This is a genomic window from Flavobacterium sp. FG19 (assembly GCF_057809475.1).
The window spans coordinates 57,672-115,342 of record NZ_JBMDKA010000010.1 but is presented as its reverse complement, the minus strand read 5'-3'; the positions used below and the strand labels follow the sequence as shown (position 1 = coordinate 115,342).

29 protein-coding genes (1 of these 29 only partly in view) are annotated in these 57,671 nt (G+C 36.3%); 2 read left to right on the top strand and 27 right to left on the bottom strand.

What is annotated here, in order from left to right; all coding sequences use genetic code 11:
• The first annotated feature begins 30 nt into the window (after positions 1-30).
• Together ACODST_RS12070 and ACODST_RS12065 are read left to right on the top strand one after the other, a co-directional pair.
• Entirely contained in the window at positions 31-2,409 is a 2,379-nt protein-coding gene (locus tag ACODST_RS12070) for a TonB-dependent receptor (RefSeq protein ID WP_488932355.1), read from the top strand.
• A gap of 31 nt (positions 2,410-2,440) precedes the next feature.
• Complete coding sequence (locus ACODST_RS12065; RefSeq protein ID WP_488932354.1) at positions 2,441-3,775, top strand: DUF4374 domain-containing protein; 1,335 nt, start codon at positions 2,441-2,443, stop codon at positions 3,773-3,775.
• A gap of 94 nt (positions 3,776-3,869) precedes the next feature.
• Here the strand turns inward: ACODST_RS12065 and ACODST_RS12060 are convergent, their stop codons facing one another.
• The 27 genes from ACODST_RS12060 to ACODST_RS11930 all read right to left on the bottom strand — a co-directional run.
• Positions 3,870-5,081: a DUF4272 domain-containing protein gene (locus tag ACODST_RS12060; protein WP_488932353.1), complete on the bottom strand. Its 1,212-nt coding sequence runs from the start codon at positions 5,079-5,081 to the stop codon at positions 3,870-3,872.
• Positions 5,082-5,279: 198 nt separating this feature from the next.
• Positions 5,280-7,697 (bottom strand): glycoside hydrolase family 2 TIM barrel-domain containing protein, encoded by a 2,418-nt coding sequence (locus ACODST_RS12055; RefSeq protein ID WP_488932352.1) that lies wholly within the window; start codon positions 7,695-7,697, stop codon positions 5,280-5,282.
• A 162-nt stretch (positions 7,698-7,859) separates the two neighbouring features.
• Positions 7,860-11,378: a malectin domain-containing carbohydrate-binding protein gene (locus tag ACODST_RS12050; RefSeq protein ID WP_488932351.1), complete on the bottom strand. Its 3,519-nt coding sequence runs from the start codon at positions 11,376-11,378 to the stop codon at positions 7,860-7,862.
• Between the two features lie 480 nt (positions 11,379-11,858).
• Positions 11,859-14,588, bottom strand: a complete 2,730-nt coding sequence (locus tag ACODST_RS12045; RefSeq protein WP_488932350.1) for an alpha-d-galacturonidase — start codon at positions 14,586-14,588, stop codon at positions 11,859-11,861.
• Positions 14,589-14,771: 183 nt separating this feature from the next.
• On the bottom strand, positions 14,772-15,656 hold the full coding sequence (locus ACODST_RS12040) for a sugar phosphate isomerase/epimerase family protein (protein ID WP_488932349.1): 885 nt from the start codon (positions 15,654-15,656) through the stop codon (positions 14,772-14,774).
• 159 nt (positions 15,657-15,815) lie between these two features.
• Entirely contained in the window at positions 15,816-16,961 is a 1,146-nt protein-coding gene (locus ACODST_RS12035) for a sialidase family protein (protein WP_488932348.1), read from the bottom strand.
• A gap of 246 nt (positions 16,962-17,207) precedes the next feature.
• Entirely contained in the window at positions 17,208-17,615 is a 408-nt protein-coding gene (locus tag ACODST_RS12030; RefSeq protein ID WP_488932347.1) for a hypothetical protein, read from the bottom strand.
• Positions 17,616-17,719: 104 nt separating this feature from the next.
• Positions 17,720-18,037, bottom strand: a complete 318-nt coding sequence (locus tag ACODST_RS12025) for a BRO-N domain-containing protein (RefSeq protein ID WP_488932346.1) — start codon at positions 18,035-18,037, stop codon at positions 17,720-17,722.
• Positions 18,038-18,081: 44 nt separating this feature from the next.
• The gene (locus ACODST_RS12020) at positions 18,082-20,832 is read right to left on the bottom strand and encodes a glycoside hydrolase family 78 protein (protein WP_488932345.1); all 2,751 of its coding nucleotides are present in this window, start codon (positions 20,830-20,832) and stop codon (positions 18,082-18,084) included.
• A gap of 203 nt (positions 20,833-21,035) precedes the next feature.
• A complete protein-coding gene (locus ACODST_RS12015) occupies positions 21,036-22,124 on the bottom strand; it encodes a HEAT repeat domain-containing protein (protein WP_488932344.1) in 1,089 nt (362 codons plus the stop codon).
• Between the two features lie 37 nt (positions 22,125-22,161).
• Positions 22,162-23,730 carry an MGH1-like glycoside hydrolase domain-containing protein gene (locus ACODST_RS12010; RefSeq protein ID WP_488932343.1) on the bottom strand — a complete coding sequence of 523 codons (1,569 nt, stop codon included), beginning with the start codon at positions 23,728-23,730 and terminating at the stop codon, positions 22,162-22,164.
• 286 nt (positions 23,731-24,016) lie between these two features.
• Complete coding sequence (locus ACODST_RS12005) at positions 24,017-26,485, bottom strand: glycoside hydrolase family 95 protein (protein WP_488932342.1); 2,469 nt, start codon at positions 26,483-26,485, stop codon at positions 24,017-24,019.
• 184 nt (positions 26,486-26,669) lie between these two features.
• Positions 26,670-28,088 carry an acetylxylan esterase gene (locus ACODST_RS12000; RefSeq protein ID WP_488932341.1) on the bottom strand — a complete coding sequence of 473 codons (1,419 nt, stop codon included), beginning with the start codon at positions 28,086-28,088 and terminating at the stop codon, positions 26,670-26,672.
• 148 nt (positions 28,089-28,236) lie between these two features.
• Positions 28,237-31,017, bottom strand: a complete 2,781-nt coding sequence (locus tag ACODST_RS11995; RefSeq protein ID WP_488932340.1) for a glycoside hydrolase family 78 protein — start codon at positions 31,015-31,017, stop codon at positions 28,237-28,239.
• 189 nt (positions 31,018-31,206) lie between these two features.
• Complete coding sequence (locus tag ACODST_RS11990; protein ID WP_488932339.1) at positions 31,207-33,072, bottom strand: six-hairpin glycosidase; 1,866 nt, start codon at positions 33,070-33,072, stop codon at positions 31,207-31,209.
• 287 nt (positions 33,073-33,359) lie between these two features.
• Positions 33,360-34,277, bottom strand: coding sequence for a glycoside hydrolase family 43 protein (locus ACODST_RS11985; RefSeq protein WP_488932338.1), 918 nt, complete (start codon positions 34,275-34,277; stop codon positions 33,360-33,362).
• A gap of 326 nt (positions 34,278-34,603) precedes the next feature.
• Positions 34,604-36,172 carry a glycoside hydrolase family 28 protein gene (locus ACODST_RS11980; protein ID WP_488932337.1) on the bottom strand — a complete coding sequence of 523 codons (1,569 nt, stop codon included), beginning with the start codon at positions 36,170-36,172 and terminating at the stop codon, positions 34,604-34,606.
• Positions 36,173-36,336: 164 nt separating this feature from the next.
• Positions 36,337-37,740: a glycoside hydrolase family 140 protein gene (locus tag ACODST_RS11975; RefSeq protein ID WP_488932336.1), complete on the bottom strand. Its 1,404-nt coding sequence runs from the start codon at positions 37,738-37,740 to the stop codon at positions 36,337-36,339.
• A gap of 259 nt (positions 37,741-37,999) precedes the next feature.
• Complete coding sequence (locus ACODST_RS11970) at positions 38,000-41,152, bottom strand: DUF6298 domain-containing protein (RefSeq protein WP_488932335.1); 3,153 nt, start codon at positions 41,150-41,152, stop codon at positions 38,000-38,002.
• Between the two features lie 122 nt (positions 41,153-41,274).
• A complete protein-coding gene (locus tag ACODST_RS11965; RefSeq protein ID WP_488932334.1) occupies positions 41,275-42,981 on the bottom strand; it encodes a polysaccharide lyase in 1,707 nt (568 codons plus the stop codon).
• Positions 42,982-43,025: 44 nt separating this feature from the next.
• The gene (locus ACODST_RS11960; protein WP_488932333.1) at positions 43,026-43,715 is read right to left on the bottom strand and encodes a DUF3826 domain-containing protein; all 690 of its coding nucleotides are present in this window, start codon (positions 43,713-43,715) and stop codon (positions 43,026-43,028) included.
• A 274-nt stretch (positions 43,716-43,989) separates the two neighbouring features.
• Positions 43,990-45,702, bottom strand: a complete 1,713-nt coding sequence (locus ACODST_RS11955) for a polysaccharide lyase (protein ID WP_488932332.1) — start codon at positions 45,700-45,702, stop codon at positions 43,990-43,992.
• A 134-nt stretch (positions 45,703-45,836) separates the two neighbouring features.
• Entirely contained in the window at positions 45,837-47,807 is a 1,971-nt protein-coding gene (locus ACODST_RS11950) for a RagB/SusD family nutrient uptake outer membrane protein (protein WP_488932331.1), read from the bottom strand.
• Between the two features lie 19 nt (positions 47,808-47,826).
• Positions 47,827-51,201: a SusC/RagA family TonB-linked outer membrane protein gene (locus tag ACODST_RS11945; RefSeq protein WP_488932330.1), complete on the bottom strand. Its 3,375-nt coding sequence runs from the start codon at positions 51,199-51,201 to the stop codon at positions 47,827-47,829.
• Positions 51,202-51,860: 659 nt separating this feature from the next.
• Positions 51,861-52,847, bottom strand: a complete 987-nt coding sequence (locus ACODST_RS11940) for a pectinesterase family protein (RefSeq protein ID WP_488932329.1) — start codon at positions 52,845-52,847, stop codon at positions 51,861-51,863.
• A 126-nt stretch (positions 52,848-52,973) separates the two neighbouring features.
• Positions 52,974-54,992, bottom strand: coding sequence for an aceric acid hydrolase (locus ACODST_RS11935; protein ID WP_488932328.1), 2,019 nt, complete (start codon positions 54,990-54,992; stop codon positions 52,974-52,976).
• A gap of 316 nt (positions 54,993-55,308) precedes the next feature.
• Positions 55,309-57,671, bottom strand: partial view of a pectate lyase family protein gene (locus ACODST_RS11930; protein ID WP_488932327.1) — the 3' portion only. 97 nt of this gene lie beyond the right edge of the window; 2,363 of the gene's 2,460 nt are visible here — the last part of the coding sequence; its start codon lies beyond the right edge, outside the window; the stop codon is at positions 55,309-55,311.

Below are 57,671 nucleotides of genomic sequence, written 5' to 3'. Positions count from 1 at the left end.
AATATGAGAATTCTTTACTTTCTCCTTTTCATGATAAGTTTTTCAGCGTGGTCGCAAACCGGAAAAATTACAGGAAAAGTAACCTTTACCAATAACGAAATTGCCCTGGGAGCTTCCGTACAAGTCAGCGGAACAAAAAAATTTGCTGTTGTAGATAACAATGGTCAGTTTGAATTTAAAGGGCTTGCCTATGGAAATTACACTTTGGAAATTTCTTCTATGGAAGCCAAAAATAAAAGTGTTACCGTCCTTTTAAACAATCCATTACAGCAAATTAACATACTACTGGAAAAAATAACCGATCCAAAGACTTTAAAAGAAGTACTTGTTCAAAAAAAGACGGTTAAAAAAGAAATTATAGAAAAAGGTTTTTCTGTAAATGTAATCGAAACACAGGAAGCGGCCAGAAGAAATATACAAACCAACGATTTACTGGGACAGTCTGTGGGAGTACGCATCAGACAAAACGGGGGTTTAGGATCCAGTGTCAATTACAATCTTAACGGAATGTCGGGCAATGCTATTCGTATTTTTATAGATGGGATTCCGATTGCTACTTACGGTTCTTCCTTTAATTTAAACAGTATTCCTCCTGCTTTAATTGAAAGAATTGAAGTTTACAAAGGCGTAATTCCGGCGCACTTAGCCGATGATGCTTTGGGCGGTGCTATTAATGTTATCTTAAAAAAAGGAGCCAGAAATTCGTTAAATGCCTCTGTGTCTTATGGTTCATTTAATACTGTTCAGTCTAATTTTAATACCACATACCGGGACAAGTCCGGTTTTACTTTAAAAGGATCCGGATTTTATAATTACTCTGACAATAATTATGAAATATGGGGGAAATTTGCCCGTGATATACAGCCAGACGGTGTAATGAAACAAATACGGGCTAAACGATTTAATGACGCTTATCGTTCCTACGGAGGCCGTTTTGAACTTGGTTTTACAGATGTCGAATGGGCCGATACTTTTTTAGTGGGTATCAATATGTCTGATGATTATAATGAAATCCAGCATGGTCAGGCAATGTCAACCCCGTATAAAGGAAGATTTACAGAAGCAGATGCGAAAGTAATAAGCATCAATTATGCTAAAAAAGATTTCATCATAAAAGGTCTTGAATTTACTGTTAATTCCGTTTTCAGTCAGAGAAACGAAGTTCTGAACGATACCGTAAAATGGAATTACAACTGGTTTAATGAAAAAGCAATCGGGCTTAAAGGAGGCTATATCCTTACTCCTAACGGCGCACAGCAGGGAGCACCGACTATTCTTCATCTTAACAATAAAATTTTCAGTACAAGAGGCGGTTTAAACTATTCTATAAACGAAAACCACCGATTGGTTTTCAGTACGATGCTCTACACCTTTATGAGAGATGATTATGATGAAATGAAATCGGAACTGGAAAGAAATTTTCAGCAGAAACGCGATCTTCAAAAAAACATTCTGTCATTTGCCTATGAGTTTGAAGGGCTTGATTCCCGTTTAAGAACGAATTTGTTTGGTAAAAGATACCAACAAAAAACAGAGCAGAGAACTCCCATTTTAACGACAACAAACGGGCAGACTGTAATTACCGAAAATCTGGAAAACAACAACACTGTTTTCTACGGATACGGGTTTGCAGCCTCTTATTTTGTTATGCCAAAATTAATGGTCTCCACCTCTGCAGAAAAGGCTATCAGGCTTCCGTCTGAAAATGAAATTTTTGGTAATCCCGGAGAGAATCAAACCTCTAACAGCTCCTTAAAACCTGAACAGAGTAATAATTTAAATGTTGGTCTGCGCTTTGGTCCTTTTAAAATTAACGAACATAAATTCAGTTTTTCGGGTTCGGGATTCTGGAGAAATTCTAAAGACAAAATTGTACGCCAGTTCAGCACCAGAGTTAACGAAGCGCTGCAGGCAACACCATCTGTAAATATGGGAACGGCACAATCTCTTGGTTATGAAGCTTCGTTAGAATATTCAAACAAAAACAAATTGTTTGTATCAATGAATATGTCACGATTTAATTCTTTGTTTAAATTAAAATATGATCCAAGCGGCAAAATTTATGACCATTATAATAAACAATATCCAAACGAGCCGTATTTCATTATCAACACAAATGCACAATACAATTTTAAAAATGTACTACAGGAAAAATCAGAATTAAATCTGTATTACAATTTTAGTTATGTAGGTGAATTTTATACCACATGGCTTCAGACAGAAATGGACAAAACACCGTCTCAGTTTCCTCATGATCTGGGCTTAAGTTACATCTTTCCGGACAAAAGGTACATTGTGAGTTTTGACGCCAAAAACATAACCAATGAAGAGGTTTATGACAATTTTGCCGTTCAAAAACCCGGAAGAGCTTTTTATGTAAAAGTAAACTACATCCTCAATAAATTTTAGTAACTAATTAATAACATTTAATGTAATAAATATGAAAAAAAGTACCTTTAAACTACTGGCATGTGGATTGGTTTTTACCACATTTGCACTTACAAGCTGCAGCAGTGACGATAATAAAAATGAAGAAATTCCTGTAGATCCTACTCCAACAGAAGACAGATGGATAACGGTTGCAGGTGCTGTAATGCAGACTAATCCCGGAGACGGAGACGGCGGAACTAAAGTATTTTCTGTAAGTAAAACCGATGCTAAAAATCCAAATGTATCTATTGATGTTTACGAAAACGGAGAACCTGTTCAGTCAAGCAGAACAGCACGTTTACAATCATCTGTAGATGGTAATACCCTTTTTAATATTACTTACACAGGTGCTAACGGAGGTCAATTCATGACTTACAATGTAAATGGAGGTAAAAACTTCGTTCAGTCCGGACAAACGGTAAGCATTGCACAATACGCAGGAGCATCTCCAAGATGGGTTAAACTTTTTGATGGTGACAAAACGGGAATAGCTGTTAATGTAACTTCTCCTCAGGTAAAAACAGAAGACGACGGAACCACTTATAAATACACAAGAGGTACCGCAACAGTATTAAGTCTGGACTTCCAAAAAATTAATATTTCGAATTATGAGCAGTATGAAATTGCTTTATCTGCGGCAGAAGAAGCTTTAGGACACCATATTTTCCGTCTAGATGCTCCAACACTAAACAAAGCAGGAGATAAACTGATTATTGGAACCTGGATGCGTAAAACCAATCCGGAAACAGGAACAAACGAAAGCGCATTTGATCGTTTAGGTTCAAAATCAGTTGTGGTGGACTACCCTTCATTACAAAATCCAAAAGTAATTACTTCAACCGTTGGTTTTGGAGATACAAGCGGTTACAGAAGCTTTAATAGTTTTGTGGCTAATGACGGTAATATTTATCAGGCAACTCAAAGAGATACTAAAAATGGTTCTTATATCCTGAAAATTAACCAAAGCAACGAATATGACAACTCTTATGTTTTTAGTTTAGATGCTGCTCTTGGAATTACAGGTTCTTATATCGATGCCTGGAGATATGTAGGAAACGGAATCGCGTATGCAGTTTACCATCATAATGCAAATGACCAGGGTTATGTGGCAAGACTTGACTTAAACGCAAAAACAGCAAAATTAGTAGACGGAATTGCATACGATGCTGATTTAGATTTTGGACAATACCAGGGATTTGTAGTTGATGGAAACGAAATATACATTGCAGTTACTCCAGTGGGTAAAGATGGAAACATTTACATTATTGATGCCACTACAGGTGCCGTTACAAAAGGTGCAAAATTGGTTAACAAACCAGGAAACCACTACATTGGTGTTTTCTAAAAAACGATAACTCGAGTTATATAGCGATAATTCTTGATTTTTTTTTTAATGGTGACATTCCGCTCCAGATTTTGGAGCGGAATGTTTTTTTTTATTAAGTATCACAAGTAACATTATCCCAATCCTGATCCATATACTTTATAAGCCAGTTCAGGGCATACTGCCTTTCGTAAACAATTCCGGGGTTTATTCCTTCAATCTGGTTTCCTTTAATCCTTTCATCTACGCAGGCCCAATTGTATCTGTAATATAAATCGGCGGCATCCAGAATTTCAGTTTTCGATCTTATAGTATGTGATGCATTTATAAAATCATTGGGGTCTTTATCTTTTCCAATCGGATAATTCTCAGAACTGATATTTTCCAAACTACAGAATTGATTAGGAAAATCAAGTTTTTCTACCTTGTTCAAAGCCCACATTAAAACCCAGATTCCTTCACATTTCCAGGTTTCGTACATCTTTTTGTCTTCAGTAGGATCAGCCAGAAATTCTCTTTCCCCTTCCGTTACAGCATCCCAAAGATTATAATTCTTCAAATAATCCACAGCTTCATCTGATGAAATGGTATTGAAAGCAACCAGATTGGTAACTGCTAGAACGCTGGCTCTTTCTGCAATTTCCTTCACTGATCTGAGCGTGGTTTCGCTTTCCGATTCTATACAAGGTAAATGTTTATTGATTTTTATATTTTCCTGCTCCAGGATTTTTTCGCTTTTGGCTTTTCTTTGTATTTGATCTTCCTCTAATTCTGCTTGATTGTTATCAAAATATTCCGAATTAATATGAACTTCTAATTCATCGATTTCGCATTTCCCATCGGTATCAATAATCAGGTTCAAATCTTTATCGAGAAAATGCTGACTTTCCGATTTACTTATAATCGTTTTCGGCTGAACAAATAATACAGCATCAAATTCTTGTGCAATTTCGGCAATAATCGATTTTAATTCTTTCATTTCTCCTTTGTCCTGACTAATTGAAAATTCAGAATTCAGCGTTTGTATTTTATGAAGAAACAAACCTTTTATTTTTTCATTTTCAGTTGGCAACGAATTTACAAAACCATACAATCCTTTTAGATTAGCAGTTAATTCTGAATCGTCTATTTCTGGTATTTGGTAAGAAGGAACAGTTCTTTCTCGATAAAATAAGCTTATTTTTTTTGACGGACTTAAGATTCCGCCTTTCACTTCAAATTCGAGGTTTCCATCATTGGTAGAAAAAACTCCTTTGGGAACATGGGAAAGAAATATTTGTTTGATTTTCTCCAGTCCCAAATGATGCGAATAAATTGTACAAATCATTTTATGGCTTTTATAATATTATTTAGGCTAATATACAAAAGCTGTAAGAAAATAAATCATGTAAGTAATAAATATCAAATATGGATAAGTTAGAAAAAAGTAAACCATATAAGTTATATAAGTTCAATCAAGTCAAAAACTTAAAATCACTTACATACTTATATGGTTCAAAAACTTTGCGCCTTTGCAAGAGTTATTTTACTGCACTTTTACTTCAATTTTTGAAGCTTGTAAACCAGCCACCGTCGCCTTCAACTGAATATTATCTTTCTTCCCATTAGACTGAATAATCACAACACATTTTCCATTAAACAACTTGCAGGAATTCGCTTTAAACGACTCTAAATTGGCTTGATAACCATTATCAACTCCAACTAATTTTCCTCCGCCAGTTACTTCAAAATTAATTAAATCCATAGCGTTTGGCACTAAGTTTCCGTCTTTGTCAAGCATCGAAACTGTTACATAAACCAAATCGTAAGTATCGTTTTTAATTGATGTTTTATCAGCTTTTAAATCAATTTTCGAAGCTTGTCCAGCGGTGTGAATTTCTTTTTCTAAAACCACTTTTCCGTTCTTTCTAGAAATGGCTTTTAAAGTTCCTGGCTCATACTTCACTTTCCATTCAATATGCAAATCATCATTTTGTTTTGCTTTTTTGCCAAGCGATTTTCCGTTTAAGAATAATTCTACTTCATCGGCATTATTGTAATATGCCCAAACGTTGATTTCTTGGTCTTTTGTCCAGTTCCAATGCGGTAAAATATGCAGGACTGTTTTCTTCAACCATTCACTTTGGTACATATAATACACATCTTTTGGAAGTCCGGCTAAATCGACAATTCCGAAATACGAACTTCTCGCAGGATACGGATACGGATCAGGTTCTCCAATATAATCAAATCCTGTCCAGATAAAAGTTCCCGCCATGAAATCCTGACTTTTAATCGTTTTCCAGTTTTCTTCGTGCGTGGCACCCCAATACGATTTTACCTGATCGTAAGCCGAAACCGTCCAATCTGCATTTCCATCAAACGGAGCGCCGTGTTTGGTTGGCCAGGCTTTTATAACATCAGACTGATCGTAATGTCCACGTGTTTCCAACGCCGAAACACTTTCTGAAGCCAAGATTTTTTGTCCTTTAAATTTAGTTGGAAAATCTTTATAATCTTCATGTTTGTAATTGAATCCCAAAAGATCCAAAGCGCCTGATTGATAAATAAAGTTTTTCTCAATTACATTTTCGGTCAAAGCCGAAGTTACAGGGCGTGTTACATCTAATGATTTTACAATTTTAGCCAATTCTCTTGTAATCGCAATTCCAGTCGAATCAAACTGTTCTCTGATTTCGTTCCCAATACTCCACATCATAACAGACGGATGATTACGGTCCCTTTTGATAAAATCTTCTAAATCCTGTTTGTGCCATTCGTCCCAATCTTTGTGGTAATCGTTGGTTACTTTTTTCTTTTTCCAAACATCAAAAGCTTCGTCCTGAACGATAAATCCCATCTCGTCGCACAATTGCATCATTTCCAAAGAATGCGGATTATGTGACATTCTGATCGCATTTGCTCCCATTTCTTTCATCAGAGTCAGTTTTCTTCTAACGGCATGAATGTTTTCTACTGCTCCTAAAGCGCCATTATCGTGATGCAGACAAACTCCATAAATTTTGGTCGGAACACCATTTAATGAAAATCCTTTTTCTGAATCGAAATTAAAAAATCTAAATCCGAGCGGCGTTTCATAATTGTCAACTAATACAGATTTCTCGTAGATTTTTGTGACAACTTTATACAAATATGGATTTTCAGTATTCCATAATTGAGTTTTTACAACATCAAGATTATGTACTTTTGTTTCAAATGTTTTAGCACCAACTTTCTCTACAGAAGTCTTATTTGCCACTTCCTTATTTTTAGCATCTAAGATAGACGTAACCAATGTAAATTCTCTGGCAGTATCATTATCATTATCAATTGTAACTTCTAAATGTACCTTTGATGTCTTTGTTGAAACTTCAGGCGTAGTCACAAAAGTTCCCCATTTTCCAACGTGCAATTTTTCGCTTGTTACCAATCTCACATTTCTGTAAATTCCAGAACCCGTATACCATCTTGAGTTTGGCTGAGAATCATTATCAACTTTAACGGCGATAATATTCGCTTGTCCATAATTTAAATACGGAGACAAATCATAACCAAAAGAAATATACCCGTTTGGACGCATTCCCAATGATTTTCCATTGATAAAAACTTCACTATTCTTAAAAACACCATCAAATTCAATAGAAATGGTTTTGCTTTTCCAACTCGCTGGAATAGTAAAAGTTTTACGATACCACCCTTTTCCAGCAGGCAAAAATCCTTGTGCTTGTTTGGTTTTAGCATCTTTGTCAAAAGCACCTTCGATACTCCAATCGTGCGGTAATTGAAGCGTTCTCCAATCCGAAGCATTGAAACTGGCATTTATTGCTTCCGGATAATCTCCTAATTTGAAGTTCCAGTTTTTGTTGAAATCTTCTACAATTCTGGCTTGTTTTTGCGCAAAAATGGATACTGAAAACAATAAGGCAATTGTAATTTTTTGAAGTATGTTTTTATGTTTAATCATAAATATGTTTTTTCTAATCGTATTTTTTATCCACAACATTTTTGTAGAGACGCACAGCAGTGCGTCTACGCTCCAATTGTCCATACTGTGTGTTAGACGCACTGCAGTGCGTCTCTACAATAAAAACCTTTGTGTCTTTGTGCCTTTGTGGCAAACCAACGTTTACTGAAATTCGAAGTTATCTAACATTAGCCCTTTCAAATCATCTCCCTCCAATGTTATTCTATAAGTTCCTGCATTAATATAACCTCCCGATGTTGTGTTTAAAATCTTCCATTTTTCAGGTGAAGGGAAAAACTCAATCGTATCATTTCGCATTAAAATTCCGTATGCATCTTCCATTTTGAATTTCACTTTTAACGGTGTTTCATTTCGGTTCATAAAACGGAAACGCATTAGATAGATTCCTGCAACTCCTGGTTTTACCTCAAACTCAATGCTGTTATTTGTTTTTTTAGTGAACTCCACATAATCGGCTTTTTTGAAATTTCCTTTTTCAATTCCGTCACCAGTTGTTTTTGTTTTTTCGGCTTCGATAATTACGACTGGTCTAGAATCGTCTTTTTCGCCCATATCGTAAGTTGGAATTGCTGCAATTGTGTAATGAGATCCAGCTGTGCCAAAATGAAATTTATCTGTTTTTTTTATTTCTTTTTTATAAACATCAAATGAGAAATTCAAACTATTTTTTGCCTTTTCTTCCAGTTTAGTAAAACCTTGGAGCCAAGCAGGCACAGGTTCAAAGGCAGGAATAATTACATAAACATTCGAGTCTTTTGATACATTAAAATTTCCTGAAGGTATGTTGAAATCCGAAAATTGTAAATACTCAGCTCCCGAAAGCTCAGATGGAACTTCTGTAAAAATAATATTTGTACTACTATATTGCTTTGAATTAACATCCAGCCAAGAAGCTATTTTTAAATTATTCCTAGCTTCTAAAACTATATTCTGAATATTCTTTGTCGACTCTGGTGCCGGTTGAATATTTTTATCTTTCGTAGCAATTGCAATCGCAGAAATAATAGCCTGCGAAGCTTTTACATTTGGAAACGAAATCACAATTTTTCCGTTGACACTTTTTACAACAAATGTTTTCTTCAAAGCGTTGTCATGTCCAACTTCTGCCCAAATATCAAAATCATTTAAAACTACCTTATTGTTTATGGCAACATCAAACAAACGCCAGCCTTTGCAATCCATTCCGCCTCCAGTTCCGTACCACGGTTCTGTGAAATAAAGTTCTACTAAATATTCGCCGTCTGGAGCTGGAAATTCATAACGCAATTTATCAACGCCATATCTAAAACTTTGAAATAATTCTTGGTCTTTCGTTCCGTTTATTGGGTCAAAAGTTTTTCTTTGGCTGGCAAAAAAGTCTGGCAGTTTTTCAAAATTATCTGTCCATGATAACGAACCCCAAGTATTTTCTCCACTTTTATGTATGTCTGTTGACCAAATATTTCCTGAACTATCTGTCAATTCAGAACCACCACAGTTGACTCTGTAAAGGTAATTGTAAACTTTATTTGGTTTTAAAACATCGATTTTATTAGCTACTAAAGTCTCAAAATTTGGTGATTTTGGCAGATTATTTAAAACAATATAATCTTTTGCAACCGCTTTTCCGTTTACATAACCAACGGCATACAAAACATTGTATTGAATATTGACATTATTGAACTGAAAATGCTTTCCAATTCCAGGATTTTTCAGTTTTCCAAGTGAAACTTTATTGACGTCATTAAACAATTCTACTTCGTCACAATTCGAGTAAATATCGATTCCGCTTTGGATTCCCGGTTTTTCCCAACGGCTTGGCCATGTATGCGAAACGATATAAACCATCGGATTGGTTTTGTTTGAAACATAATTGGCGCGATACATATAAAACGCATCCAAAGGTTCGCCCCAAATCGTAAAAAGACCTTTATAATTTACTGGGCCAACTTTGTCCATATCTCTAAAACCTTCTCCGTTTTGAACACGTCCCGGGTTTTCATGCGAAGCAAAAAGCCAATTAAACTGTCCCGCAATTTTATCTTTAACCGATTCGGCTTCACGGACTTTAATTTCCATTAACTGCGAAAAACGGTTTTCGCTTAAAGTTCCTTTTTGATCGAACTCGCCTTCGGTATGTAAATCGGCTGAACGCCATGCGCCGTATTCTCCGTTTAATAACTGCGTAGTCATTTCTAAATGATACTTTAACGGATCTCCGCCATACGTTCCCGACCAGTTTTGAACCACGTTCCAATCTGTTCCTTCTCCACCATTACAAGTCGTTACGATTCTTTGAGAAGCTGATAACGGATCCATTTCGCGAATAATCTGGGTGCATTCTTCTGCAAATTCTTTCGGAATCGTACTTTCGTTCTGTAATCCCCACATGACAACAGACGGACTGTTTCTGCGTTCTTTAATCCACTCTCGTAATAAGGTTTTAAAGTTCTCTTTGAATTCTGGTGTATCATACCAAATATGTGCAGAAAACTGACTCCAAAACAGAATTCCGTTTTCGTCCAGTTCTTTTTGATATAATAAGTTATGAGGCTGATGCGCTTCTCTAAAAGCATTAAATCCGCCGGCTTTGATTTGCTCGATTCGGGAATGAATCATTTCATCTGAAAACGAATGGCTTTTTCCGATTAAATGTTCGTACTCGCAGACACCATTTATAAAAACAGGTTCATCATTGATGAAAAAACGATTGTCTTTTCCGTCACGACTTACCGGCCAGCTTACCCAGCGAATTCCATATGGTGTTGTTAACTGATCAATTATTTTTCCGTTTTCATAAATTGAAGTAACCAATTTATACAAATACGGATTGGATGGCGACCATAATTTCGGATTCTGAATCTCAGGAAGTGTCAATGCTATTTCCTTTGTTTCTCCCGAATTGATTTTGTTATCGCTTTTATTGATAGCAACTTTCTTTCCTGAAGCATCAAGAAGGATATTTTCGACTGTGAAGTTTCGTTGTGAAGTGCTGTAATTTTTGATCTCAGTTGTAGTATGAAGAATCGCTTTTTGTTTAGAAATCGATTTGTCATTCCAAATATGAACACCAAACGGCTGAATTCTCACATCGTTTGTAATTACCAAAGAAACCGGCCTAAAAATTCCCATTGGTTGAGAACCTTCTGAAAATCCCCATTCTCCTGAACAGCCTCCACAAACCCAAGGTAAATCGGCTATAAAAGAAGGATGAGAAGCTTTTACTAAAATGATATTTGCTGCATCGAAAGAAACCACTTTTGTAATGTCTAAAGTAAAGGTAGTTCTACCGCCTTTGTGTTCGCCAACTTTTTTACCATTTACCCAAACTGTTGCGTATGAACTCACTCCTTCGAAATAAAGAAAATGCTGTTTTGAAGCGTCTTTTTTATCTAGTTTCAGTGTTTTTTTGTACCAGGCAGTACCGTGTAAATTTCCATGTTTTGTTCTTCTGAAACCATAATACTGATCCCAATTGTGAGGCACACTAACCTTCTGCCAATTGGAATCAGTTTCTGGATGGTCTACAAACCTCTCTTCCTGTGCGGGAAGATTTTCCAAGATTACGGTTTCCCAAGACGAATTCAGCGAAATTTCTTTACGAACTGAACCTTTGCTCTGACTCCAAACAAAGCAAAGACTTGAAAAAAAACAAAAAATAAAAAAAACTATTCTATTCATATTTTCTAATTCCGGCAAGGTTTTCAAAACCTTGTAGGTTTAACTTTTTAACGTTCATTTTAGACACCTACAAGGTTTTGAAAACCTTGCAGGAAATCGTAAGCTTTGTCATTTCGACCAAAGGGAGAAATCACACTAGAAACTCCACATAGTTACTCCCAATCTTTGTCGAATCCCGCGTGTGATTTCTCGTTCCTCGAAATGACAAACTGTATGGAACTTTTTGCGAAGATCCCTCGTTCCTCGGGATGACAAGATTGTGTTTATATTCTTAATTAAAACTAACAGATTTTAAAAACATGTTAGGTCTAAATTAACTACGAGTTTGCGTGAGGGATTGAGGCGGTATCCTTTTATGCAGCGGAGCGGAATAAAAGATATAGCCGAAAGCCCGACCCGGAGGGACACGCCCAAATTATTCTTTTAATTTTAATCCTTATAGATACCTACAAGGTTTTGAAAACCTTGCAGGAACGTAGATTAATAAAACAACCAGTCAATAGCTGCTTTTTCTCCTGCATCAATATATCCAACATCACGCGGTGTTATGGTTTGATCTGCGTCGATGAAACCTAAAATCAATACTTTTCCTTTTCCTAAATCTAATTTATTCTCGCCCGGCTGGAAAGTATAGGTGTGAATGTTAACACGTGGTAAATCTTTTAAATTCATAGCGCTTGCCAGAATTACTTCGGCTTGACCGTGAGCATTTCCTGCAGCATCTGTTTCTAAACTTGGCGGTAATAAAAATCGCTTCTGATCTGAATTGAAATAACCTACTACTAATTTAACCGCTTTTGTATTTCTAAACTTCAAATGTGTTCCTTTTTCGTTCTGATCGTTTTCTACAAAAGTAAATCCTTTTAAGTTTTGAAGTTCCGGAGCAATTTTAGTCAATTCAGAAATATCTGTTCCGTACACTTTTGTTCCAGTTTTAACTAAATACGTTCCTGGTTTTTCGTCGATGAAAGTTACTTCTGCCGTTTTCCAAGGCTTTCCTTCTTTCGTTTCAATTTTACCGTCTTTTGAAGATTTTAGCTTCTCTAGATTTCTTTTAAAATTAGCCAATTCACGTTCATAATGCGGTAATAATTCTGCCCAGGTTTTGTTGTTGCCGTCGTCACCACCAATCGGGATTCGGCGTTGAGCAGTCTGCATACTGTTGGCATAGTAATATGTATCTTTCGTAAGGTTTACCAATAACTCATAATATTCGATACTTTTCTCTAAATGAGGCATTGCTTTATCTAAATCGGCAATGTCGTTGGAATAACTGTATCTTAAAACCAATAAAGCAGCTTTTACTTTTTCTGAGAAGAAATCGGCAAACGCTTTGTAGGCATGAATATCATTTTTAAGACGTGCAAATTCTTCTCTGTCTTTGGTTACGCTGGCTTCTGCTTTGTCGATGGCTTCAACTGCCAATCTTCCGTGTTCTGTAATTTCGGCAATAATCTGCGTTGGAAGTTCACCCGAATGCTGTTCTTTGTTCCATTCTTTTTTAGCATATTCTAAAAGCAATTCGCCCGCTGGTCCGCATGATTCGTGGAATCCCGGATAAACTCTCCATTTTGACGGATTTACCAACTGACTTTCGAACATTCCTAACAATAAAGTCTGACGGTTTCCTTCCGTAATTCCGAAACGTCTTAATGTTTTTGGAGCAATTTCTCCCGTTTCTTCATAAGCTTTTAAAATATTATTAGCCGCTTCCTGAGAAGTCCCGTATTTTGAAGCCAAATCTTTATCCCAGAATTTCACTTCTTCATTACGGTCTCTTTTACTATCCCAAGCATATCTTGCCCAAGCTTTGTACCAAATCCAGTCACGATCCATTTCCAATAAACGTTCTCCTGATTTCGTTTTATCTGCTGAATACGGCCAATCCCAATATGATGCCTGCGGATATAAGTGTAAAGCATTTGCACCGTGGACGCTGTGCATAGCTTTTACCGTTTTCTGAATGAAATCTGGCGAACCGTATCTGAAAGGTTCTAAGTTTGCCAAAATATGAACATTCTCAATATGAATGGATTTAAGAGCACTCAACTGTTTATGCGTTTCTCCCCAAGGCCCACCCGGTGTATAAGTCGTTAAAGATTCTCCTGTATATTTACTTTCCGTATAAAGATTCTTGTATAACGGAAGTGATTTTTCCATTACTAAAGGTCCGTCCGTATCGTGAGAACGTAGGATAATTGGTGGTTCTTCTGTTTTTCCTAATGCCTGTAAACCGTCACGAACACCTGGAATAATCGTTTTGGTAAACCATTCCACATCATCATCAACCGTATTGATGGCTTCTCCTAAACAAACCATTAATCCAACATTTGGATATTTTTCTATAAAAGCAGCAATAGATTTTCTGGTGTAGTCTGACAATAAAGGCGTAATTGGTCTTGAACGATCCTGCGTTTTAATGTTGTAATGTTCGGCAAAAGGCTTAGAAACAATAATATTATAAAACATTTGAATGACCCAGATTCCACGTTTATTTGCTTCAACGGTTAAGAATTTATAGATTTCTTCATTCTTTTTGAAGTCTTCATCACTTACTTCTACAGCAAAAGGATATTCTTTTAGTTTTACTAAAGAAGCAAACGGATGTCCGTTCCATAAATACAAAGAGTTCATGCGGTTTTCTACCAGCATATCCAGATATTTTATCCATAAAGCTTTATCATAAAACCACGGGAAAGTTTCTGGTGTATATGGATATTCGTAAACGTCACGTCCCGGAAGGTAAACGGGTTTCTGCATTCCGATGCAGGCTCCTCTTAAAACCATTTCAGGACTGTCAACAATATTAATTTCCGAAGGAAGCTGACCTGAAGTTTTAATTCTATCTGCTAATTCTAATGCGCCATACAAAGTTCCCGAAGCATCTGCTCCTTCGATATAAATGACATTATTTTGAGTACGAATCTGGAAGCCTTCTTTTTTCGATAATTTGCTGTCGTCGATTTTAGCGCTTTTGGCATTTTGTTTCCAAAAATCGGTTCCTTTTTCGCCAATAACAATTACTTTATCTTTTGATTTTTTGAATTTAGCTGAAGAAGTTACGCTGAAACCTTTTACTGTAAGTGTTTCAGATAATTTTTCTGCTCCAAATTTTGCTCTTGGCGAACTCGCATCACTAACAACTGTGATGTTCTGCGCTGTCGCGAAAGTGATATAAAAAAATAAAAAGAGTAATTGTAAATATTTCATGGTATGCTGGTTTTGGGTATTCATTCTAAAATAATCTGCTAGATCTGCTGAATCTGCGTGAAAAAAATATCTCTCGCAGATTCAGCAGATTTGGCAGATTTTCTATTGATTCTTTTGCCACAGATTAAAAGATTTTCACAGATTTAAAAATCCTTTTAATCCGTATAATCTGTGGCTAAAAAATTAATTTTGGAAAATCTTTTTCAAATAAGCCACATTTGCGCCGTAATTGGCTTTTACATTGTGAACTTGAGTTACATCACGAGAACGTTCTACAATAAGCCATCCACTCCATTTCATTTCATCTAATGTTGCTTTGATTTTTGGCATATCAATCGCTTTGTCGTTTTCTAACCAAAACTGATCGGTGTTTGAAGCGTGAATTTGCGCCAAATATTTCTTTCCTAAGATTTTCAATTCGGATGAAATGTCTCTGCCATTATCAACTGCATTGGCAAAATTGAAAGAACTTTTAATGTATTTTGAGTTCACGTCATCTAAAAGCTTTTTCTCTTCTGTGGCACTTAACGAAGTTTCGATTGCGATAACTCCGCCTATTTTCCCCACTTCTTTTCCTGCCCATTGCAGTCTTTTAATTACTTCTGGACGCAATTCTGGATTTTTTACCAAATCGGTTTGTGTTCCTAACGGAAGATAGGCCACTTTTACTTTCATGTTTTTCATGGCCTGAATACAATCGGTAATCATTGGCGTGATTTCTCTTGTCGCAAAAGATTGGGCGTAAAATCCAGACATGGCAATTGAACTAATTCCAACGCCAGTTTCTTTCGATTTGTCTAAGAATTTTTGTCTTTCTACAGGATCGCCTAGTTTGCTGTCAAAAGTCGGACGGTTTCCTAAACCTCCCATATCCAGCTCAATTCCATCAGCTTTTATTTCAGCAGCCAAACCAAAAGCACCTAATTTTTGTCTTTTTAAAATCATCCAGTCGCAAACCGCCACTTTATATTTTTGCTTTTTGTTTGAAGACTGAGCTGTTGCACAGCTGTTCAATGTTGTTGATAGAACAACAAGTAGCGCAACAATTAAATTTTTATTTAGCTTCATGTTAATTAGTTTTACCATTAAGGCATTAAGGAAATTAAGCTTCAATACTTTTAATAATTATCATTAGAAGATGAAGAAAATTAAGCTTAATGTTCTCTTTAAAAGAATAAATAGATACAGCAACTTAACTTTCTTAATCTCTTAATGGTTCAATTTATTTTACTCTTCTTCCGCTTTTACTGCCGTTACTACTTTTCCTTCTTCGCCTGGCCATACTCCGTTTTTGATTGGAAGTGCCACTAATTTACTTGGATCGATTTTTACGTATTTCAGTTTTTCTCTTCTCCAAGTGTACACGATATGCACCATTCCGTCTGAACTTTGGATCATAGATGGGTAAGAATATTGGCTGATTTTTGAATCTTCTAAAACCAAAGCAGCATTCCAATTGATTCCGTCTTTTGAAACTGAAACGTTTAAAGGCGTTCTTGGCCCTTTCGCTTCTGTTCCAGGAGGTAAAACGTGATTGTAAACCAATAAATGTCTGCCGTCATTAAGTGTTACAGCATCAGTTCCAGAGTTGTTGTTTGGCAATCCGATTAACTCAACATCCGACCAAGTTTTTCCGTTATCTTTTGAGAATGTACTGAAAATCGCTCTGTTTCTCGTTCTTCCGATAGCTTGAATACTTCCGTCTTTATGAAATAAAATACTTGGCTGAATGGCATTGATTTTTTGTTTCCCTCTTGGAAGTGTATCGCCCATTACCCAAGTTTTTCCGAAATCTGGAGTAGATTCCATACGAAGTCTCCATCCATCGCCTTCAATGCTTGACGGACATAATAATGTTCCGTTGCTTAATAAAACTGGTTTGTTTTTGATTGGCCCTAAGAAACCATCTGGCATTTTTTGAGCCTCAGACCAAGTTTTTCCACCATCAGATGAAGTTCTGATTACGCCCCACCATTCAGATGGTTTTGGGCCTATTTTATAGAATAACATTAAATCGCCACCCGGAATTTGGTATAAAACTGGATTCCAAGTTGGTAATCTTGGCCCTTCTTTCATAACACCGTCGGCCACTTTTACGCCTTCATTCCAAGTGTCACTCCCTTTGGGTTTGATGGCTACATAAATGCAAACGTCAGGATGCCTTTCGTGAGTTCCACCAAACCATGAGGCAACTAAATCACCATTTGTAGCTTCGACAATTGTAACAGCGTGGCAAGAAGGATAAGGCGCTTTATCATAAATAAACTGATCTACTAAAATTCCTTCTTTCCAAGTCTTTTTCTCTAAAGCCGATTTACAACTCCCTAAAAGGAAAAGTCCAAACAAGACAAATACTAATTTTGTTACCTTCATTCTTAATTTAAATTATGAATTATTTTTTCTGACTATAAATATATACCTAGCATTTTTTTAGGTAAAAATATTTAATAAGTGTAAAAATAACACCAAAAAATTAACAATGCATCCTGTACTGTCCCGAATTATTTAAAATGCAACTTATTTAACGTTAATCGCAAAATTTCCTGACGAAAACGTAATAGCTAAGTCATTTTATATAGTAAAGTAGTTTTTTTACAGTTCAACTTTTTGAAAAAAATATTATTTCTTCTTAGGGAAAGTTTTTTTTCTTTCTGAAGGAGGTAAAAAATTCTCGTTTGTTACTACATTTTTACCTGTTTGTTGTTCCAGTTCAACTCGCGCATTTTTAGCCACTGTTCCACCCTTTTTGCTTGCAACTGCATTTTCGATTAATCCTTTTGCTTCATCGTTTTCGGCTATTTGCCTTGTAGAAAGTTCGGCAAGTGCTGTAAAAATGAGCTCGGCCTCACTCATGTGGTCTCTCAGATTTTGCGTCTTTAAGCCTTTTGCTTCTTTATGTTCTTTAACTGAAAGTCCGGTCCATTCTTGATGAATAATATTAGTTAGAATTGCAAATTCATTTTTCTCTTCAATACCCGCTTCTTTCCAGTAATCAGTTAGTTTATTTCGGGTTTCCTGTCCCATCATGCGTTGCTGAATCCACTTTTCGCTTCTTCCATGCTGTTTCCAGTTTTCTCTAGCTCGGTCGATACTTTGTACCGGATCCTGAATTTCCTGAATACGTTCATAACCTACTTTTGCCAGCCATTGCTTAAACGGTTCAGCTTTAGGAGATGGGATGATTGTACTATTCTAAAAATATTTTCAACATTACCTGCCAGTGTTTTACGCTTTTTCCCATTAGTTAACATTGTTACCTGGGGACAATTTGTCCCTATGTAGCTTCCAAGTTCAGCATCTCTCTTTCTGATTTTTTTTAAATAATCTGTCGGGTTCTTAGAATCTGTTAAAGCTTCAACAATATCCACTATAGAAAAGTACCAAATTTCATTATCAGTATCGTAATGACTTCGTACTCTTTTATCTTCAAAAACTTTAATAGCATCCATAAATTATCTTTTGCAATACTTCACAATAGTACGAAAAAACTTCCTTATTTTACACTCAAAACATAAGTTCCAGATAATAAAGTTACAATAGTATTATTGTTCTCTGTTTTAGCAGAAGTAGAAAACTGGGTTAATTTTTGCTTATTCACTGTTACTGATGAAACATTCGTTGTTGGCAAATAAACTACAGCCGTCGTATTCGCCGGAATCGTAATATTCCAAACCAAAGCTTTTTTGTCTTTTTTCCAATCACTTTTAATCGTTCCGTAAACCGATTCGTAAGAAGCGTTTACATAAGTCAATCCTGCATTGAAATCAGGTTTCATGATAATTTGTTTGAAACCGGGAGTTTCAGGATTGCTCTTGATACCTGCCATATTTTCGTAATACCAAATCAATAAATCGCCTAAAAGCATGACGTGGTTTTGCGAATTCATTGCAGGATCCGCCGTGTTTCCGTTCCAAAGTTCCCAGATTGTCGTAGCGCCGTTTTCGACCATATAACCCCAACTTGGATACGTTTTGTTTGATGCTAATTTAAAAGCTAAATCCCCACGACCGAAATTGGTTAAGGTTCGCATTAAAAACTGTGTTCCGATAACGCCTGTGCTGACATGACCGTTTTTGGTTACTTCTACTTCATGAACTAGACTTTCAAAAACTTTTTGCTTTAATTCTTCTGGAACCATTCCGAAAGTCAAAGGCAGTAAATTGGCTGTTACGGTATTATTGGCGTAATTGTTTTTGTCTTTGTTGAAGTATTTAGCGTTGAATGCTTTTTTGATTCTTGAAGCTAATTCATCATAATGTTTAATATCATTTTGTGTATTGGCAATGATAGCAAACTTTTTCATGATATTTAGAAGCTGATAATAAAAAGCACTCGAAATTAGTTCGCCATCCGTTAAACGAGAAGGATCTTTCGAACGGATTAATTCCAACGACTCTGGTGGAACGCACCAATCGCCATATTTATCTTTGGTCATGATATCGTCAACCAAATAGTTTTCTTCCATATAATCCATCCATTTTTTCATGTATGGATATTGTTTTTCGACCACTTTTGAATCTCCAAATTGCTGATACAGCATATCTGCTACGGTAATATAAGTTCCCGGCCAAGTCACATTATCGCCGTAATAACGCCAAAAAGCTGGTGCTACATCTGGAATTCCACCATCAATAGTTTGCGAGTTTTTAATATCGTCTAACCATTTTGCGTACAAAGTCTGATTATCAAATAAGAAACTTTCTCCAAAAGCTCCAGTCGTTCTGTCTCCCAACCAAGGCTGACGCTCGTTTCTTTGCGGACAATCAATCGGCATTCCTTTATAATTTCCACTAATTCCCCACCAAGCATTCTTAAAAATCTGGTTCATTATCGGGTTCGAAGAATCGAAAGTTCCCGTAGTCTGAATATCATCATAAACCACTTTTCCAACAAAATTTTCTAAAGCTGGCTTGGTTTTAAATCCTGAAATCTCTACAAATCTGAATCCGTGAAAAATAAAACGAGGTTCCCAAACTTCTTCCCCTTCTCCTTTTAAAGTATAAATATCAGTAGTTTTGGCATCACGCAAATTGGCAATATATAACGAACCATCCGGCTGTAACGATTCCGCAAATTTCATCGTGATTTTATCTCCCGCATTTCCTTTTACTTTCAATTGTAGCCAGCCCACCATATTTTGTCCCATATCCAGGATATAAGTTCCTTTTGGTGTTTGTTTGATAGATATGGGTTTTACTTCGCGCTTAATTTTCATATTTGCTGACATCTGTCCTTCATAGAATCCGCCTGGTTCTTGAACGTATCTGGCGTTTATCCAGTTTTTATCGTCAAAATTGGTCGTGCTCCAGCCTTTCATTTCCTTGCGGGCATCATATTCTTCGCCGTCGTATTCATTGTTAGCCAAAATCGGACCGTCGGTTGTTAGTTTCCAAGTATCGTCAGTTCTGATAACGTCTTTGCTACCGTCGGTATATTCTACAAATAATTGCAGAGCCATTTTCGGCAAACCAAATGACTTGATTTTATAGGGTTTGTAATCCTGACGCATGGCAAAAAAACGTCCGTTCCCTAAAATTGTTCCCAGCATATTTTTCCCTTCCTTCAATTGCGAAGTCACATCAAAAACATTGTATTTTATATTTTTGGTATAGTCCGTAGGAACAGGTGCTAAAACCTGGTCGCCAATTTTATTTCCATTGATGTACAACTCGTACAAGCCCATTCCCATAATATAAACTTTGGCACTTTTGACTTGTTTTTTCAAGTTGATTTCTTTTCGCAGATAACGAGCTGACAATTTTGAATACTGCGAAATGCTGTCATCTTTCGACAATTTTTCATAACCAATCCAACGTGTCGATTTCCAATCTGCATACGTTAAAATCCCAATGCTAAAATGTCCTGTTTCTTTTGATTGAGCCTCGCCTTTGTTGGTAAAAACCGTTACTTTCCAATAAGCGTCTTGTCTGTCTTTTAGTTTTTTTCCGTTATAAATTACATTTACGGAAGCATCACTTTGAATTTTTCCGCTATCCCATAAATCTCCGTTTCCTGCATTTAGTTTCTCCAAACTTGAAGAAGCAATAATCTGATATGAAATTTGTTTTACATCATTAATAGCTGCTTTTATTTTCCAGCTTAATCTTGGCTGTAAAACATCAATTCCTTCCGGATTGGTCAGCATTTCGCACTTTAAATCACTTACACTGATTTTGTTTTGGGCTTTCGCCGAAATGGTAAAAAGTGAAATGATTAATGTAAGATGTAAAAAAAACTTTTTCATGATTTTATTTTTTAAGCTTTTTGGGCTTTTATTTTTTGTTTCTCGCAGATTTGGCAGATTCAGCAGATTATTTTACTCAATCAAAAATCTCCTAAATCTGCCACCCGAGTGATAGCAAACAGGCGAAGCAAATCTGCGAGAGTAAATTTTGCTCATTTTTGTCATTTATCCTAATGTAGAAATGATAAACTGAAACTTATTAATTACGGATTAATAAACCTTCGTAATTTATCTAGCGTACTTAAGCTTTCAAAAGCAATTTTATATTGTTCTAACAATTTACTTGCTTTCCAGCGCATTTTCCACTCTGGATCTTTAAGCTTTTGTCTCAGCTTAGATACTACAATTGAATTACTCTTTAAAACAGCTTCATCAATCCAATCTTGAAGAAATTCTAAAGCCTTTAAACGGGTTTCTAAATCCTTATGATCTAATCCTTTTAGCAATGTCTGTCTAACTTGTCCCGCATTATACGAACTTATATCTTCTACTAAAATTTCATATAAAACTGGAGTTAGTTCTTTTATTTTATTCTGATTTAACGCAATCTGAAAAACTCTACTAAACTCATCAGAAAGAAAATCTGCCCATTTATCAATATCCTCATCTTCACTCAGCGAATAATAAATAAAACTGACTTTATCAGGTTGCACAAAGAGTTGATTTTCACAAAAACGTTTTATTCCATCTAAATCTTTCACAGCTAATTTCTGAACATCTTGTATTGCTTCTTCTGAATCCTCATGTTCAAGATCGTAATAGTAATCTAAAGTAATAATCTGATCAAAATCATGTATTGGTTCGTAAACTGTTTTCTCTTCGCTCATAGTGCTCGGTGTAAACTTTGGACTATATTTTTTTATAAGTTCCTTAATTTCATTTTCAGAAATATCATAATCATCTATTTTTATTTCGATGGTTTTCTGCTTATAAACAAAAGTGAGGTAAAACTCTTTATAGGACAAATTGTACTTTGCCGTGTGTTCTGTTTTCGCAATAACTCTTGGAAATATAATATCTTTCCATTCATAAAAAATCTCATTCAGCTCTAATCCTTCTTGTGAGAATATTATTTTTTTATGAAAATTAAAAAGAGTCATCACTGCTTTTTTCCCATAAACGATGATAAACAAAACAGCAACAATTGGTAAAACCAAATCACCAAATTTAAATCTAATCTTTTCAACATTTATAAGTGATAAAAAGTAAATACCTAAAACCACAAATACCATATTCCATACAATATGAAATACACCGCCTTTGATTGAATAATTTAATACTGTTTTCTCCAAATTTTATTCTAAACTAAATCAACTTAACGGTTTAAAATTATTCAGAAACTAACTTCTCCAATTTCTCAGAAACCGCAATCTCTTTTCCGTTTTTAAAAATTCTAAAACCTTTTCCTTTATGATATTTTTCTCCTGTTTTATCCCAAAGAATCGTAATAATATTGCCATGATACAAAACATTATCCAGACAAAACCAATCCCATTTTTCTTGTGGAATTAGCGGATTTACTTCAATCTTTTTATCAGCTCTCGGACGTAAACCAACCAATCCAGTAATCACTAAATCATTGAAAGTCGAATGGTTATAATAACGGCTTCTTTCTCTGTCTCCCATTAACCAATATCCAGTTGTTTCATCCAAATATTCTCCCAAATAAGGTCTTCCTCTGTAATATTGGGACTGAACATACAATTCCATCTGCTTGAAATAATCCGTTTTACCAACATAATTCTGATTGTAATTATTCAAAACATTTGCCAAAGCGGTTAACGTCTGCGAACTTGCAAATGGCCAAATCGCACCGTCCCACTCACAGGTTCCTGTTCCGTGGGTTCTAAATCTCGGACTTCTTCTTTCTGCTGTTGTTAATCCAAACGGAGCCGAAAATCCTTTTTCATCTTTAATTTGTTCCCACGCCTTTTCAAAACCTTTATTTTGCTCTGGCAAGTTAAAATACCACGGAATAAATCCGATTGCTTCTCGAACCTGCGCCAAAGTATCTTTTTCTGTAAAGGTCTCAAAAAATTCGCTTTTCTGGTTCCACAATTTGGTTTCTACTAATTTTTGCAGAACACCAGCTTTTGCTCTGAATTTTACTTCTGCTTCTTTATCGCCTTTCATTTCAGCCATTTTAGAAATCGCTACAGCATTTCCGTACATATAACTGTTAATCGTTGGTCTTGCATTTTGTACTTTTCGTCCGCCGCTTAAAGATTCTTCCATCCCGTCTTTTACGTCATGTTGCCAAAACAGACCATCTTTTCGCTGACGGTCTTTTTCCCAAACGGCATAATCGGTAACCATGTCCGGATATAAATCCAATAAGAATTTTTCATCCTTATTCACCAAATAACGATTATACAAAGCATCGGCTGTCCAACTGCTGAATTTATACAATTTGTTCATCGGTTTTCCATCATTGCCTCTATACCAAAGTTTCACATCCTGTTCAATGTATTTCGGATCATGAACCCATCTAAATTCGTTAATATGGTGTCCCAAAGCACAACTAATCATATTGTATTTATCGGCATACGAACGGTCTACCAAAAACTCGGTAATTGCAAATCCTTGTGGAGTATTCTTTATATGTTTACGAACGCTCCACCATCTGAAATAATAGATTTCCTCGAAATTCTGCTGTGGACATTCAAACAACGGAATGTTCTTTTCCATCCAAGTCCAAGCACTGTCATTTGGAATCGCAAACTTCAAATTTTCATCTTCCATCGTGTTGAAATAGTCCACATAATGTTTGAAGTTTTTTTCTTTTAAAATGACTGATTTCCCTTTTTGAGAATGGTCTGCTCCAGATTTGCAACTGCTGTTTATACATGCAATTGCTATTGAAAGTGTTATTATTTTATGTTTGAAATTTGTCAACATTCTATCTAATTAATTTTAATATTTTGGGCGTGCCCCTCCGGGTCGTGCTGTCCGTTCCCGCTTCCCGATGAAAAATCGGGAGAGCTCCACTTCCATCACTCACGCAAGAGACCTTTACGTTTTCAATCTCCTGCAATCCCGAGGCTTCGGGACAAAACCTTGTAGGTGTTTGATTTTAATTAAAAACTAAACCTTCTAATTCATACCTACAAGGTTTTGAAAACCTTGCAGGAAACATGTCAAGACCTAACAGGTTTTAAAAACCTGTTAGGTCTAAGCTCATATATTAATTCCCAGTAAAAGTATACGTCTGCCCCGCTTTCATATTCACATCGTAAATATTATAATTTGGCAATTGTACTTTAGGTAATTTTGCTTCCTTAGAAATAATCGGTTTCTTCACTTCCACATCATAAAATAACGGATTTGAATTTTTTCCTTTTGCTTTTTTTATTGAAGAACCGCTTAAAGTATTCTCTAATTTCAATCGGCAGTTTCCACCAATTTTCGAATAGATTTTCAAAGTCGAAACTTTGTTATTTTTCCAGGTCATATCAATTACAAATCCGCCTCTTGCTACTAAACCTTTTATGCTTCCGTCTTTCCAAACCGTTGGTAAAGCAGGCAGTAACTGAATCGCATCTTCCTGACTCTGCATCAACATTTCGGCAAAACCGGCAGTACATCCAAAGTTCCCATCAATTTGGAATGGCTGATGTGCATCTAACATATTCGGATACGTTCCGCCGCCTTTTCTTTGATCTGCTGTTACCAAATGTAATTGATCCTGAATCAATTTATACGCATGATTTCCGTCTAATAATCTCGCCCATAAATTTACTTTCCATCCCATTGACCAGCCTGTAGATTCATCTGTTCTGTAAATTAGCGATTGTTTAGCTGCTTCAAATAATTCTGGTGTTTTGATTGGCGAAATCTGATTGCTCGGATACAATCCGTATAAATGCGAAACGTGTCTGTGATTGTCTTTCGGATTGTCCCAATCGTCCTGCCATTCTTGCAACTGACTGTGTTTTCCCACTTTCATTGGAGGCATTTTTGCCAAAGCGTCGCTTACTTTTTTCGAATAAACAGCGTCTGGAGCAACCAATGCCGAAGCCTCGATTACATGTGTAAACAAATCAAAAATCAACTGATTGTCCATTGTAGTTCCAGATGCAATAGTGGCTTTTCCTGTTCCGCCTGCATGTGTGTTTTCAGGAGAACTTGACGGAACAACCACTAAATATCCTGTGTTCGGATCTACAATCATGAAATCTAAAAAGAAATCGGCGGCGCCTTTCATGATCGGATAAATTTCTGCTAAATATTTTTTATCTCCTGTATATAAATATCTTTCCCATAAATCCTGACAAACCCAAGCACCACCTGTCGGCCACATTCCCGAAGCAGCTGAATCTACCGGAGCGGTTACACGCCAAATATCGGTATTGTGGTGTAGAACCCATCCACTGGCATTGTACATTGTTCTCGCAGTTTCTGCACCCGTTACAGCCAATTCTTTTGCCATTTGTACAAAAGGTTCATGCATTTCCTGTAGATTTGTTACCTGTGCTGGCCAATAATTCATTTCCGCATTGATGTTGGTTGTGTATTTACTGTCCCAAGGTGGCGTTACCATATCGTTCCAGATTCCTTGTAGATTGGCTGGCTGTCCTCCTGGCTGTGAACTCGAAATTAAAAGATAGCGCCCAAATTGGAAATACAATGAAGCCAACTGCGGATCAAATTGTTTCGAAAAATCTCTGATTCTTTCGTTTGTTGATTTCTTTGTCAATTCGTTTGAACCTAAATCTAACGCAACTCTGTTAAAGAATTTTTGGTAATAATCAACATGCGCTTTCTTTATGGTTTCAAAATCTTTTGTTTCCGCTTTCGCCAAATAGTCTTTGCTTTTTGCAATTTCATCACCAGAAATGTCCTGATAGTTTTTGAAATTGGTTGCAATCGAAATGTATAAAGTTACTTCATCGGCTTTATTGATACTTAATACGCCATTGCTGGCATCGATTTGTCCGCCTTTATTTTTAGCGGTTAATCGGCCTTGAAATTTTACCTTTCCTTTTACGCCTTCAAAGTTAGTTCCAACTCCCGAAAGTATAATCTGGTTTCCTTCTGTCGAAGCGACTGTTTTATCAATCGGACTGTTCATGAAAACGTTACAAGTTATTTGTCCAGGCTGACTCGCAGAAAGTTTAACCACAATAACCTGATCTGAAAATGCCGTTAGAATTTCTCTTGTAAATTCAACCCCATTTACTTTGTATTTTACTTTAGCTGTAGCATTACTGATATCTAAATCACGGTAATAATCGGTATATTTTTGATGTCCGTTGAACGAAATATAAACGCTTCCAAAAGTCTGATACGGCATTCCGTCATTCGTTTGCGACATGATATCCTGCGTAGCCAATTCTTGTGCTTCATCAAATTTTCCGTCAAAAATTAACTGACGAACAATTGGTAATGCTTTTATCGATTTGGAATGTGCATTGCTGTTTGGAGATCCTGCCCAAATGGTTTCTTCATTCAATTGCAAACGTTCTACTGCTGGGTCGCCAAAAACCATTGCGCCCAAACGTCCGTTTCCTAAAGGCAAGGCTTCGTTCCAAATGGATGCGGGTTTATCGTACCACAATTTTAGGTCGTTACTTGACTGAGCAATGATATTCTGACCTACTAAAATCAGTAAAATTCCAAAACCTAATTGCTGTATTTTAACTCTTATCTTCATAAATATTTTTTTTCGCCACGAATTCACGAATTTTCTCTAATTATTCTTTGCGTATAATTTCTCTAATTTATTTGCCCCAGATTAAAGGATTTTCAATGATTAAAAATCTGGCAGATAAAAAATCCTAATAATCATTTTAATCTGTGGCAGAAAAAAATAATTCGTGAATTCGTGGCTATCTTTTTTACTTCTTAACCTCGTAAACTTTCAGATTTTTTTCTCCGAACATTTCATATAATTTGTTGATGTCTTTCAACGCATTTTTTGGCAGTTTTTCTCCTTTATCTCCAAAAACCAGCAACTTTTCTTTTGGTTCAATCACACACGTCGATTCGTCGATTTCGCCTTTGTCATTCTTCACTTTATTCAAATCTAAATTTAAATATTTCGCCATAAACGGATACAAAGCCATGCGTTTTGAGATTCCGAAATCGTGTCCTTCTTTTTCAAAATGGGCATTTTCTACTAAATCTTTCTTTCCGTACAATTCGTAAGTTCTTTGGATAAAAGGGAATTCCAATTCTGGAACTGCTAAAGTCCAGTCTTTTCCGTCAGAAACAATCAATTGTGGTTTTGGCGCCATCATAGCTGAGATTTCGGCATTATTAGTTCCGTTTCCACATAAGTGAATGCCGCGTCCGCTCTCGCATGGGCAACCGCCTGAGAAATGTGACGAAACCATCACAACTGGAGCTGAAACTTTTACACGATCATCAATCGCTGATAAAAACATCGTATGTGATCCTCCGCCAGAGCCACCTGTAACACCAACTCTTGACATATCAGCATTTTTTACGGTTGACAAATAATCTAACAAACGAATTCCTGTAAGTAATTGTACAGTCGATGCGATGCTGTTTCTGTGCGTTTCTTCGGGAAACTGCAATAACGATTCGCCCCACGCAAATAAATCGTAACCGACCACAATTGCGCCCATTTTTGCCATCATGGCACAACGGTACTGCTCATCTTTTCTGTATCTTCCGTCACCGAAATGCCCGTCTGGTGTAATAATTACAGCCGACTTTTTATTGAACGGATACGGTTTGTAAATCGATCCTGTGGCATAGACTCCCGGAAGAATTTCCAAAGCAATATTTTCTACACTGTAGTCTTTGTAAATTCTTTTTGGAGTTAAAAGTGGTTTAGACTTGGGCATTGGGGGTGCCTTTTCTAATCCAAATGATTGAATCATACAAGCTTTTAACTCCGTTTTGCGTTTCTCCCATTCTTCTTTGGTCGAATAAAGGCTTTCTAAATAAAACAAGCGTTCTTTTCCTTTATCTACCGAAACTTTATGGTTTTCATACTTGCGTATGATGTAGGTTCCATCGGGTTGTTTAAAATACATCAATTCAAACGGCACTAAAATATTAGTTAGCGAAAGCGGTAGATTTCCTGGTTCAATTCTCCAGTCGGCATAGTCGAGTTCTTTTCCTTTTAATAAACCTCTGTCATCGTTGATGGTTACGTTAAAAACAGTTTCTATTTTTTTCAGTGTTTCTGATACTGGCTTTCTAAAATTCGTATCAGAAGTACTTTGCGCATTGGCAAATGTCAAGGCAAAAATGGAAACTAAGAAGATATATTTTATTTTTTTCATTTTGATATTGTTGTGTGTTGGGACGCTGATGAAACGGATTTACTTCGTAAAGAAGCGGATTAAAACGGATTTTTAATTATTCTAAAAAAGAAAAAATCCGTGTAAATCAGCGTTTTCGCGATAGCGAATCCGTGTCATCCGCGTTCCATTATATTGTGCATTCTATGGTATAAATTCCCGATCCTAATTCTAACATCGGCTTTTGCGTTTTTTCATCGAAACCTGCTCTAACCTTTTTACTGTCAATTTTTATTTCTGAATCTTTAGCAACTGGCAATTTTACTGTTGCTGTTGTATTCACCGGAATCTGAACCATCAGAATAAATTTGCCGTCTTTCTTTTCCCAAGAAGAAGTGATTTTTCCATAAACCGATTGATAATCCGCTTTCGCGAAAGTCATATCGCCTACCACTTCCGGCTGAATAAAGAAATGTTTGAAACCCGGTTTTTCAGGATCCGATTTGATTCCCGCTAAACTTTGGTAAAACCATTCTTCAATTTGTCCCAACATAAAGTGATTCCACGAATTTCCTTTTCTCGGATCCCATTGTTCGGTTAAAGTGGTCAAGCCAAATTTAATCTGAAAACCATAACCCGGCGCATCATAATGATTGTGCATTCTATACATGGTTTCATTTTCACCATTTCTTGCCAATGTTTGAAACAAATAACGGTTTCCAACATCTCCCGTTGTCAAACGATCGCCTTTTTCTTTGATATCGGCTAAAAGATTCTGCATTACCGCTTCTTTATACTGCGGTTCTACAATATCCATAAAAATCGGAACAGCGTTGCTAAACTGGCTGTTTGTTCCGTATTGTTTGGTTTCTTCGTTGAAAAATTCCTTATTGAAAGCGGTTTTAATCTCAGAAGCCAACGTATTGTATTTCTCAAAATCTTCAGTTTTGCCCAATAATTTCCCCGCTTTAGCCGTCAGATACGCTCCATAATAATAGTGAGAAGTGGCAGAAAGCCCAATTGGACTATTTTTAGAATATCCTGCAGGATGTGTTCCGTAATCGTACCAATCGCCTAATCCGTGAGAAACTATGTTGTTTGTGGCTTTAGTTCCTAAATAATCGACATACTTTTTCATTACAGGATAATATTTCTCTAATAATGAAGCGTCACCGTAATATTCGTAATACATCCAAGGCAAGATTACGCCTGTAACGCCCCATTCCGGAGAATCGGTAAAATCGCCTCCAAAAATTACATATTCAGGAACAATTGTCGGGATTAATCCGTTATCACGTTGTGAATCAGAAATGTTCTGCATCGTTGCAGGAAGGAAAGTCTGAAGATTATAATTGAACATCAAACCTGGCCCATTCAACTGAATTTCTTCGAGCCAGCCTAATTTTTCACGTTGCGGGCAATCGGTAAAAACACTTTGGAAATTACTTTTTATGGAGTTATTGATCAGTTCGTGTGTTTTATTGAAAATCTCATTCGAACAAGCAAAACTTCCTGCTTCTCCAGCCGAATTGTAAATGAAATTCGATTTCAACTCAACCAAAGTCGGAAACTCTTTGTTTTTATCTTCTTTGTAATTGACGTTTTCAATCTGAACATACTGATAGCCGTAGAAACTGAATTTTGGAGTCCATTCTTCTACTCCATCGCCTTTTAAAGTGTAATCGTAATAATATGGTTTTCCAGATCTTCCTTGCGCGATTGTGCCCTCTTCATTTAATCCTTCAGCTACCCAAACACGAATTGTTTGCCCTCTTTTTCCTTTTACTTTGATCGTTGGAAATCCCGAAAGATTTTGTCCCATATCAAAAACATAGAAATTTGGTTTCAGTTCTTTTACAGTTTTCACTTCGTATTGTTTCTGAATCGTAACCGGTGGTGCTGTCTGCGGTCTTAAAACTCCTTTCGGCGCTTCCTGAATGATTACTTTTTTCCAATCTCTATCTTTAAAACCTTTTCTATTCCAGCCTCGTTGTTCTAAACTGGCATTGTAATCTTCTCCTCCAAAAATACTGTTGTAGGTAATCGGACTTTTGCTGTATTTCCAGCTTCCATCCGATTTTATAATTTCTTCTGAACCGTCATTATACTTGATTTTCATTTTAAAGAATAATGTCGGCGGACCAAAACTCACGAAAAATTTGGTATATCTTTCGGCAAGCGTATTGTACATTCCGTTTCCTAACAAAACGCCAATTACGTTATCGCCTTTTTGAAAATCTTTTGCGCTTAATTCGTAAATGTTATAATTAACCGTTTTATCATAATCGGTCCACAACGGCGCAAATTGGCTGTTACCCACTTTTTTCCCATTGATAGTCAATTCATAATGTCCTAAACCTGAAATGTAAACTACGGCTTCTTTAACTGCTTTTTCTACTTCGAAAGGTTTGCGCAACATAATGCTTCTGCGTGCCAAAGAATCGGAAGCATTGATAAAGGACATCTTTTTTTCTCTGTTGAAAGTGGCAGTGTGATAAGTTCTTCCTTCCGGCAAATGACTGTCGGCTTTGGTAATCGCACCAATCCACGTCGGGTTTAAATCTGATTCCAGTGGCGCCGTTCTGAACGAAGCGATTCTACTCCATTTTGAAACTTTCCCTGATTGATTCCAAACTTTAACTTTCCAGAAATATTTGGTTTCGTTTTTTAATGGTTTTCCGCCATAAAGAATATGCAGGTTTTTATCGGAATTAACTCTTCCCGAATTCCAAATATCTCCATCGTCATTATTTAGTTTTTCTTCTGAAGAAGCTACTAAAATAAGAAATGCTACCTGAGAGGCGTCGGATTCTTTTGAAACCAATTGCCAGCCCAATCTTGGCTGATTTTCTACAACTGCTAATGGATTTTGAGCCATTTCTGTTGTTAGGCGTACAGGGAGAATTTGTCCTTTAGAAACTACAGTTGCTAGAAGACTAACGGCTAATAATATTCTTTTAAAAAACTTCACTTTGTATATTTTTTTTCGCCACGAATTCACGAATTAACTCAATTTTTTACTTTGCGTTTAATTTCTCTAATTTTTTCTGCCACAGATTAAAAGGATTAATTGGATTATAATCTGTGTTAATCATTTTAATCTGTGGCAAAAATTACGCAACGTTTATAAAATAATTCGTGAATTTGTGGCTATTTTTCTTTACAACTTTTTAGTAATCAACGATTCGATATTGAATACTGCTTCTGGGATTAATTTTCCGGTTTGAGGCAGGTCGTCGTAATCATCTGTGTCTGGCGCTGTGTCCGGATTTGGCATATATCTTTGTTCTCCTGTGCGGAACATGATTCGTTCAAAACCATCTGTTGGCGCATAAAATATCTTTGTTGATTCTTTTCCATCGTTTACTTTTATAGTATACTGACGGTTTTTAGCATCTAATTTAACTGTGATTGTGTAGGCTTTGTTTGCTTCGTATTTTGTAACCGAACTCAAACGTGCACCATTTTTTACTTTTAATTCTCCGTCAGAATAAAAAATCAATCTTACGGAAGGCAGACCTTGTTTGTTTTGGAATTCAATCTGCAATAAACCATGATTGTTTTGTTCTGGTTTTACTGTGAAAATAGCTTCCATTTTTGAGGCAAATGGAATCACTCTTTCGGCACGGGAATAATCAAAATAATCCTGATCTCTTAACGTCAGCCATTTTCTACCATCGGCTTTCTTTTCGATTTTGGTTGATGCCCACGAAAGATCGTAGGTATTCCATAATTTCAATTCCTGTCCGTCGGGAAGATTATTGAAAACGTCATTTACATTTTCTGTCACAACCGAAGTTACTGGAACAGGAATCGACGCCACCCAAATATCTTCTTTGTTCATACTGTAACCCACCCAGATTTTTCCGTCTGGCGGAGTTCCATTTTTCTCTGTAATCCCACGCACATATTGCGGACCTGCCGATTTGTAGTTTCCACCGTAACGCATCGGACTTACTTCTCCGTGAACCAATAATAAATCTTTGTAATTTAATCCGTCATCGCTTGTTGAAATTGCCAAAGGCCAGCGATATTCTGAAGGATTGTAAAGTGTTGCATAACGATTGTCTGACGTTTTTTGTCCCCAGATTTTAGCGTTGCTGTTTACGAATCCCGGCGCACGCAATGGCATATAATCCCAAGATTTTCCACCGTCTCTACTGATAGATGTTAAAGCGTGTTTCCACAACCCCACAACATTTCCGTTTGGTAAATGATAATAACTAAACGCTTTGTATGGTTTCTGCAACGGAATTAATTCATCGTCACGATCGGCTTCTTCTACCCATTGCTGTAAAACTAACGGTTCTGATAAAATTTCTTCGCAGGCTTTTTTCAAACCTTTGTCTTTTGATGCGGTATAAAATGGGAATTTCGATTTCGATTTATCCCAGGTTTTGTTGTATCTGATGAAATAAATTTCGCCAAAACTTCCGTCTTTTTTGATTTCACGAATGACACGACCAATTCCTTTTCCGTCGTTTGGATCGTCTTTTTCATCCATCGCAATTCCGTAATACGCTAAAGCAAAAAGTCGGTTGTCTTTTGAGGTATAAAAGCCCATTCTCTGGTGCATAATGGCATCGAGATTTTTGGCAACGCCTTCAACACCTTCTTTTTTCCATCCGTCAGGAATGCGGTAAATTGGAAAAATCACTTCTGGTTTTGTCCATGTTACACCGTCTTTAGAAGTCATTAATAATGTCTGACTTGGCGGAATATGTTCACCCGAAGGATCGCTTAAATAATGCAGATAAAAGGTATTGTTCCAATACGCCATCATCGGCTGGTGGTTGTATGTCCATCCAAAACCATCAGCTTTTTCGGGATGTTCACGGCTGGCACGCATGATTTGCGTAGCATGGACTCCAACCGCTGGACTCAACTGTCCGTGATGGTAATCGATGTTGGAAAGTGTTTTACCAACATATCTCACAGTATCGTTTTGTGCATTTACAGCGGTGCAAGCCAGAAGAATTGTGGCTGTGGTTATGATGTTGGTTTTTATGTTTTGGAAAGCAATCATTTTATATTTTTTTTGTTTCACGCAGATTTTGCAGATTTTGGCTGATTGGCGCAGATTTAATTTTAATCTTTTTGATTTTATACAAATCAAAAAATCGGCTTGATCTGCTTAAATCATTTTAAATCTGCGTGAAATTTTTCTAACCATTTCTTTTATCTGCTTGATCTGCAAAATCTGCGAGAAAAAAATTTACTCTCGCAGATTTAGCAGATTATGCAGATTTATATTTTTAATTATTAGATCTTAAAAAAAATCCTTTTAATCTGTGTAATCTGTGGCTATATAATTTATTTTTTATCAATTAATCCCTTTAAAACGTCCGCAGAGATTGTTGTTATCGTTCCGTGTTTATGTCCTTCGGGAAGGCTTATTTTAGATGAAACATCTTCAAAATGAACAAAATCTGTTGTGCTTAACGCTTTATAATTTTTTGAACCGTAATTGTCATAATACAAAAGCCAGTTTTTACCCACTTTTACTACTGTTGGACCTTCTGATAAATATTCTGTCAAAGGTTCTGAACTTTTCTGAAATGGCCCTAAAGGCGATTTTCCAAAAGCTACTTTTATGTTTCGCATGGGTCTTGTGTTGTCTTTCAAAACCAAAACATAGTCTTTTTTCCCTTTTTTGACAATCACACAATCAATTACACTGAAACCTGGATCGTAATATAATTTTGTACCCGAAAAAGTTTTAAAATCTTTTGTCGTTACGTAATACATTCTGTGATTGTTTTTCTCCTCTTCTACTCCCTTTGGAAATCGGAACGGAATTGTTGATGCCCAGATAATAATGTATTCCTCTTTTACATCATCATAAAAAATCTCCGGCGCCCAAACGTTTACGACTTCTGGTTCGTTTTTCATCACGGGAATATATTGCTGTTCTGACCAATGAATTAAGTCTTTTGAACTTGCGTAGCCAAAACCGTTTCCGCCTTTCCAGTCGGTTGTCCAAACCATGTGATAGATTCCGTCTGCTCCTTTTGTGATTGACGGATCACGCATGATTTTACTGGCTCCGATTTCGGGTTTTAAAAATGATTCTTCTAATCCCTTCCAGTTGTAACCGTCTTCACTGTATGCCAAATATAAACCTTCTGTTGCAGGTTCTCTAAACGACGTAAAAAGATATAAATCTTTCTTTTTCTGCGAATAACTAATCGCAAAAAGTGAAAGGGTTACTATGATGAATATTTTTTTCATGTCTTATTTTTTCTCCTGCAAGGTTTTCAAAACCTTGTAGGTATGTATTTCTATACTTTTAATCTAAACCTACAAGGTTTTGAAAACCTTGCAGGATCAAGCCTAATTTTTCTCTTTAGCCCCGATTACTTCACTACACTTTTATTTTCACCAGAGTTCAGTGAACTTCGTTTGCAGTGGAAATCCTTTTGTGTCTCGTTTCTTTAACGAGATACAAAAGATTGCAACGGAAAGCGGGACGATGTTTCCAAAAATGCCTAATGTTTCTGCTTCTAATTATTAATACCTAACAGGTTTTAAAAACCTGTTAGGATACGTCTAACTAATTATTCTGTAATTGCTTTTTTATCTAAATCTTTTCCTTTTTTGATCGCTGTGGTAACGTTGTTGAACACATTGTTTTTCAGGAAAATATTTTTGGTGTCTTTTCCATTGGCTTCGATAAAAATATCGGTTGGATTGAATGGAAAATTATTGTTGATCAACGCATTCGAAACGTTATCCAATTTGATAACCGGAATTCCTTTTATGGCTGTTGAAGATCCAACGTTGTCTAAAATGATGTTTTTTGAATCTGAGATTTTGAAAGAAGAACCTACAGTTGCGTTCACTTTTACATCGTGAAATTCAACATCTGTGGCCGTATTTACTGTAAAACCTTCTTTTCCGTCCATGTTGATGTTCGAGAAAGTGATGTTTTGAATTGGCATTTCGGTAATTCCAAGAATCTGTCCAGCTTTGTTTACGTTTGAAGCTGTAATGTTGCTCATGTGGATGTTTCTGAAAATCGGTGTTTTCTCGGTTACAGGTTCAACTTTTGTGCCTTTATCGTAAAAAAGGCTCAATACAAATGCTTCTTCTTTAATGTTTTTCATAACAATATTGTCGACACGAATATCTTCTACAACGCCACCTCTTCCACGAGCCGATTTGATTCGGATTCCTCTGTCAGTTCCGTCGAAAACGCAGTTGGAAATGGTAATTTTTTTGATACCTCCTGACATTTCACTACCGATTACCACTCCGCCGTGACCGCTTAACATGGTGCAGTTTGTGATGGTTACATTTTCTGTTGCTTTTCCGTATTTACGTCCGTCGCCGTCTCTTCCTGATTTGATTGTAATGCAATCGTCTCCAACACTGATATGGCAGTTTGAAATGTGAACATTGGTACAAGAAGAAGGATTGATTCCGTCTGTATTTGGCGAATGCGGGTTGAAAATTGAAATTCCAGTAACGGTTACATTATCACAAAATTCCGGGTTGATGGTCCAAAAAGGTGAATTTTGAAACGTAACACCTTCAATCAAAATATTTTTGCAGTTGTAAGCCTGAAAGAAAGATGGTCTGAAAAATTTCTTATCAACTGTTCTTTTGTAATATGGTTCTGTGTAAAGGCCTTTGTTTTGTTCTTCCCACATGGTTTGATATTTGGTTGGAGGAAGCGGTTCTTTGGCCGTTTCGATTCGGTACACTTCATTCCACCACGCTTTTCCTTGTCCGTCGATTACGCCTCTTCCTGTGATAGTGATGTTTTCTACATCTTTGGCGTAAAATAAGGGTTGGAAGCTTTTCATTACAATTCCTTCGTAACGCATTTCTACGTAAGGCAGAAAATCATCAAAATTTTCTGAGAACTTTAAAAGTGCTCCCGAATCTAAGTGGATTGTAATGTTGCTTTTTAATGTTAAAGCTCCTGTCAAATATTCTCCCGCAGGAAAAAAGATAGTTCCTCCGCCGTTTTTAGATGCTTTTTCGATTGCATTCTGAATGGCTTGGGTGCATTTTTGGCCTTTGTTGTTTCCGCCTTCTTTTAAGATGTTTAGCCAGCCGTCGTTTGCGAAAGTGGTGTTTAATCCGAGAATGAAGCAGAGTGTTATTAGTATGTTTTTCATAGTTGTGTTTTTTGTTCTCTCGCAGATTTAGCAGATTGTGCAGATTTTTTTTCTGCCACAGATTTCACAGATTAAAAGGATTTTTTATCTGCTTGATCTGCAAAATCTGCGAGAGTTTTATTATTCGCATTTTTTGTCATTGCAGAAATGACAAAACTGTGTGGTTACTTTGACTTCAAAATCAAAACCCAGTCATTACCATCTTCTTTTTTACCAGCGGGTTGAAAATTCTGAGTTCCTTTGTTATCAAATACTCCGATTTTAGTTTTCTTTCCATTTCTCGGATTGTACCAAGTTGCTTCGAATTTATCTCCTGAAATTTTTCCTAGTTTTACTTCTATTATTCTTCCATTGTAGGTGTAAAGCAAAGCATATTTTTCTCCTCTTATGGCAGGAATATAATCGTATTTTTCGCCTTGGTTTACTACTAAAGAAACATCTGGGACTCCTTCTAAAAATGGTACTTCTTCCATTAATTTCTTAATGTAAACCATCTGTTTTGCCCCCGGTGCATTGATGGCTGATGTCCATAATTCTTTGTTTCCGTAAGCCGGTTTATCGCCTTTTCTGAACATTTGCATTACGGCATTATGTCCGTATGTGTAACCTGCTCCACCTGATAAAACCGACCAATATCCGTAACGGCGAACGTCGCTAGCTGTCCATTTCGGCTGGAGTGTGTCGTGCAAACCGTGCGGAATTCCTTCATAAGATGGCTCTCCGTCAAGTGTCGGTTTTGTTGGTTTTAATTCGAAATCTCTTAAAACGAATTTGTAATTGTCTTCTTTGAAATTCGTTTTTACCGAATCCTGATCGTATCTTCTGTGTCCTGACTGGAACATATTGAAATCCAACCATTTTGCATTATGATAATCATCTGAAGAATCGGTTCTTCCAAAAGGGTGAAAAGTCACTAACTGATTTGGATTGTTCGTTTTTAAAGTATTTCCGATGGCATTCCAGATGTCCTGAAATTCGTTTCCGTGTGTGTCACCACCGTTTAACCAGATTACGTTGGTTCTGTTTTTATATCTTTTAGCCAAGAAATCAGCATAAACTATTGCTTGTTCTTTACTTACTTTATTTCCTTTGGAAACGTTGGTTCCCCAAACTGGAACCATTGCAACATAAATTCCGTTTTTCTGAGCTACGTCTAAAGTGTAATCTACGTGATCCCAATAATCATATTGTTTTGCGTCTTTGAAATCATTTCCTGCCGTAATCAGTGGTTTAGAAACGTCTTCATTTATTAAAGCCGGATCGCCATACACGTTAACGGCATTGATGTTATGTAAAACCATTACCTGAACTACATTAAATCCTTTGTCTTTCCTGTCTTTGAAATATTTCTCAATTCCTGCTCTGTCCAGTTTTCCGAATGCCAGCCAGCCTGTGTCACCAAGCCAGAAAAATGGTTTTTCGTTTTCGGTAACAAAATAATGCTGATTTTTAGATACTTTGATTTCAGGCAGAGGCGCTTTTGTTTTGGCAGATTGCGAAAATCCGCTTTGTGCTGTAAACATAAAGCTTATACTAAGAGCGTATAAAGATTTAATTTTCAGATTCATTTTGGTTTGTTTTTGAATTTATGTTTTTTGTTTTTTTTAGCCACGAATTCACGAATTATTTTTTTATAATCTTTGTGCTTTTATTTCACGCAGATTCTACAGATTTTGGCAGATTTACGCAGATTAAAATTTAAAAAATCTGCTAAATCTGCTTAAATCTTTTTTTAATCTGCGTGAAATTTTTCTCTCACAGATTTGAGCAATTAAGCAGAATTAATTCTTTCCGATTAATTCGTGAATTCGTGGCTATCAAAACTTTTTATTTCTTCACTACAAAAAGCACTTTTTCTTTGATTTCAGCTTGTGGAATGGTTACTTGTTTTCCTCCGCTGATGTTGTTTTTTTTCGTTATATTTCCTGTTGCAGCATTTATTGCAAAGACTTCAAATGTTCCTTTTTCGTTTGCTAAATCGATTGTGATATCTTGATCGTTTTTCAAATAGAAAAGATAGCTTTTTCCTTTGTTTTCCAATTTCCAAAGATTTTCTGAAAATGTATTTCCGTCAACTAATTTCATTTCGCTTAAAGCGGCATAAAACTGAGGCAATTCGATTTTCGGAATGTTTGGCAATGAGGCTCCTGCCATCAAAGCCGGCCATCCAAATCTTGAAGAACCATCTGTCGAATATAATACCACTTTTTCAGGGTATTTTTCTCTGTATTCACGAACGGCACGATATACTTGATTGTCGGTTTCTTTTCCGGTTTTTAGTTTTCTGGCGTGCTGTCTTGGTGCCAAATTTACACCTCCTTGCGGGGCATAAGCTGAACCGTCTTCTTTGTAATACCAATAACGAATGTCAATTACATCAACGGTTTCATTTCTTTTAGCATCATTTAAAATAGCATCCTGAACGTCTTTGGTAGCACTTAAACCGATTAAGCCTTTTTTGCCAGTTTCGTCTTTCCATTTTTGAGCTTGGTCTAACCAAAATTCCATAAAGTGTAATGGCCCTGTGTATTCTGCACTTGTAAGCTGAATTACGTTGCTGTTTTCCTGAAAGTTCTCAAATGATTTTCGGATGAAACCTTCGTGTAATTTTCTTCTTTGAGCATTCGTAATATCGTAAAACTGCTCTGCCATGAAAATACGTTTGTCTCCTGCGTAAGGCGGTGGTTCAGGAAAACCTGTGCTGTTGATATTGTTTGCAGAACGCCAAGGGGAGCTTGCCCAGTGCGCTCCTGCTTCTAAAATATTATGCTGGAAATATTGCTGATTGATTAACAGTTGTCCGTTTGGTTCTGCTAATGTGGCAAACTGCGCTAAACGGCTCCAATACCAATCGTTGAATTTTGTTAAATCGTATTTACTCAAATGATCCCAAGCGAAATCTTTTCCGCTTCTGGCGAAAGGCTGTTCATAAAACGGAGGCCAAACATCGTCATCGACTCTGCGAACGCGTTCGTGATCGTCCATTCTTCTGTCGTACCATAAACCGTAATTGTGTTCTAAAGCAACGATATTGTTTTTAGTCAAATAATCTACCGTTTCCTGTACTTTATCCGTCAATCCATTTCCTGTTCTTCCAGGTACAAAACGAGTGATGTGTGGCGTAGATTTGTTTACGAAATCATCGGTTAAATCGCCTCTCCACCATGCTACATTGGTTTGTTTTCCTGCAATTACTTTTCCTTCAAAAGTTAACCAACCATTTTCTGTGATTACTTTTGACGTTGATTTTTCTGTTTTATTTGAAACAACTTTTAAATCATTTGCATTTTTTAGGCCTTTACTATCTGTATTTATCGGATTTGCTTTTGAAGCTTCTGCAATTAACTCCTGTAGACTTTTTGCTGTTGTCGCTGAGTTTTTAGTCAATTCTTCAGCCACTTCTACACTCGGACTTGAAGAAGCTTCTGAACCTAAATCATAAATAAAAGCCTGAACCGGAAGTTTTCCTAATCTGGCTTCTAGTTGTGTGTAGAATAAACTTCTTGGACTGATATGTTCGTTTACGTTTTTCCAATGTCCGTTTCCTCCAAATTGTCCCCAAACTCCAAAAGCCCAGTTTTGTGCTGTTGGGGGACTGTAACATTCTACTTTTGATGCCGATGATTCCCAGATTACAGAATTCGCTGCTGTCCATCCTGCGCCTCTTCCGCCTTGTTCTCTGTTGTTATAACTTAAAGGTTTTCCATCGATATTGGCAATATCAAATAAAACTCCTGTTGCCCAGCTTCCAATTGCTCCACTGTTTTCAAATGGTAAATGTGATTCGCATTGTACGAAAGCATTTGGACCTGTTGTTCCAAATCCGCCCACAGCGAAATCATGATATCCAAACTCTGAATAGCAGCGTTGGAAAAGTGTCTGCTGACCTTCGGTATAAAAAGTATGTCTTCTGAATGAAGCAATTTCTGAAATCGGTTCAGTTGCAATACAATCTTCAACCGTAACTTGCTGACTTGTTTTTAAAACCGTAACGGCTCCGCCAGCAAAGTGTTTGAAATTCACTTGTTTTACCCAAGCATTTCTAGTGTTTTCAATACTGATTGCCTGCCAACGGTGTTCTTCGTCTTTTAAATTTGAAGGATTGTAAGTTGATTTTATTAAGATGTTTTCTATTCCGATATGCTCAATTCTTCCTGCCCATGAATAAGCCGTTACTTTTGAAATTCCGAAAACATCGTCTAATGACATTGTTATTGGTGCGTTTACCGTTACTTCGTTTCCGTTTATTTTGGTTACAACACGATTCCAAGTTGTAGTCCAATCTCCTTTTTTCCATCCAATCCAAGAAGTTTCTCCACCGAAATCCTGCATGTTTACTTCTTTAATGAAATTATCCGTTAAAGGTTTGCTGATTTCAATTTCGTCTCCAACTTTTAATTTTGCTGTATTTTTTAATTGGATTTTCTGAGTTCCAAGTGGTGTATAAGCATTCGCAAATTCAAATGAATCTTTGTACACTTTATCATTTTCACCCAAAATTCTAATTAAAGCTTCTCTTTCTAATCCGGTTCCTAAAAGAACGGTTCCGTTTTCAGCATTTCCGCTTCCTCTTAAAACAACTCCCGATTTTCTGATGTATAAAGTTCCGCTGATTTTGAAAATTCCTTTATCCAACAAAACTGCTCCACGAAAACCTGATTTATCTGGTTTTAATGCGCTTACATAATCAATTGCATTTTGGATTTTTTGAGTCGCATCTTCTTCTTGTTGGGAAACAAAAATCTTGTTCTCCAGATTCGGAAGCGTAACTTCAGAATTTCTGTATCCTGCAAAAGAAAAATCAGGGATTTGGTTTCCTTGACTATCTGTTGTGAAAGAAAGTTTGCCTTCTTTTGTTTTAAGGATGTCTGGGAAATTGTTTTGGGCTGTGATGTTTAGACTTAAAAGTAACATCAAACCAGACAAAATCATTTTATCTTTTGGAAGGGAGATTCTATTTTTTAAATGGGTAAAATTCACCTTAATATTTTTTAGAAGTGTTTAGAATATAGAAAATAGAGTAAAGAATATAGATTCCTTCAAAGCTAAATCATTTTTTTCAAATGTCTATTTTCTATATTCTTTACTCTATTTTCAAACTCTTATTGCAACAATGATTTCAGCTTCGCTAAAGTATCTGTATTATTTTCGATTTTCGTCCAATCAACTTTATTGTTTGGATCGATTCCGTTAAAATATTTTTCGATATTTGTATATCCGTCTCCGTTTGAATCTTTATTGGCATCTGAAGGATCATTTGGATTTAAACCATATTTTTTCTCCCAAGCATCAGGAATTCCGTCATTATCTGAATCTTTATAAGCTTTTCCTTTGTATGTTGGATATCCGCCAACTTGGTCAGGATGCGTTATAATTCCTTTTTTATAAGAATCGGCAGGTAATCTTCTTTTGATATATTCTTTTCCAATTGAATTTTCTAAACCGTCTTTTACTTCGATTTTTCCTGTACGAACTTGTTTGATGATTCTTTCGTCAACGGCATCTCTTTTTGGTAACGTTGCTCCTACATTTGCTAAAACAAACTCATAAGCTTCTTCTGCCGACATGATATTAAATTTTGGCATTGAAAAAGGTTTTGGCTGTTTGATTGCTGCTAAAAATTCTTTTGTTTCAGCTTCAGGAAGATTTTCCAATTGTACTCCGCCATTCCAATTATCTGCTGTAACTTCTGGTGAACCTACAATAAAGTTTCCTGAAACGTAAGCTCTTCCATATTGTTTTGGTTCAATATAACCCGATTCCGGTTTTACGATTCTATATGAAATTGGCTCGTTTTGCGGTGTAATTGGTCCTGGTTTAAAATAGTTGTTGATGATGTTCAACATTGAACGATAATCACCGCCGTCCAGCGTACGATTCCACCAATTGAATACTACGTTATTCACAAAATTAAAGTCGCCATACATTCCGATAGAAGCATTTCTGGAAATGTTGTCTGCCCATAAGTTGCGCATAAAAGTACTATTCAATCCGCCGATTGTACTTCCGAAAGCATGATTGTAAGTATCTAAACCTTCTGATGAGATAGTGTTTTGAATCGTGATATTACAAGCTGGTAATTTTTCCAACTTTGATTTTTCATTAGCTGCAAATTGATGTCTGTACAAAGAAATATTTTCGTCCAATCCCCAGCTCACAGAACAGTGATCTACAATGATATTTCCCATCGGATTTCCTCCTAATGCATCATCTCTTCGCGTAACATCTGTAGCTCCACGACGGAAACGCATATGTCTGATAATAACATCGTGCGTGTCAATTTCTAAAGTTTCTCCCGCTATACAAATTCCATCACCAGGAGCAGTTTGTCCAGCAATGGTTACGTAAGGCGCACGCATGCTGATTCTTTTTTTCAGTTGAATGATTCCTGAAACATTAAAAACGATTGTTCTTGCTCCCACTGCTTCACAAGCTTCGCGGAAAGTTCCTTTACCACTATCTTCTAAACTTGTCACTACAAATATTTTTCCGCCACGTCCGCCTTGTGTGTAAGCACCTCCTCCTTCAGCACCCGGAAAAGCAGGAATTTCTGCCAAAACAAAATCTTTTGGATAAGAAGCCCAAGGTAAATAAGGTTTTCCTTGTTTTGCTTCTTCTTTGATTACGTGAAGATTAGTATTCCAGATTTCGCTCAGTCTTTTTTCTTCATCAGCTAAAATCGCATCTGCTTTTGCTTGAACATCTTTTGGAATTACAGGATATTGGGCATAAGCCGATGACATAAGCGAACAAAATGACAAAGTCATAAATGTTCTTTTAAAAGTACGGTTTGGGAAAATATTTTGCATTTAATTGTGTGGTGTAGTTAATAGTAGTTAGTTTTTTTAAGAGATTATTCTTTTGCAGTTGAATCTTTTGCTTTATTCTTTTCTCTTTCCTCAATACGTTTGTGCCAGTCAGCACTTTCTTTATTCAAATCGTAACCTTGTTTTGATAAATAGTTGTTGATTCTTCCTTTGTATTTACCAAACCAGCCATGTTTTTCTTTAGATGAACCAGCATCCATTGCATGTTCTCTGGCTTCAACCAAAGCTTTATAAATATAATCTTTTTGTTCTGCAGTTAAATTTGGAAGCATGTCATTGTAACCTGCCACTGTAATTGGAAGCACTCCATAAGTCATTCCGTCTTTAACTTCAGTAATTTTATCTTCTGACAATTCTTTACCTAATTTTTTGATATACGATTTGTGCAGTTTGGCAATTGATTCGTCTGCTTTAGCTTTCAGTTTATCAATCTTTTCGTTTTGCTTTTCTTTAGCTAAAGAACTGTCTTCTTTTACTTTTTTGATTTCAGCATCTCTTCCATCCTGAATTTCAGTTAAATCTCTGAATTGCTGAGCGATGATATTAGAAACTGCTTTTTCTTTTGCTTCGTTTTTCAAATCTAATTTGGTAACGATTTTTGCAGCTCTTTCATTTGTAACCTTAATATATTCAGGATCCAAATGCTGTTGTGCACTTAAAGTTGAAAATGCAAAAACCAACGATAATAAGCCAACATTTATTTTATTTAGTGCCATTGTCTTTCTTTTTTTAGTTATTTTTTTAACTCAATCATAAGGCCAACGGCCTTTAAGCAACACCATAGGATAAAATCCTATGAATTACAAATCATATAGCAAAGCCCTGAAAGGGCGCAAGCCTTTGTCCATATTTTATTAATTGCTTTCGCCCTTTCAGGGCTTTTTTTTATACATAGGACGTTGTCCTATGTTAGGGCTTTGAGCCTTTCAGGCTCTTTTTTAAAAACATTCCTGTTTACCAAGAAACAGGAATGTTTTCAAAAACTGTTCCTTATTTTAAATCTAATAAAGGTCTAACTAATGTTTCTTTGTTATTAGCCAAATCTTTCCAATCCACTTTTATCGCAGGATTTACACCGTTGATGTAATCTTCGATATTGGTATATCCGTCTCCGTTTAAATCTCCTTGTGCATCAGATGGGTCGTTCGGGTTTAAACCGTATTTTTTCTCCCATGCATCTGGCATTCCGTCTTTGTCTGTATCTACATAAGGTTTTCCTTTGTATTCTGGATATCCGCCAACTTGAGATATATCGGTGATGATTCCTTTTTTATAAGAATCCATAGGTAAACGTCTGTGCTCAAATTGATAGAAAGTCTTTTTCTCTAATCCTTTTGCGTATTCTGGAACTCCAGTTCTTACGGTTCTAACAATTCTTTCGTCCACTTTATCTCTAATTGGAAGAGTTGCTCCAACATTTTTAAGTACAAATTCATAAGACTCTTCAGCAGTCATAAATTTATTGAACCATGGCATTGGGAAAGGTTTCACAGCTTTCATTTTAGCAAAATATTCTTTTGCCTCATCGTAAGTCATTAATTCTCCTTTTTTATTTTCTAACTGAATTCCGCCATCCCAGTTGTCTTTAGTTACTTTTTCATTTCCATTAACAACGTTTCCATTTACATAAGCTCTACCAAAAACCATATAAGGTAATTTACTTCTTCCAGATTCTGGTTTTAAAATTCTATAACTGATTGGTTGTGTTAAATCGGTTACAGGACCTGGTTTGTAGAAGTTATTAATGATATTGTAGTTCGCAGTATAATCGCCACCATCTGTAGATCTGTTGTACCAGTTGAAGACTACGTTATTCACAAAATTGAAAATTCCGTTCCAACCTATAGAAGGGTTTCTTCCTGCATTATTAGCCCACATATTTCTCATGAAAGAACAGTTTTCACCACCCAAAGTACTTCCGAAAGCATGGTTATAAGTATCTAAAGCTTCTCCAAATAAACTGTTTTGGATGGTAATATTTACCGTTCCCACTTTAATGTCTGGGTAACCTGGTCCAGGATTATACATATGTCTGTAAATTGACATATTTTCGTCTAGTCCCCAAGTTGCAGAAACGTGGTCAATCATAATATTTCCAACAGGATTTCCTCCAATAGCATCATCACGACGACCTACGAAAGTTTCTCCACGACGGAAACGTACGTGTCTAATAATTACATCGTGCGTATCAATCCAAGTTGATTCTCCTGCAATACAAACACCATCACCAGGAGCAGTCTGTCCTGCGATTGTAATGTAAGGCGCACGAATAATCAACGGACTTTTAAGTCTAATAATTCCAGCAACATTAAATACCACTATTCTCGCTCCCCCTTGCTCGCAAGCTTCACGTAAAGTTCCTGGCCCACGGTCTTCTAAACTTGTTACTGTGTAGACTTTTCCTCCACGGCCTCCAAAAGTGTACATTCCTCCACCTTCAGCACCTGGGAAAGCAGGAATTTCTGCCTGAGGTAAATCTGTTGGTCTTGCTGCCCACGGAATATATGGTTTTCCATGTTTTGCTTCTTCTTCAATAACTACTAAAGCTTTTGTCCAGGCTTCATCAGAAAGTCTTTGAGCTTCTTCTTTAATAGCTTTTTCCTGAGCCTGTACTTCTGGGCTTATCTTCGGATATTGGGCAAAACACTTTGCGCTTCCCAAAAAAAGCAGCGATGACGCGATAAATAATGCGGAATTTTTCATGTTAATTTCTAATTGTGGTAATTCTTTTTAAACAAATCACCTGTAATCTGAGCAGAGTACAGGTGATATTTGTCGTAATTCTATTTATTTTTTAATAAAAACATCTTAAAAGCAGATCTCTTTATTTATGTAATTTATTGTTGATAGTTGTAATCTCCATCACCTCCAGAAGCATCTTTCCATCCGATAGTTTGTTTTAACCATGGATTTTGTGCTAAGACAGTATTTTGCAGCCCCTGAATATAATAGTTTGGATTAAATTTGATTTTTACTGCTACGTTGTTAACGTTATCCATTGGTGTTGGCGGAGCTACCAGTATAAAATTATTAGTATAAAACGTTGCCAGTGCTGCTAATTGTGTATTGAAATTTGAAGCATCCGGATCTGCCGAAATACTGGCACGATCTGTTGCTAATGGATCTGCAGATGTGGCGACATTTTTATATTGTAAATAATTCCCCGTACGCTGTGTACCATTAATAGGAGTTAAACGTAATTTACTTACAGTACCTCCTGTAGTACCAGGAAGTGTTTCATTATCATATAACATCCATCTTTGAACATCCCAAAAACGTTTTCCTTCGTACGCTAACTCTACTCTTCTTTCATATAAAACGGCTTCGATAGCTGCATATTTATCAGATAAAGTTCCTATTCCATAATTATTTGCGGAAGCAATTCCAACACGTTTTCTTATTTTTCCTAAATAAGCAATAGTATTACCTGACTGACCTAAAGCGGCATAACATTCTGCAATGTTTAGTAATAATTCAGCATAACGATATTCTAAAATATCATTTCCGGAATACTGAAAACTGCTGGTATTCGATGCTGTAACATCGGTCATTTTTCTAACTAATGCCGGACTTGTTTCATTATTTGAATCACTATAGTAAGGTTTATTAGCATTATCTAACCAACGATAAGCCCATACCACTGGTTTTGCATTTTCTTTATATTCCCATCTTACTCCGGAGAAGGCAAAGGTTCTGTAAAATCTTGGGTCACGTTTCAGGAAGAATAGAAAAGGATCATATCCATTTGCAGTAGTTGGTCTTGCTCCATTATCCATAGGAAATAAATCAATCATTTCTTTTGGAGCTTCCATTGCTCCTGTTCCACCCTGGCTGAGTAAACGAATACCTTTTTCCCAGGAGTTGTTCATATCAAGATTTGTATTCTTTGAAGTTAAAAGCTGCGTCGTAATGGCTTCAGAGCAAAAACCAGCATTAGCAGAAATTGTGAACATGTTCTGCCAGTCTTTTGCTGAGTTTCCATACAATCCGTATCCTGCACCAGATAATTCTGTTTCGGCCGCTAAACCTGCCTGAAGTGCTGCATTCCAACGTTCGTTAGAACTATCCCAGCTTTTATTAAATAATGGACTTGCATACGTTAATAATACTCTTGATTTTACAGCAAGAGCAGCTCCTTTGGTAACTCGGCCATATTCTCCCGGCCAGTTGCTAGGCAGTAAACTGGCTGCCATATCTAAATCTTTCACAATCTGCTCCACAACTTCTGCTACTGTAGCTCGTGGCAGTTTTATCGATTCATCTTCAGAATTTGGAGTCTGAACTTCTGTTACAATTGGTACACCTCCATAAACACGCATTAAATCAAAATACTGAACGGCTCTTAGATAGTATAATTGTCCTTTAGCGCGATCACGGAATGTTTTATCAAGACTGGCACCTTTTACATCAACATCTCTGATAAAAGAATTACAATCTCTAATTCTGTTATAAGGCACGTTGTTAATTTTATCTTCAAGTTTACCTCCATAGTATCCTGATGCATCGGCAGCATTTACATACGTAATATTAGGATTAATAAGAGGCTGTATTCCCCCGATTTCTTCTGTCATTTTAGAATATACATCTGTAAAAGAGCCAACAAGACTTTGTCCAGGCGATTTAAAAGCAGAATAATAATCGTAATAAACATTATTTACATACCAGTTTGCACGTTCCTGGCTTTCGTAAAATGAATCGTCAACACTTCCGTAATTTTTCTTTTCTTCCAAAAAGCTATCACTGCAGGAAGTACTCAGCACTGCAAAAAGTGCTATAGCTATATATTTTTTATTGATTTTTAGTATCATTTTATTCTTTAAATTAAGATTAGAATGTAATGTTTAAAGTAAAAGCCCAGGTTCTAAGCGTAGGATAATTTTCTGACGAACTATCATACATATTACGGTAATGGTTTGGATAAGGATTGTATAAATCCCAAAGGTTATTTCCGGTTACCCCAACTGACCACTTAGCGATATTAATGCTCTTTAAAATTTCTTTTGGCATATCAAATCCTAAAGTTAAATTTCTTACGGTACAACGGAAAGTATCTAACTGCCAGAAATCAGAAGGAACAGCAATATATTCCTGGTTAGCCATATTAGGATATCTTCCGTCTACATTATCATCTGCGTACATGTCATTCCAGAATGTCTCACGTGCCCACATATTATGTGATGATGATGTTCCTTGTTTTACCACATCAATTGCACGGTATCCTCCCCATGATGTAGCGATTTGTGTTTTAAAGAAGAATGATTTAAATCTTCCTCCTAAGTTCGTAGTAAAACCATAAGTTCTGTTTCTGTTCACTAGTTTTACGTAATCCTCATTTTTAGTAATCTGTCCGTTTGGCCCTGCCTGAGTACCATCTGTGCTGTTAAATTGTCCACCTACATCTTCATAAGCTAACATCCCTTTTCTCATATTGGCTACATTTGAAATACCCATATAGTTTGGTGAAACACCAGCAGCAGTTGCACGTTCTGTTAAATAAGACCAGTAGTTGGCAACATCATCATCTGTACGTAAAATACCATCTCCTGTTGAAGTTCCTTTCCAGGTTCTGAATCCCCATTGCGGGAAAAACATAGAACGACCTGCTTCCGTTAAATTGTTAGATGGATGTAATAAAGCTGGTTCCGGGAATTTTTTAACTTCATTATCAGAAAGTCCAAAGTTGATCCCCACGTTATAACTAAAATTTTTATTGATATTGTCTTTCCAGTTTACAGCGAACTCTGCTCCCCAGGAATCAACAGCAGCGTAATTTTCTTCGGCGAAACCTCCTCCTACAGAAATTGGAACTCCCACAACTCCGGCCATACCTGTCAGCATCTCCTTCGATCTGTCATAATAAAAATCCGTTGTTAATGACAATCTGTTTTTTAATAACGTCAAATCAAAACCTAAGTTGTTTTTGATTGTAGTATCCCAGCCTACATTTCTATTTGGTTCTACTCTAGGTGTCACTGCACCTCCTAATGTTCCTCCGTTGTCGCCAAACTGAAACCCTTTGTCTGCAATAACATCATATAGTTTCATCCATCTCCAGGCATTGATATTATCATTACCCGTTTTACCAATAGAATAACGAATTTTAAAGAAATCTACCCATGATACGTTGTTTGCAAACCATTTCTCTTTAGATACAATCCATCCTGCCTGAACTGAAGGGAAGAATCCCCAATAGTTTTCAGGTGCAAATTTTGTAGAGGCATCACTTCTGAAAATGAACTGAAGCATATATCTTGATTTATAACTATAGTTCACACGTCCTAAATAAGAAAGAGTTCCCTGTTCTCCTTTTAAAGCTGTTGAGTTAGTACTTAAAGTACCGGCTGTCTGATAAGATCCCGCATAATCTTTACCTGTATTTTCGAAAGCTAAACGTGTACTTTTGTACTCTGACTCAGAACGCTCAACCGAAAACATCGCTCCTATCTCATGATTATCAAATGTTCTGTTATAATCCGCAAAGAAGTTGGCCTGCATAGATTTAGAAAAATACGAGTCATAATATACTCTTGAGTTTCTGGCATTTGTTTCAATTAAATAATCACCATCTGGATTGGTTGTAAGATTATATACAGTTGGATCAGCTGCACTGGCAAGGTGGTTATCCTGAGTTTCATAATTTCTGATTCTCGCCAAATCAAATGGTAACTGAACCTGCTCTGTACTTACAGAACTCTGAGTTCTTGAATAAGTTCCTTTAAGAGATAATCCTTTTATGAAAGGAACTTTATAATTTAAGGACATATTTACATTGTATGAAAAATCGTTTGTAGTTTGTTTAGAACCACTGTTCATAGCTGCAAAATAGTTCCATCCTGCAATGGTATTGTTTGCATTTGCAGATCCTAAATTACGGTCTGTACGGGCAAACGGAGACATATAATACTGCTGCCCTCCTACTGTAGTTTCCCAGGGAATGTATTTAGGCATATGAAGTAAAAATCCATAATCTGCCTGTTCTCCACCCGATGCCGATGCATAACTGCTATCGTTGATATTTGCTGAAGCTTTTGTAAATGACTTTTCGATATCTCCTGAATTACCGGACACTGCAGCAGAAAAATCTAATGAGTTAGTAATCTTCGCTGTCATACCTGTACGGAAATTCCATTTATTGTAATCTTGTTTTCCTAAGTTAGCTCCCTGTGTAAAGTAGTTAATACCTGCAAAATACGTTGCTTTTTCTGTACCACCACTTACACTTAATGTATGCTTTTGCTGAATAGCAGGTCTCCATGCTTCTTTAAGCCAGTCGTAATTAAGATCTTTCATCTGTTCTAATTCTGAGTCAGAGAAAAGATTTTGTCCATTGGTACCTATATTATTTGAGCCTTTAAAAAATCGGTTAGAAAAAACTCCGAAATCATACGCAGACATTGTCTTACTGTGGCTCACAGCGTCATTCACTGCAAACTGACTAAAATAAGAGAACGTTGGAACTCCGCTTTTTCCTCTTTTCGTTTTAACTACGATTGCTCCCTGAGAGGCACGAGAACCGTAGATAGCTGCAGAAGCATCTTTTAAAACGGTCATGCTTTCTATCTCCGACGGATCTAATCTGTTGAACGCATCCAAAGATGGTTTACCAGTTGCAGGATCAACCTGAATCATGTCATCAATAATAATTAAAGGTGTTTTTGTACTTCCGTCTTTTGAGAAACCATAAGTCTGACGAATTTCTAATGATGACTGATCACCAGGACGGCCTCCTCCATCGATAACACTCAAACCAGGTACCTGACCTCTTAAAGCTTCAGACAGGTTTGAAACCGGAAGTTCCTGAATGTCTGATGCATTAATTGTAGCAATTGCTCCGGTAAGTTTCTCTTTTTTCTGAGCACCGTATCCTACTACTACTATATTCTGTAACTCGTTTGAATCTTCTGTTAATTTAACATTCACATTAGTACGGGTTCCAATTGGCACTTCTTGTTTTCTCATTCCAATAAAAGAAAAAACTAAAGTAGCATTTGGTTTTACTTTAATTTGATATTGCCCGTTAAAATCTGTCGTAACCGTATTCTTTGTAGATTTCTCTGTTACGTTTACTCCTGGCAGTAAACCTGATACGTTATCAGTCACAGTTCCTGTTACTGTCACCTGACTAGAGTTTTGAGCATAACTCATCACAGTCATCAGTGCAAACAATAGAAAACTACATCTTTTTAAAAGTGCTTGTTTCATAAATGCTTTTGTTTTGGTTAGGTTATTATTTTGTGTTAGTTAGTCATGTTAAATGCATTTTTATAAAATCTTAAACGATTTCGAAGTAACTCAATCGTTTGAATTAAATGTTCAAAACACATTTATTTAATATTCCAAAAATATAACGATGATATATTAGAACCGTCCTGCTCTATCCTGTTTTGAAAGCGGTATTTCAAAAAAAATCACCTAAAAAAAACAATATTGATAAAAAACAGCATGAAAAAATATCTGTCCTTAAAAAATGGAAGTAAATGTTTGCACAAACCAAAATATGCGAACCTATTTTTACGCAAAAGAAGCAAAAAATTCAGTAAAAACAAGCAATTCTTAACTTTTATGCAAAATTAATTATTCTGATTTTTGACACATAAGTACTTAAGATTATTTGTTTTAATTGTTAAAAAGTAGATTAAACACAAAAATAATTCAAATTTTACAGTAAAAAACTTACAGTAAACTATGCCGACTCATCTCTTAAATTCTTAAAAAAAATATAATTATTTTTCATTTTTAAACGTAATTTCTGATTAACGAAAATTAAATAGATCCTTGATCTAATCAAGAGATAAAAAAGCCTGCTATCCTAAACAAACTGTCATGATAGCAGGCATAATGTAATTTTTAAATTGCTTGAGTTACCGAACAGGATTCCATCCATTTAAAACTAAATCTTTATTGTATTTCTGTATATCCTCTTTTTTTAACTGATGCGACCATGATACTCGCTGCGATATATTTTTGGCACTCGCTCCTTTGCTTCCGTATTCAGCATAATAAGCCGTTTTGTCTTTGTCCGGAAACCTTGTGTCTATCCAAGCATTCCAACCTTCCGGAATAATGTGTGAGCCCAAATCGGTATTGATAAAAACCGTTTGCGCATAAGGTCTCCAAGGTCTTCCTAAGAAAACTTTGTCCACCGATTTTTCTTTTGCAGTAAGTTTACAATCAACAAAAACAAAACCATAAGCCTGTCCTTGCGGAGTTGAAGCCGCTGTAATGTAGGAGTTAACTAAACTTTCAATAGTACATTTATAAAAATAAGCTGTAGCAGCTCCAAAAATAAAATCGGTTGTACCGTTGATAAAACAGTTTTCAAAATAGATACGAGTTTTTTCTTCAGATAAATAAAGCGTATCCTGATTTGCTAAAAGATTGCAATTCTTTACAATAACTCTGTCACCTTTAATATGAAGTGCTACAGCCTGCCCCACTCTTCCAGCCGTATTTTCAACAGTTAAATTTTCGAGTGTGCAATCATTTCCTTTAATCATAAAAGAATATGAAGTTCCAGTTCCAAAAGCAGTTTTCCCCGATGGATCTGGTTCACGAAGTGGTTTTCCTGAATAATCATCAAATGAAATAATGGTTTTATTTCGATCTGTTCCTTTTAAAGTTATAAATGGTTTTGAAACAGGAATTTCCAATTTCTCTACATACTTTCCAGGCTTTATAGTGATTACAACTCGCTTTTCGGAATTATCTTTTACATTATTTATTGCTTCCTGAATAGTTTTAAAATCTCCCGAACCGTCTTGGGCAACGGTTAATGTGAGTTTATTATCGAGCGTTTGGGCTGATAGAGAAAGTGTAGTTGTTAAAAATAAGGTTAGAATATATTTCATATGTTTTTTATTTAAGATTGTAGAGACGCACTGCAGTGCGTCTACGTCACGTTTACACATTCTCAAAAACACGTAAGACGCACTGCAGTGCGTCTCTATGGAAAATAGGAATATTATTTTTATCTTTTAATGCGACATCCAAACCGTCATCTCGCCTTTTCCTTTATTTCCCCATGCAAAATAAGGAATCAATCTTACTTGTATCGTATTTTCATTTTTAGCAGAAAGTGGTTTGTACAACGTTTTCTCCCATGAATTATTTGAATTTATAACAGCTTCAGCATCAATACTCACTAAGTTTCTATTGTTTAATGTAAAAGGATTTGTTGTAAATTTCGATTTTACATTTAAAGCCACATCATTCACACTAATTTTGGCAGGCAGTTGATCCGATTCTAAACAATATACCAAAGGTCCTCTTTTTACAGCAACCTGATTTTTAACTTCTTCCACTAACGGATTGGCTTCCATCAACTCAACTGGCATTGGGAGATTCAATTCAATAACATCTCCTTTTTTCCATTTTTGATTCAATTTCAAATAAGTTCCAGAAACAATTTTATCTGTAATTTTTGAATTGTTTACCGAAACTTCAGCATTTTGGCTCCAACCCGGAATTCTTAAAAAGAAATTCTGCAAATCTTTTGGAGCTTTTACAATTTTCAAGGTTATTTTTCCATCCCAAGGATAATTGGTTTGCTGTTCAATTTCTAATGTTTCTCCGTTAATGGTTTTGGTATTCAAAGTATTACTTCCATATAAATTTACGAACAAACCTTCTTTGGAAAGACTGTAAGCATAATTTCCGACTTCGGCAATTGTTCGAGTTACGTTTGGCGCACAACAGTTTGACAAAGCAATATAACCTTCGCGTTCATTGCCCCATCTTTGATGAAATGGCAAATCATTTGAAACATTCAAAGGATTGTTGTACAGAAATTTTTCTCCTTCCAAATCCATTCCCGAAAGTACGCTGTTGTAAAGTGCTAACTCTACAATATCAGCATATTTGGCATCTCCCGTAATTTGAAGCATTCTCCAATTCCATAAAACATTTCCAATATTGGCACAAGTTTCGGTATGTGCTGTTGCATTTGGCAATTGGAAAGGTCTTCCATACGCCTGATGAATTTTCTGCACCACCGTTGGATCATAAGAAGTTCCGTCTGGCGAAACCCCATCGTATAAAGAACCGCACCCTCCCGTAATGTACATTTTGCGATACGTTACATCATCCCAAATGGATTCTAAATTGTCTAATAATTTCTTTTCACCTGTTTCAGCATATAAATCGGCAATTCCTGCGTATAGATAATTTGCTCTTACAGCGTGTCCCATTGCAGTGGTTTGCTGTCTAAAAGGAACTCTATCCTGATTATCATCGGTTCCGTCATTTGTAGTTCCGCGAATATCAATTAGATTATTAGCCAATTCCAGATATTTTGGATCTTTTACCGTTCTGTACATTTCAACAATTCCCATATAGTGAGACGGACAAATCGCATTTCTAGCCAATTCTGGCGATGCTTTTTTATAAAAATCATACAAGAAATCAGCAACTCCTTTGGCAATATTCAGAAAGTTTGTTTTTCCTGTGGCACGATAATGAATACAAGCTGCGGTCATTAAATGCCCCATATTGTATTTCTCGAAACCCAATTGTTTTTTTACTTCTTCCGGACCTAAAGTTCCCCAGCGTTCATCAATTAAAACTGGTGTATGGATATAACCGTCTTTACGCTGTACTTTCGCGAAAAGCGCAATGGCTTTATCCATTTCAGCATCGAGTTTTTTATCTTTTGTAACAGCGTACGTTGCCGCCATTCCTTCAAAAATCTTATAGAAATCACCATCATGAAACGAAGGGCCTTTAAAAGCTCCTTTGCTTAATCCTGCTGCAATTTCGAAGTTTTTGTAAGCATGCGAAACTTCATCGTTATGATACAAATCCCACATATACGGCAAGGTATTTTTAGTTTCTACATCAAATTGTTCTTTCCAGAATCCGTTTGTCCATTTTACATCTTGTAAGCCTACGCTTTGTAATTTAGAATATGGACTTTCTGAATTGGCTACCAAACCCTTGTTTTGTGCAAAGATTACGGTTGAAAGAAATAAACTTGAGATGATGATATTCTTTTTCATTTTGATATTATTTTTATCTGCTAGATCTTCCAAATCTACGAGAGATTAAGTTTTCCCGCAGATTTAGCAGATTGTGCTGATTTAATTTTTTTAATCTAATCTGCAACGTATTTTTTTTCACGCAGATTCTTCGGATTTAAGCAGATTTATTTTTTGATTTTTATTTCTTGTCTAAAATCTCCTCAATCTGTTAAATCTGCGAGAGAATATTTTTTCGAACATATTCTGCAGATTTAAACAGATATTTATTGATTTTTATTTTAGGATAAAATCTGCGCAGATCTGCCAAAATCTGCATAATCAGCGTGAAACCTTTTTATTTAATAAAGAAATTAATAGTTCTGCTCATTGAATCTCCGTCTGCATCTTTTACCGTTACTACGAAAGAAGCGAAACCTTTATCTGAAGCCGTGAACTGAATTTCTTTTCCTTTTAAACTCGCTTTTCCATTTTTTACTTCTGAGAAAGTGTAAACCGGTTTATTTTCAAAACCTTTGAAATAATCTGCCACATTTAAAACTTTCTTATCTTTTAAATTGATAAAATAATGAGGCTGAGCCAACCAATCTAAATAATTATCCAACTGCGTAAATCCGTCTTTATCGGTATCTGAATTCGCATCTGAAAAATCTCCAGAAGCGGAGTTTTCATTCAATCCAAAAGCTTTTTCCCACCAGTTTGGCAAACCATCATGATCGGTGTCCCAATCTGCTGGACGAGTTTCTGAAGCAAAATTTGGCCATCCTCCTGCATCCTGCTCGTTATCAATCATGCCGCCTAAACCGCTTTTGCTTCCTTTGTAAGTAAAAGTTCCTTTTAAAGTTTCATTGATAATTCGGTTATCATGCTTATCAAAAAACGGCTGATTTGCCCCAACATCTGAAAGTACATTTTTATACGCACCTTTAGCCGATTGCGTATTTACATAAGAAGGAAAAAATGGTTTATCAACAAAAGTTTCATATGCTACTTTTTCATTATTGCTTATCGTAGATTTTCTTCCTTTATCTTGAGATTTCTCATCAAAATAACCCGGCATTATATTTCCGTCAAAATAGTAGCGTTGCATTCCTTTTCCAACACCTTCGTGCTGTGCATTTAAAGCTACGAATATCGTAGTTGAAGCACCCGGTTTATAATAATTGTTTACAAAATTTACTTCATTAGCACCACCGTCAGTTGTTCTTCCTCCCCAATTGTAAACCACGTTGTTTGTGATATCCAGCCTTCCTGTGTAATAACCGTCTCCATTTAAACCTCCGCCAATACTCCAGTTACGACCTTGGTTGTGTGCCAGTAAATTATGGTGAAAACTTCCAATATCTCCGCCAATCGTTGCTGCAAAACCGTGCATTTTTCCAGCAGGATACTTATCATGTCCCGCAACGTTTAAAGCTTCTGAAATTAAAGTTCGCTGTAGCGTAATATGATGCGCTCCTCGCGAACTAAACGATTCATCGATCGTCCAGCTGATAGAGCAATGATCAATAATACTGTAATCAGCACCCGTTAATCCCATTCCGTCAAAAGTAGTTCCGCCTCCGATTCTCACTTTTAGAAAACGAATGACACCATCATTTCCTGTCAATCCAATTGGCGCTCTGCTAATCGTAATTCCTTCGCCTGGTGCTGTTTGTCCCGCAATAGTAATATAGGGCTGATTTGCTACTAATCTCGAAGCTAACTTGATATTTCCCGAAACATTGAAAACAATGGTTCTTGGTCCAATTTCCTGATTGATCGCATCACGTAAACTTCCTGGTCCGTCATCATTTAAATTGGTTACTTCAATTACTTTTCCGCCACGTCCACCAACAGCATAACGACCGTAGCCTTCTGCACCCGGAAAAGCCAATTGTGCAGGTTTAAACGACCAAACGTTTCCTAAAGTTACTTCGCCGTTATTATCCACTTCATCAACTCTCCAATAGTAAGTTGTACCGGTGTATAAATCAGAAACTGTAAAAGATTTCTCCGTTAGTTTTCCTTTAAATTCTTTTGAAGCTTCTGTTGCATTTTCTACTGCATTCTTATCTATGCCAAAATATAATTTATGAGAAGCCACATTTTTTACAGCATCCCATTTTAGAATTAAAGTTTTGCCCACTTCAACATGTTCATCTCTATTTTTTGGTTCCGGAGTTCTGGCCTGATTCATTAAATTTGGCGTATCAATTTCAAAACCATTGATTACAATCTGTTTTATAATATCTGGGTTTGAAGTAGGATCAATTTCAAAACGAACGATTACATCCTTACCTTTTTCAGCATTAAAAGTAATGTAAGCCATTGAAGCATCAACTTTAGCATTGGCTCTCTGACTTGCATTTACAGTTTCCTGAAGTTTTCCGTTTACGAAGATTTTGATTGGAGAAAAAGTTTTCCCTGTAATCACATCAAAAGCGTTGTGAAAAGTTAAAAGTGTATGCTTTCCTGCTTTCAGTCCGCTGATTTTCAATTCTAAATTTTCAGCTGTAACCAAACCATCGCTTCCTAATCTATTGTAATATGGAGCGCTCATTCCCACTTTATACCATTTTGAAGTAAAGTTTCCTTTTAATTTAAAACTTACTCCATTAAAAGTTTTCTGGTCTTCTTTTCCTTCATTAATTACCCACGAATCATAACTCGGATCGTGAACTTCTTCTAGCTTTCTTTGATAAAAGTCAAAATCGACTT

Coding starts and splice junctions, on each gene's coding strand:
- ACODST_RS12000 (WP_488932341.1), bottom strand. CDS start 28,088: ATGAAAAAAATAAAATATATCTTCTTAGTTTCCATTTTTGCCTTGACA.
- ACODST_RS12005 (WP_488932342.1), bottom strand. CDS start 26,485: ATGAAGATAAGAGTTAAAATACAGCAATTAGGTTTTGGAATTTTACTG.
- ACODST_RS11940 (WP_488932329.1), bottom strand. CDS start 52,847: ATGAAATATATTCTAACCTTATTTTTAACAACTACACTTTCTCTATCA.
- ACODST_RS11980 (WP_488932337.1), bottom strand. CDS start 36,172: ATGAAAAACATACTAATAACACTCTGCTTCATTCTCGGATTAAACACC.
- ACODST_RS12035 (WP_488932348.1), bottom strand. CDS start 16,961: ATGAAGGTAACAAAATTAGTATTTGTCTTGTTTGGACTTTTCCTTTTA.
- ACODST_RS11950 (WP_488932331.1), bottom strand. CDS start 47,807: ATGATACTAAAAATCAATAAAAAATATATAGCTATAGCACTTTTTGCA.
- ACODST_RS11975 (WP_488932336.1), bottom strand. CDS start 37,740: ATGAATCTGAAAATTAAATCTTTATACGCTCTTAGTATAAGCTTTATG.
- ACODST_RS12060 (WP_488932353.1), bottom strand. CDS start 5,081: ATGATTTGTACAATTTATTCGCATCATTTGGGACTGGAGAAAATCAAA.
- ACODST_RS12055 (WP_488932352.1), bottom strand. CDS start 7,697: ATGATTAAACATAAAAACATACTTCAAAAAATTACAATTGCCTTATTG.
- ACODST_RS11955 (WP_488932332.1), bottom strand. CDS start 45,702: ATGAAAAATTCCGCATTATTTATCGCGTCATCGCTGCTTTTTTTGGGA.
- ACODST_RS12050 (WP_488932351.1), bottom strand. CDS start 11,378: ATGAATAGAATAGTTTTTTTTATTTTTTGTTTTTTTTCAAGTCTTTGC.
- ACODST_RS11960 (WP_488932333.1), bottom strand. CDS start 43,715: ATGGCACTAAATAAAATAAATGTTGGCTTATTATCGTTGGTTTTTGCA.
- ACODST_RS12025 (WP_488932346.1), bottom strand. CDS start 18,037: ATGGATGCTATTAAAGTTTTTGAAGATAAAAGAGTACGAAGTCATTAC.
- ACODST_RS12030 (WP_488932347.1), bottom strand. CDS start 17,615: ATGATGGGACAGGAAACCCGAAATAAACTAACTGATTACTGGAAAGAA.
- ACODST_RS12045 (WP_488932350.1), bottom strand. CDS start 14,588: ATGAAATATTTACAATTACTCTTTTTATTTTTTTATATCACTTTCGCG.
- ACODST_RS11990 (WP_488932339.1), bottom strand. CDS start 33,072: ATGATTGCTTTCCAAAACATAAAAACCAACATCATAACCACAGCCACA.
- ACODST_RS11945 (WP_488932330.1), bottom strand. CDS start 51,201: ATGAAACAAGCACTTTTAAAAAGATGTAGTTTTCTATTGTTTGCACTG.
- ACODST_RS11985 (WP_488932338.1), bottom strand. CDS start 34,277: ATGAAAAAAATATTCATCATAGTAACCCTTTCACTTTTTGCGATTAGT.
- ACODST_RS12065 (WP_488932354.1), top strand. CDS start 2,441: ATGAAAAAAAGTACCTTTAAACTACTGGCATGTGGATTGGTTTTTACC.
- ACODST_RS12010 (WP_488932343.1), bottom strand. CDS start 23,730: ATGTTGACAAATTTCAAACATAAAATAATAACACTTTCAATAGCAATT.
- ACODST_RS12040 (WP_488932349.1), bottom strand. CDS start 15,656: ATGAAGCTAAATAAAAATTTAATTGTTGCGCTACTTGTTGTTCTATCA.
- ACODST_RS11935 (WP_488932328.1), bottom strand. CDS start 54,992: ATGAAAAAGAATATCATCATCTCAAGTTTATTTCTTTCAACCGTAATC.
- ACODST_RS12020 (WP_488932345.1), bottom strand. CDS start 20,832: ATGAAAAAGTTTTTTTTACATCTTACATTAATCATTTCACTTTTTACC.
- ACODST_RS11965 (WP_488932334.1), bottom strand. CDS start 42,981: ATGCAAAATATTTTCCCAAACCGTACTTTTAAAAGAACATTTATGACT.
- ACODST_RS12070 (WP_488932355.1), top strand. CDS start 31: ATGATAAGTTTTTCAGCGTGGTCGCAAACCGGAAAAATTACAGGAAAA.